The sequence below is a fragment of the Salmonella sp. 32100201201700099SM genome (genome assembly GCF_017572645.1).
GTDB classification, from domain to species: Bacteria; Pseudomonadota; Gammaproteobacteria; order Enterobacterales; family Enterobacteriaceae; genus Salmonella; species Salmonella enterica.
This window is the reverse complement of sequence record NZ_JAGERQ010000017.1, coordinates 1-57671: the sequence shown is the minus strand read 5'-3', so window position 1 is coordinate 57671 and position 57671 is coordinate 1. Positions and strand designations below refer to the sequence as shown.

The window sequence follows — 57671 nt, the reverse complement described above, 5'->3', positions numbered from 1 at the left end:
GGAGATATAGACCAGCGCCGGAGCAAAACCGTAGCTTTGCGCCAGATAACCAATCACTAACGGTACGCTAATCCCGCCTAACCCACCGATAAAGTTAAACATACCGCCGGTAAGGCCAATCAACCGCATCGGCGCAAGGGAAGAGATTAACGACCAGGTAATGGACGCAAATCCGTTGCCGAAGAAAGCTATCGCCATCAACGCCATAATCCAAAACGGATCGTTAGTGTAGTTAGCGCCCATAATGCATGTGGAGATGAGCAAACCGCAAATAATCGGCGTTTTGCGCGCCACGCCCAGCGAGAAGCCTTTTTTCACCAGTTTATCCGCCAGCCAGCCGGAGAGCAGTACGCCAAAAAAGGCAGCCAGGAACGGTACGGTCGTCATAAAGCCCGCTTTTAGCGCGGTAATGCCTTTTTCCTGGGTCAGATAATTAGGGAACCAGGTCAGAAAGAACCATAGCGTAGAGTTTACGGCGAACTGACCGAGGTAGACGCCCACCAGCTTACGATGGAACACCAGTTTCCAGTCAGCTTTCGTCAGCGGCTGGCGGGCCTCTTTTTTCGCTGGCGCATCGCCATCCACCAGACCACCGCCATCGCGAATATACTCCAGCTCCGCCTGGCTAAGGCTTTTCGTCAAACGCGGCGGTTGATAAACCTTAAACCAGATCAATGACCAGATAATCCCGATACCGCCGGTGACGATAAAGACCCAGTGCCAGCTCAGCATTTCCTGAATCCAGATCAGCAGCGGCGTAAGGAATGCCAGTCCGACGAACTGTCCGGAGGTGTAGAACCCGACTGCGGATGCGCGCTCATGCTCCGGAAACCAGCTAGTGACCATCCGGTTATTTGCCGGAAAGGCCGGCGCCTCGAAAATCCCGGTAATAGCGCGCAGGCCGATAAGCGACAATAGTCCCGTCGCAAACCCCTGCAATAGCGTCGCGACTGACCAGCCGAAGATAGCGATAAAATAGGTCAGCCGGGACCCAATACGGTCGAGAAACCAGCCGCCGGGGATCTGGCATAACGTATAGAGCCAGGCAAAAGCGGAGAAGACATAGCCCATTTCCGCTTTGGTAATGCCGAATTCTTTTTGAATATGCATGGAAGCCACGGCAAGGTTGGCGCGATCGACGTAGCAAATCACCACGGTAATAAAGATCATTACCAGCGTCAGATAGCGGCGACGCCCCGGCTGTGCTGCTGTAACTGAAATATCCATCGTCATCTGTCTCCAGATTCTGGGCATAGCGAGGCCGCTCACCATGCCCTGTAAATTACAGAGGGTGTGTTTTTATATTTAAATTGGGTTGCCCGGAGGGCGACGTTTGTTGAGCCTACTGCGTGGCGATCACCACTCGGCTACCGATCCGTCAGCGTGCCGCCACAACGGATTACTCCAGTCCGGCGCGCTTTTGCTAAGTTCAATCACCCTGGCCTCGTCAATGTCTACGCCAAGACCCGGTTTTGTTAAGGGTTTAAAGAAGCCGCCGTCCATGCTGAAGTCTTCTTTGTTTTTCACAAAGTCGAGTAGTTCCGCGCCCTTGTTATAGTGAATGCCCATGCTCTGCTCCTGGAATACCGCGTTGCGCGAAACAAAATCGATATGCAGGCAGGCAGCCAGGGCGATTGGACCCAGCGGGCAATGCGGCGCCAGCGCCACGTCATATGCTTCCGCCATTCCGGCGATTTTATAGCATTCGGTAATGCCGCCCGCGTGGGATAAATCCGGCTGTAGAATCCCCAACCCGCCCGCGTCCAGCACGCGTTTAAATTCAAAACGCGAGAACATACGCTCGCCTGCGGCAATCGGAATATGCGTTTGCGCCGCCAGGCGTGGATAATATTCCGCCTGTTCCGCCAGCACCGGCTCTTCAATAAACAGCGGGCGATAGGGTTCCAGTTCTTTAATCAGTACCTTCGCCATCGGCGCGCTAACGCGACCGTGGAAGTCGAGCCCAAACTCAATTTCACTGCCGAAAGCTTCACGGATTTGCGCCACGGTATTGACCGCCGCATCCACCGCACGGGAATTATCAATCACGCCCATCTCTTCACAGCCGTTCAGCTTGAAGGTGTCAAAACCAATACCGCGCAATTTTTCAATACCGTCAATGACGTCTGCCGGACGATCGCCACCCACCCAGCTATAGGCCTTGATTTTGTCGCGCACCAGGCCGCCCATGAGCTGCCAGACCGGCGCATTCAACACCTTGCCTTTGATATCCCACAATGCCTGGTCAATACCGGCGATGGCGCTCATCATAATCGGGCCGCCGCGATAAAAACCGGCCCGGTACATTACCTGCCACAGGTCGTTGATACGCGCCGGATCTTTCCCTATCAGGTAGTCGGCAAACTCATGTACTGCCGCCTCTACAGTACGTGCCCGACCTTCAATGACCGGCTCTCCCCAGCCAACCACGCCTTCATCCGTTTCGATTTTCAGGAACATCCAACGTGGAGGTAAACGGTACGTGGTGATGTGAGTTATTTTCATTTCACTGCCTCTCGATACGCATTAACAAATGCCGCAGTCTGCTGCGCGGTGCGTTCAACGGATTGCCCGGCGCGATAGAGATCGCTACCCAATCCCGCGCCCACACAGCCGGCTTTAATCCATTGCGCCAGGTTTTCCGGCGTCACGCCGCCGACGGCAAATAGCGGAACATCCGGCGGAAGTACCGCTTTCAGCGCGCTGATGTAGCCCGGACCAAACGCCGACGACGGGAAAATTTTTAACGCCTGTGCGCCAGCATCCAGCGCAGCAAAGGCTTCTGTTGCCGTGGCGCAGCCCGGACACACGGTCATGCCATAGCTCGCTGCCCGGCGGATCACCTCCGGTTGGATATTTGGCGTGACGATCAGCTTGCAGCCCATCCCGGCAAGCTGGTCTACCTGTTCCGGTTTCAGCACGGTACCAGCGCCAATAAGCGCCCTGCCGCCATACGCCTTCACCACGGAAGAAATGCTTTTTTCCCACTGTGGGGAGTTAAGCGGAATTTCTATAGCGTCAAATCCCGCATCCACCACCGCGCCAACGTGCGCCAGGGCATCATCGGGCGTAATACCGCGTAAGATAGCGATGAGAGGGAGATTAGTTTGCCACTGCATGAGCGATGCTCCTTATTCCAGCCTGAAATGCCATGTCGCCATCCACGGTTGAAACATCACGCCCAATGGCACGAAACGCCTGTTGGTAACGTGAGATCAGCGCGGGTCCGGCGACGAGTGTGATAGCCTGTTGCGCCGCGAAGGATTCGCTCATGCTGGCGACTTCCGCACCAATCAACAGGCCGGAGAGGAAGTCGCTGACCTGCTCACGCGCAAGATGTCCCAACACGTGCGTGGCGCGCGCAAACGCCCGCCACGCAGCGCTTTAAAGAGTTTCTATTCAGATATATGGATGAACATCATGATGCCCCGGCCAGCCAGCGGCGGGCCGGGGATTAAGGCAGGTTAAATATCGATGTTCGCCGCTTTCAGGGCGTTCTCCTCGATAAAGGCACGACGCGGCTCAACGGCATCACCCATCAGCGTAGTGAACAGCTGGTCGGCAGCAATTGCATCTTTGACGGTCACGCGCAGCATACGGCGGCTTTCCGGGTCCATGGTGGTTTCCCACAGCTGATCCGGGTTCATTTCACCCAGACCTTTATAACGCTGGATAGCCAGACCGCGACGTGATTCTTTCACCAGCCACTCCAGCGCCTGCTCGAAGCTGGTTACCGGCTGGCGACGCTCGCCGCGTTCGATAAACGCGTCCTCTTCAATCAGACCGCGCAGCTTCTCGCCCAGCGTGCAGATACGACGATATTCCGCGCCGGTCACAAACTCGTGATCCAACGGATAATCGGTATCCACGCCGTGCGTACGCACGCGAACGATAGGCTCGAACAGATTCTGTTCCGTATTAGTATGAACATCGAACTTCCACTGACTGCCGTGCTGCTCTTTCTCGTTCAGCTCGGTAATCAGCGCATTCACCCAGCGCGTTACAGTCTGCTCATCAGAAAGATCGGCTTCGGTCAGAGTTGGCTGATACACCAGCTCTTTGAGCAGCGCTTTCGGGAAGCGACGCTCCATACGACCAATCATTTTCTGCGTGGCGTTATATTCAGAGACCAGTTTTTCTAACGCTTCGCCGGATAGCGCCGGCGCATGGGCGTTCGCGTGCAGAGTCGCACCGTCAAGCGCGATGGAAATCTGGTACTGATCCATCGCTTCGTCGTCTTTAATGTACTGTTCCTGCTTGCCTTTCTTCACTTTGTACAGCGGCGGCTGCGCAATGTAGACGTGGCCACGCTCGACAATTTCCGGCATCTGACGATAGAAGAAGGTCAACAGCAGCGTACGGATGTGCGAGCCGTCGACGTCCGCATCGGTCATGATGATGATGCTGTGATAGCGCAGCTTGTCCGGGTTGTACTCGTCGCGACCGATACCGCAGCCCAGCGCGGTAATCAGCGTCGCCACTTCCTGAGAGGAGAGCATCTTGTCGAAGCGCGCTTTCTCGACGTTGAGGATTTTACCTTTCAGCGGCAGAATCGCCTGGTTCTTGCGGTTACGCCCCTGCTTCGCAGAGCCGCCCGCGGAGTCCCCTTCCACCAGGTACAGTTCGGACAGCGCCGGGTCGCGTTCCTGGCAGTCCGCCAGTTTGCCCGGCAGACCGGCTAAATCCAGCGCGCCTTTACGACGGGTCATTTCACGGGCGCGACGCGCCGCTTCACGCGCACGCGCGGCGTCGATAATTTTGCCGACGACAATTTTCGCGTCAGATGGGTTTTCCAGCAGGTATTCGCTCAGCAGTTCGTTCATCTGCTGTTCCACCGCCGATTTCACCTCGGAAGAGACCAGCTTATCTTTGGTCTGTGAGGAGAATTTCGGATCCGGTACTTTTACGGAAACCACCGCAATCAGACCTTCACGGGCATCGTCGCCGGTGGCGCTGACTTTGGCTTTTTTGCTGTAGCCTTCTTTGTCCATGTAGGCGTTCAGCGTACGGGTCATCGCCGCACGGAAGCCTGCCAGATGAGTACCGCCGTCGCGCTGCGGAATGTTGTTGGTAAAGCAGTAGATGTTTTCCTGGAAACCATCGTTCCACTGCAGCGCTACTTCGATGCCGATACCGTCTTTTTCAGTGGAGAAGTAGAAGATATTCGGATGGATCGGCGTTTTATTCTTGTTGAGATATTCAACAAATGCCTTGATGCCGCCTTCGTAGTGGAAATGATCTTCTTTGCCGTCGCGCTTGTCGCGCAGGCGGATGGAAACGCCAGAGTTCAGGAATGACAGTTCACGCAGGCGTTTCGCCAGGATCTCATATTCAAATTCAGTGACGTTGGTGAAGGTTTCGTGGCTCGGCCAGAAACGTACCATCGTGCCGGTTTTATCGGTATCGCCAGTGACGGCCAGGGGTGCCTGCGGCACGCCGTGCTCGTAGATCTGACGGTGAATTTTGCCATCTCGCTGGATAACCAGTTCCAGTTTTTGCGACAGAGCGTTAACTACCGAGACGCCCACGCCGTGCAGACCACCGGAGACTTTATAGGAGTTATCGTCAAATTTACCGCCCGCGTGCAGAACGGTCATGATCACTTCCGCCGCCGAGACGCCTTCTTCCGGGTGAATACCGGTCGGAATGCCACGGCCATCATCCGTTACGGACACGGAGTTATCGGCGTGAATAGTCACGACGATATCTTTACAGTGACCCGCGAGCGCTTCGTCGATAGCGTTATCTACCACCTCGAATACCATGTGGTGCAGACCGGTGCCGTCATCCGTGTCGCCGATATACATACCCGGGCGCTTACGCACCGCATCCAGCCCTTTCAGGACTTTGATACTGGAGGAGTCATAAGAATTCGACATCAACGTTTCTCGCTCATTTAATCTTGGGTTAATCCGTTATTTTACCCTTTTCCACGGTAAACATCTTCGAATTTTCATCCGACATGTCTATAACGTGTTCAGCGCTAATTGCGCTGACAAAGACCTGCGATTGCGTGGCTTTTAAGCGGCTGGCCAGCAGTCCGCGACGCGCATCGTCAAGTTCAGAGGCAAAATCATCTATCAGGTACAGGCAGCGCCGCCCGCTTTCGCGGGTGAGGAACTCGCCCTGCGCCAGACGTAAGGCGCACATCAATAACTTTAGCTGCCCGCGCGACAGGGTATCTTCCACCGGCGCGCCGTCGGCGCGAATGCGAAAGTCCGCTTTATGCGGCCCGTGCGCGGTGTAGGTCAACATACGGTCACGCTCAAAGCTTCGCTCCAGCACGTCCGCATAGTCTGTCTCTTTCTCCCAGCCGCGCTGGAAAGAGAACGTCAGGGAAAATTCAGGTAAAAACTGCTGACAGGTATCCGCCATGTCCTGTGCGATAGCGCTACTGTACTCCGCCCGCCAGGTACTAATTTGTTCCGCCAGCGGAATCAGCTCTTTATCCCACGGGCGCAATTGCTCATAACGACTCACCTGGCGCAGCGCAGCATTACGCTGTTTCAGCAATCGTTTCAGGTTGCTCCAGGCGGTGAAGAATCCGGCTTCGTTGTGAAAGCATCCCCAGTCAAGGAACGCTCTTCTGTATTTGGGGCCGCCGTTGAGTAAAGTAAACCCCTCCGGCGTAATCAACTGCATCGGCATTAAATGCGCCAGCTCCGCGATCTTGTGACCGTCAGTACCATCGATACGGACTTTGCTGTCGCCCTGCTTATCTTTGGTTAAACCAATCGACATCTCACGCTCTTCGCCCTGCAGGCGCCCGTGGAGAACAAACGCTTCCTGCTCATGACGAATCACGCGGCCAGGCTGCAAACTGCGAAACGCCCGACCGTGGCCAAGCGTATAGATAGCTTCCAGCACGCTGGTTTTGCCGCTGCCGTTGGCGCCAACCAGGAAGTTAAAGCCGGGGGATAAAGCGAGATCCGCATTTTCTATGTTGCGGAAGTCTTTGATTAAAAGGCGCGTCAGTGACATATATTAGTACATTCGTCCAGGGGCGTGTGTGTCGCAGCCAGTTCGTCTACCGCCAGCGCGCAGAAAGCGGAGCGTACACGAAGTACGTGAGCATTTCGAGCACTGCCGGGAGGCGAAATGGCAAGTAAACCAGCCCCTTTTCAGATTCTACAGCCTCATTGGCATAACAACGTAGGCAGCACTCTGTGACGCCGCATCCTCAATCTGTACGCTGGATACGGAATCCGTCAGCATAATGCGCACGGTTTCGCACTTCAGCGCATTGAGCACGTCCAGCACATAGCTAACGTTAAAGCCGATTTCCATCTCCGTCCCGCCGTAGCTCACGTCCAGAATCTCTTCCGCTTCTTCCTGCTCCGGGTTATTGGCGGTGATTTTGAGCTGATTCTCACTGACGTACAGACGCACGCCGCGGAATTTCTCATTCGAGAGGATTGCCGCGCGGGCAAACGCCTGCTTGAGGATATCGCAGCCCGCTTCCAGATGTTTATCCGGATTCTTCGGCAGAACGCGACGGTAATCCGGGAAGCGCCCATCCACCAGCTTCGAGGTAAAGATAAAGTCGCCGACGTGCGCGCGGATATTATTACTGCCGATCTGCACGCGCAGCGGGTTTTCGCCGCCGTCGAGCATACGCATCAGTTCAATCACGCCTTTACGCGGCACAATCACCGAGTGGCTGGGTAAAGACGCTTCCAGCGGCATTGAGCACACCGCCAGGCGGTGGCCGTCGGTCGCGACAGTGCGCAGTTCGCTACCTTCCGTTTCAAACAGCATACCGTTTAAGTAGTAGCGCACATCCTGATGAGCCATCGAAAACTGGGTCGCTTCAATCAGGCGCTTCATCGTGGCCTGCGGCAGCGTAAATTCAACTTCGCTTTGCCAGTCGTCAAGATTCGGGAAATCGGCGGCAGGCAGCGTAGACAGCGAGAAGCGGCTACGGCCAGAACGCACCAGCATCCGATCGCCTTCCAACTGAACGGCAATCTCCGCGCCCTCCGGCAGGCCGCGGCAGATATCAAAGAATTTCCGCGCCGGCACGGTAGTGGCGCCCGGCTCATGCGGCTGAGAAAGCGTAACGCGCGCGACCATCTCCATTTCAAGATCGGTGCCGGTCAGAGAAAGCGTACCGTCCGCTACCTGGAGGAGCAGGTTACCGAGAATCGGCAGCGTAGGACGACCGCCCAGCGGGCCGCTGACCTGCTGAAGCGGTTTTAATAAATGTTCACGTTCAACGGTAAATTTCATAGGATCACGACGACAATGTTCTGATTAAATTCGAAAAATCTTCTTTGATATCGTGGCTTTCTTCACGCAGTTGCTCAATTTTACGACAGGCATGAAGTACGGTAGTGTGGTCGCGCCCGCCAAACGCATCGCCGATTTCCGGCAGACTGTGGTTGGTGAGCTCTTTTGCCAGCGCCATAGCCATCTGGCGCGGACGTGCTACCGAGCGAGATCGACGCTTAGAAAGCAGATCCGCAATTTTGATTTTGTAATACTCGGCCACCGTCTTCTGAATATTGTCGATGGTGACCAGTTTTTCCTGCAACGCCAGTAAATCGCGCAGCGCTTCGCGCACAAAGTCGATAGTAATCGCCCGGCCGGTAAAGTTGGCATTGGCGATCACCCGGTTCAGCGCGCCTTCCAGTTCACGTACGTTAGAGCGTAGACGCTTGGCGATAAAGAACGCTACTTCGCCTGGCAGACGAATATCATTTTCGTCCGCTTTTTTCATCAGGATCGCCACGCGGGTTTCCAGTTCTGGCGGTTCGATCGCCACTGTCAGCCCCCAACCAAAGCGGGACTTGAGACGATCCTCAACGCCGTTGATCTCTTTCGGATAGCGATCCGACGTCAAAATGATCTGCTGATTGCCTTCCAGCAGAGCGTTAAAGGTGTGGAAAAACTCTTCCTGGGATCGTTCTTTATTGGCGAAGAATTGAATATCGTCGATCAGCAATGCGTCAACGGAGCGGTAGTAGCGTTTAAACTCTTCGATGGCGTTATTTTGCAGGGCTTTTACCATGTCCTGCACAAAGCGCTCGGAGTGCATATACACGACTTTCGCGTTGGGTTTACGCGCCATAATGCCGTTACCCACCGCGTGCAGCAGGTGAGTTTTACCCAGACCGGTGCCGCCATAGAGGAATAACGGGTTATAAGCGCCGCCAGGATTATCCGCCACCTGACGTGCCGCCGCGCGCGCCAGTTGGTTGGATTTACCTTCGACGAAGTTATCAAATGTATGTTTTACATTGACGTTGGAGCGGTAGGTCGGCTCCGCCGGCGCTGGTACGTTATCCCAGCCCGAACGGGCCGCAGGCGCTACGCGCTGCGGCTGCGCCGTTGTTGTCTGCGCAGGCGCGACAACGTTATGCACAGGCGTTTTTAGCGTTTGCGTAACGGGCTTTGTTCCCACTTCAAAACGCAGTTGTGGGGCATCCGCGCCGCAGAATGTGTTGAGTAATCCATTGATATTGTTGAGGTACTTATCTCTTACCCAATCGAGCACAAAACGGTTTGGCGCATACAAAGCCAGCGTGTTATCGCTCAGTTCCGCCTGCAACGGGCGTATCCACATACTGAATTCTGTGGCTGGTAACTCATCCTGCAATCGGGCAAGACACTGCTGCCAAAGCGAAAGTGACACGGCGGACTCCACTCGAACAAAAGTCGATAAATGACAAAGGCTGATACATTAATGATTGTTGGCGCACGTCGATAAGACCCTGCATGAAGGGTGACGCACGAACCGCTGTCTGCGGTTTTCACGGATCTTTCAAACGATCGCGACTTCACGCAGTCTGAAAGATTTCGTGTTCATGCCTGACCAGGATCGTTTGAAACGATCAGGACCGCGGATCATAGCCTAAACTGAGCAAGAGATCTTCTGTTTCTCACAGATTCTTCCCGATTTATCCACAGGACTTTCCAGGAAAGGATAAGTGTAATCGATCCTGGGGAACTCCTGTACGCTTTCGCGCGCATATTGAAAAAATTAATAGGTAAAGGTGAGCAGACGCCTAAAAGATCGCATAAAGATCCAGGGCGATCCTTGCGCTTTACCAGGCAGTCCGTATAATTCTCCACCCGTCGCGCAATGCCCGTCATATGGCGTCAACGCTGCTTATTTTCCGCACAAAAAGGTGTGGAAAATCGCGGGAAAATAAGGAAAGAGAATTGACTCCGGAGTGTACAATTATTACAATCCGGCCTCTTTAATCACCCACACTGTGGCGTAAGTCGTTCAAAGTTTGTTCGGGTATACGCAAAAGTCAGTGAATTTATTCAAGTTTAGGTAGAAATCGCCATGAAACGCACTTTTCAACCGTCTGTACTGAAGCGCAACCGTTCTCACGGCTTCCGTGCTCGTATGGCTACTAAAAATGGTCGTCAGGTTCTGGCACGTCGTCGTGCTAAAGGCCGCGCTCGTCTGACCGTTTCCAAGTAATAAAGCTAACCCCTGAGTGGTTAAGCTCGCATTTCCCAGGGAGTTACGTTTGTTAACTCCCGCTCATTTCACATTCGTCTTCCAGCAACCTCAACGGGCTGGCACGCCGCAAATCACCATCCTCGGCCGCCTGAATTCGCTGGGGCATCCCCGTATCGGTCTTACCGTCGCCAAGAAAAATGTTCGACGTGCGCATGAACGCAACCGGATTAAACGTCTGACGCGTGAAAGCTTCCGTCTGCGCCAGCATGAACTTCCTGCAATGGATTTCGTGGTGGTGGCGAAAAAAGGGGTTGCCGACCTCGATAACCGTGCTCTCTCGGAAGCGTTGGAAAAATTATGGCGCCGCCACTGTCGCCTGGCTCGCGGGTCCTGATAGCCCTTATTCGGGTCTATCAACGCCTGATCAGTCCGCTGCTTGGGCCGCATTGTCGTTTCACGCCAACGTGCTCAAGCTACGGAATTGAGGCATTGCGCAGGTTTGGAGTGATAAAAGGCAGTTGGTTGACGGTGAAACGCGTATTAAAATGCCACCCTTTACACCCTGGTGGTGACGATCCCGTCCCGCCCGGACCATTTGATACCAGAGAACACTAACGATGGATTCGCAACGCAATCTTTTAGTCATCGCTTTGCTGTTCGTGTCTTTCATGATCTGGCAAGCCTGGGAGCAGGATAAAAATCCGCAACCTCAGACTCAACAGACCACGCAGACAACGACCACCGCAGCGGGTAGCGCCGCCGACCAGGGCGTACCAGCCAGTGGCCAGGGGAAAATGATTACGGTGAAAACCGATGTGCTTGATTTGACTATCAACACCCGTGGTGGTGATGTCGAGCAGGCCTTGCTCCCGGCTTACCCGAAAGAACTGGGTTCCAACGAACCGTTCCAGCTGCTGGAAACCACCCCGCAGTTTATCTATCAGGCGCAAAGCGGCCTGACAGGCCGCGACGGTCCGGATAACCCGGCGAACGGCCCACGTCCGCTGTACAACGTCGAGAAAGATGCGTTTGTACTGGCCGACGGTCAGAACGAACTGCAGGTTCCGATGACTTATACTGACGCCGCAGGCAACACGTTTACCAAAACGTTTGTCTTTAAGCGTGGCGATTATGCGGTTAACGTGAACTATAGCGTGCAGAACACCGGCGAAAAACCGCTGGAAGTCTCCACCTTTGGTCAGTTAAAACAATCCGTCAACCTGCCTCCTCATCGCGACACCGGCAGCAGCAACTTTGCGTTGCATACGTTCCGCGGCGCAGCGTACTCCACGCCGGATGAGAAGTATGAGAAATACAAATTCGACACCATTGCCGATAACGAAAACCTCAACGTCAGCTCCAAAGGCGGTTGGGTGGCAATGTTGCAGCAGTATTTCGCTACCGCATGGATTCCGCGTAACGACGGCACCAACAATTTCTACACCGCCAATCTGGGTAACGGCATTGTCGCTATCGGCTATAAAGCGCAGCCGGTACTGGTACAGCCAGGCCAGACTGGCGCGATGACCAGCACCCTGTGGGTCGGCCCGGAAATTCAGGATAAAATGGCGGCTGTTGCACCGCACCTGGATTTGACCGTGGACTACGGCTGGTTGTGGTTCATCTCTCAGCCGCTGTTCAAGTTGCTGAAGTGGATCCACAGCTTTGTGGGCAACTGGGGCTTCTCCATTATCATCATTACCTTTATCGTTCGCGGTATCATGTACCCGCTGACCAAAGCGCAGTACACGTCAATGGCGAAGATGCGTATGCTGCAGCCGAAAATTCAGGCGATGCGCGAACGTCTTGGCGATGATAAACAGCGCCAAAGCCAGGAGATGATGGCCCTGTACAAAGCGGAGAAGGTTAACCCGCTGGGCGGCTGCTTCCCGCTGATCATCCAGATGCCTATCTTCCTGGCGTTGTACTACATGCTGATGGGTTCCATTGAACTGCGTCATGCGCCGTTCGCGCTGTGGATTCATGACCTGTCTGCACAGGACCCGTACTACATTCTGCCGATCCTGATGGGCGTAACGATGTTCTTCATTCAGAAGATGTCGCCGACCACCGTGACCGACCCGATGCAGCAGAAGATCATGACCTTTATGCCGGTCATCTTTACGGTGTTCTTCCTGTGGTTCCCGTCAGGTCTGGTGCTGTACTATATCGTCAGCAACCTGGTCACCATCATTCAGCAGCAGCTGATTTACCGTGGTCTGGAGAAGCGTGGCCTGCATAGCCGCGAGAAGAAAAAATCCTGATTCGGTGTAGGCCGGATAAGGCGAAGCCGCCATCCGGCAAGGCGCGCCGGTCAGCCTGATGGCGCTAACGCTTATCAGGCCTACAATCAAAAGGCGGTCATATGACCGCCTTTTTTTATTGCAACAAAGTTGAGACTAACCATGAGCCATAACGACACTATCGTCGCCCAGGCAACCCCACCGGGACGCGGTGGCGTGGGTATCCTGCGTATTTCCGGTCTGAAGGCGCGCGACGTTGCGCAAGAGGTGCTGGGCAAGCTGCCGAAGCCGCGCTATGCCGACTACCTGCCGTTTAAAGATGTTGACGGCAGCGCGCTGGATCAGGGTATTGCGCTGTGGTTCCCCGGCCCGAACTCCTTCACCGGTGAAGATGTGCTGGAGCTACAAGGGCACGGCGGTCCGGTGATTCTGGACCTGCTGTTAAAACGTATCCTGACGCTTCCAGGCGTGCGAATTGCCCGACCGGGCGAGTTCTCCGAGCGAGCGTTCCTCAACGATAAGCTCGATTTAGCCCAGGCGGAAGCCATTGCCGACCTGATCGATGCCAGTTCCGAACAGGCGGCGCGTTCGGCGCTAAACTCGTTACAGGGGGCATTTTCCGCCCGCGTTAACCACCTTGTGGAAGCACTTACTCACCTGCGAATCTACGTCGAAGCGGCTATTGATTTTCCGGATGAGGAGATCGACTTTCTCTCTGACGGCAAAATCGAAGCGCAGCTCAATGGCGTCATCGCCGATCTTGACGCCGTGCGCACCGAAGCGCGCCAGGGCAGCCTGCTGCGCGAAGGGATGAAGGTAGTGATTGCCGGACGCCCGAATGCCGGGAAATCCAGCCTGCTGAATGCGCTGGCAGGCCGTGAAGCGGCCATTGTCACCGATATCGCCGGTACCACGCGCGACGTGTTGCGCGAGCACATCCACATCGACGGGATGCCGCTGCATATCATCGATACCGCCGGACTGCGCGACGCCAACGACGAAGTTGAGCGTATCGGCATCGAACGCGCCTGGCAGGAGATTGAACAGGCCGATCGAGTGCTGTTTATGGTGGATGGCACCACGACGGACGCCGTTGACCCTGCCGACATCTGGCCGGACTTTATCGCCCGTCTGCCCAAAAATCTACCGATTACCGTGGTACGTAACAAGGCGGATATCACCGGCGAAACGCTGGGTATTAGTGAAGTAAACGGTCACTCACTGGTTCGCCTCTCGGCGCGTACCGGCGAAGGCGTCGACGTGTTGCGTAACAACCTCAAGCAGAGCATGGGGTTTGAGACCAATATGGAAGGCGGCTTCCTGGCCCGCCGCCGTCACCTGCAGGCGCTGGCGGAAGCCGCTAACCATCTTGAACAGGGCAAAGCGCAGCTATTAGGCGCATGGGCGGGGGAACTGCTGGCGGAAGAGTTGCGCCTGGCGCAGCAAAGCTTAAGCGAGATTACCGGCGAGTTTACCTCCGACGACCTGCTGGGACGGATTTTCTCCAGCTTCTGTATCGGTAAATAACGTTGTGTTGCCCGGTGGCGCGATGCTTACCGGGCCTACAAAACCCGTAAGCCGGATAAGGCGTTTACGCCGCCATCCGGCAGCAATGATTTCCCATGCGGAAATCACTGTTGTCCAAATGGCAACTCGTCTCGCGCAACGTCGCCCCGTATTCTTAGCGCCACACTTTTCGTGAGGCCGCTATGAAACGTTTTCTACTGTGTAGTTTTGCCCTGGTTTTACTCTATCCTGCTGGTATTGATATGTATCTGGTCGGTTTACCGCGTATAGCCGCCGATCTGAACGCCAGCGAGGCGCAGTTGCATATCGCCTTCTCCGTTTACCTGGCCGGAATGGCGACGGCCATGCTGTTTGCCGGGAAGATAGCCGACCAGTCAGGCCGCAAGCCGGTCGCGATCGTCGGCGCGATCGTCTTTATGATGGCCTCACTGCTTTGTTCACGGGCGTCGGAAGGCTCGCTATTTCTGAGTGGGCGTTTTCTTCAGGGGGTAGGAGCAGGCGGCTGCTATGTGGTGGCGTTCGCCATTCTGCGCGACACGCTCGACGAGCATCGCCGGGCGAAAGTGCTGTCATTATTGAATGGGATTACCTGTATTGTGCCGGTACTCGCCCCGGTGATGGGGCATTTGATTATGCTTCGTTTCCCCTGGCAAAGTCTGTTCTATACGATGTCCACGATGGGCATTATTGTGGGCCTGTTATCACTGTTTATCCTGCGCGAGACGCGCCCGGCAAGGCTGGCTCCACGCGATTTATCACGATCGTCGCCCGCCGCCGAGTCGCTGGTTAACCGTTTTTTCGTTAGTCGACTGGCGATCACCACCCTTAGCGTGTCGGTGATCCTGACCTTCGTCAATGCCTCTCCAGTGCTGCTGATGGAGGTGATGGGATTTAGCCGTGGCGACTATGCCATTACCATGGCGCTCACCGCAGGCGTCAGTATGGTCGTCTCTTTTTCCACCCCTTTTGCGCTTGGGTTATTTAAGCCGCGAACCTTAATGCTCGTCTCACAGGGGCTGTTTTTGACGGCTGGCGTGACGTTAAGCCTTGCTCATACCAATACCGTCACACTCTTTGGCCTGATGCTTATCTGCGCCGGATTCTCGGTTGGTTTTGGCGTCGCGATGAGCCAGGCGCTGGGGCCGTTTTCGCTGCGCGCCGGAGTGGCCAGTTCCACGCTGGGTATCGCTCAGGTTTGCGGTTCATCACTGTGGATTTGGCTGGCGGCAATACTCGGTATCAGCGCGATGAATATGCTGATCGGGATTCTGATTGGTTGTAGCATAGTGAGTATTCTGCTGATCTTCTCCGTCGCGCCCAACAGGTCCGTAGCCGAGCATGAAGAAATCCCTTACCAGTCTCGATCTTAATCTGCTGTTATGCCTACAGTTACTCATGCAGGAGCGCAGCGTCACTAAAGCTGCAAAACGGATGAACGTAACGCCCTCTGCGGTCAGCAAATCGCTGGCGAAACTCCGGGCATGGTTTGACGATCCGCTGTTCGTCAATACGCCGCTGGGCCTGGTGCCGACGCCGCTGATGGTCAGTATGGAGCAAAGTCTGGCGGACTGGATGCAGATGGGGAATCAACTGCTTGATAAGCCGCATCATCAAACGCCGCGCGGTTTAAAATTTGAGTTGGCGGCAGAGTCGCCGCTGATGATGATTATGTTTAATTCACTGTCGCAGCAGATTTATCAGCGCTATCCGCAGGCTACCATTAAGGTTCGCAACTGGGATTATGACTCGCTGGAGGCGATTACGCGCGGGGAAGTCGATATCGGATTTACCGGACGCGAAAGCCATCCCCGCTCGCGAGAGTTGCTCAGTCTGTTGCCGCTCGCGATTGACTTTGAGGTACTGTTTAGCGATTTACCGTGGGTCTGGCTGCGGGAAGATCATCCGGCACTGCGCGAAGCGTGGGATCTGGACACTTTTCTGCGCTACCCGCATATCAGTATTTGCTGGGAGCAAAGCGATACCTGGGCGCTGGATGATGTCCTGCAAGAAATGGGACGCAAACGCCATATCGCGTTAAGCCTGCCGGGGTTCGAGCAGTCGCTCTTTATGGCCGCCCAGCCGGGTCACACCCTGATAGCAACCGCGCCGCGCTATTGCCAGCACTACAATCAGCTCCACCAGCTACCGTTAGTGGCGCGCCCCCTGCCTTTTGATGCGCAACAGCGGGAAAAGCTGATGGTGCCGTTTACCCTATTATGGCACAAACGTAATAGTCATAATCCCAAGATTGTGTGGCTACGACAGGCTATCAACACGCTCTGCCGTCGCCTTATCTGACCACCTGCGTTGATAAATTCACCTTACTCTTACCAGAAATGTCACCGTCTGATTAAAGAACCTTCTGAAATTGAATTTTTAGCGCGTAAAACCTGTCCATAATTTACGTTAATGTTACTCTCGTCATTATCACGGCCCATTAATCACGGAGCGAAAAATGGCGACTCACTTTGCCAGAGGGATACTTACGGAGGGACAGTTGGTTTCAATTCGTCTCTCTTCGTCTTGCCATATTGAAGCCAGAAACCTGCCTGCTCACCGACGAACGCGTTTTCTCGCCTCCAGAGGCCTTCTTGCCGAACTGATGTTTATGCTGTACGGAATTAGCGAGCTGCCGGAAATCATTACTCAGGCGAAAGGTAAACCCGCGTTTCGTGACAAAAATCTGCCAGGTTTTTCTATCTCCTACGCCGGAAATATGGTTGGCGTGGCGTTGACCACCGAAGGAGAGTGCGGGCTGGATATGGAATTACAGCGCACCTCCCGCGGCTTTCACCATCCGCATTCGCTCGAACGCCACCCTTTCTCCCGTAATGAAAACTTATGGGTAGCCAATCAAAACGATCCCAACGAAGCGCGAGCGCAACTCATTACATTGCGCCAGAGCGTGTTAAAACTCACCGGCGATGTCATGAATGACGATCCGCGGGAGCTGCAACTTTTACCCGTTGCCGGACGCCTGAAGTGCGCGCATGTCACGCAGCTTGAAGCCGTGTGCGATGCGGAAGATGTGCTGGTATGGTCCGTAACCGTTACGCCAGCGATAGAAAAATTAAAAGTGTGGGAGTTTGATGGCAAACTGGGCTGGAAAAGCCTGCCCGATATCCAGACGCGCGCCAATGAGCCAACCGGGCGTCTGATGCGATTCGCCCAACTCCCCGCCGCCAAATCGTATACGCTTAATCGTTCATAATGAAAAAAGGGGCACGTATGTCTGAAACGCTGAATGTGGTTACATTGCTGGGAAGTTTACGCAAAGGTTCCTTTAACGGGATGGTGGCGCGTACGCTGCCTAAAGTCGCGCCGGCAGGAATGACGGTATCACCGCTGCCTTCGATCGGGGATATTCCGCTGTATGACGCCGATATCCAGCAGGAAGAGGGATTTCCAGCCAGCGTAGAGGCGCTGGCGGAGCAGATTCGCAACGCCGACGGCGTCGTCATTGTGACGCCGGAATATAACTATTCCGTTCCCGGCGGCCTGAAGAATGCCATCGACTGGCTATCCCGTCTGCCTGAGCAGCCGCTGGCGGGTAAGCCCGTTCTTATCCAGACCAGCTCAATGGGGGCGATTGGCGGCGCGCGCTGCCAGTATCATCTGCGCCAGATTCTGGTGTTCCTTGATGCGATGGTGATGAATAAACCGGAATTTATGGGCGGCGTGATTCAGAATAAAGTCGACCCGCAGACTGGAGAAGTGGTGGATCAGGGAACGTTAGATCATTTGACCGGTCAGTTGACCGCATTTGGCGAGTATATTCAGCGCGTTAAAGCGTAAGTTCGTTAAAAACCCTCCCCCCGATGGGGCGAGGGTTCATTTCATCAGTGTGCGTCAATAAACACAATCTTCAGCACAAATAACAGCGCGACAATCACTACGCACGGGCTAAGGTCGCGCAGGCGGCCGGTACCGATTTTCATCACGCAGTAAGAGATAAAGCCCAGCGCGATACCTTCGGTGATCGAGAAGCTAAACGGCATCATTACCGCCGTAATAAACGCCGGGACCGATTCGGTTAAATCCTGCCAGTTTACCCGCGCCAGGCTGGAGGTCATCAGCACGCCGACGTAAATTAGCGCGCCCGCCGCCGCGTAAGGCGGCACCATGCCCGCCAGCGGCGACAGGAAGATAACCAGCAGGAACAAAATACCGACCACCACCGCCGTCAAACCGGTGCGACCGCCCACCGAAACGCCGGAAGAGGATTCAATATAAGCGGTCACAGAAGAGGTTCCGACAAATGCGCCAGTGACGGAAGAGATACTATCAACAAACAGCGCCTGCTTCATGCGCGGGAATTTGCCTTTCTCATCCGCCAGGCCGGCTTTATCGGTCACGCCAATCAGCGTACCGGAGGAGTCAAACAGGTTGACCAACATGAAGGAGAAAATAACCCCCGCCAGGCCAAGATTGAACGAGCCTGCCAAATCGACATGCCCTACCACGCTGGTGACGCTTGGCGGCGCGGAGACAATGCCGTTGTAGTGCACATCGCCCATCATCCAGCCAAGCAGCGTCGTGACGATGATGGACACCAGCACCGCCGCATGAATGTTGCGCGAAGCGAGAATCGCAATAATAAAGAATCCGAGAACCCCCAGCAGCACGCTGTGCGAAGTCAGGTTGCCGATGCTGACCAGCGTTTCCGGGTTAGCGACGATCACGCCGGCGTTTTTCAGCCCCATCATACCGATAAACAGGCCGATGCCGCTGGTGATGCCCACGCGCAGGCTGACCGGAATGTTGGCGATCATCCAGTAACGCACGCGGAAGATAGTCAGCAATAAAAGACCAACAGCGCCCCAGAAAATGGCGCCCATGCCTACCTGCCACGGCAGTCCCATTGCCTGCACAACCACGAAGGCAAAGAACGCATTCAACCCCATCGCGGGCGCCAGCGCCACCGGCAGGTTAGCGAACAGGCCCATCAGAATACTGCCAAAGGCCGCAATCAGACAGGTGGTCACAAAGACGGCGCTGGTGTCCATGCCAGCTACGCCCAGAATTTGCGGGTTAACAAAAACGATATAAACCATCGTCAGGAAAGTGGTAAAACCGGCGATCACTTCGGTTCGTGCCGTCGTGCCATGTTCGCGCAGTTTAAACACGCGTTCCAGCATACCCTGACCAGAAGCCTGGGTGGTGTGTTGTTGACTCATTATCAATTTCCGGAGAAAGGAGGGAAAATTCGCCGTTATCCTATACCAAAATGCGACACCTGGCGCAGTTGTGTGGTAATTTTTTTCACTCAATTTGTTAGTACGGCAACGATTGCGTCCCCTCATTCAGCATTACGTAAACGTTAAACTTGTTAAAATGGAAATGACATGTCCCAAATCGAAGCGGTGTTTTTTGACTGTGACGGCACGCTGGTCGACAGTGAAGTAATTTGCTCGCGCGCCTATGTCACTATGTTCCGGCAGTTCGACATTACGCTTGAGCTCACGGAAGTATTCAGACGCTTTAAAGGCGTAAAGCTCTACGAAATTATCGATACCATCAGTAAAGAGCATGGCGTTGCGCTGGCAAAGGCGGAGCTGGAGCCGGTGTATCGCGCGGAAGTGGCGCGCCTGTTCGATACCGAACTGGAAGCGATCGCGGGCGCAAATACCCTGCTGGAGAGCATTAAGACGCCGATGTGTGTGGTATCCAACGGGCCGGTCAGTAAGATGCAGCATTCGCTGGGTAAACTGGGCATGTTGCATCATTTTCCCGATTTGCTGTTTAGCGGTTACGATATTCAACGCTGGAAGCCCGATCCGGCGCTGATGCTCCATGCGGCGAACGCCATGAAGGTCAATGTTGAGAAGTGTATTCTGGTGGATGATTCCAGCGCAGGCGCGCAGTCAGGAATTGCGGCGGGAATGGAAGTATTTTATTTCTGCGCCGATCCGCATAACAAGCCGATCGATCACCCTAACGTGACGACATTTACCGATTTGGCGCAGTTGCCGGGATTGTGGAAAGCGCGCGGGTAGGAGATTACGCGTTAACTGAAATGCCGGATGGCGCTAACGCTCATCCGGCCTACAGCATCTGTACCTGTAGGCCCGGTAAGCGCAGCGCCACCGGGCAAAAGAATGAGATTTACTCTTTCGGATCTTTCCCCGCCAGCAGCTTATCCAGCTCATCGCCGCCGACGTGACGGAAATCCTGCCCCTTCACGAAGTAGAAGATGTATTCGCAGATATTCTGGCAACGGTCACCGATACGCTCGATAGAACGAGCGCAGAATAACGCGGTCAGCACGCTGGGAATGGTGCGCGAGTCTTCCATCATGTAGGTCATCAGCTGACGCACGATACCTTCGTACTCCTGGTCAACTTTCTTGTCTTCACGGTAGATACGCACCGCTTCGTCGAGATCCATGCGCGCGAACGCATCCAGCACGTCGTGTAGCATCTGCACGGTGTGGCGGCCCAGCGACTCCAGACTCACCAACAGCGGCTGGTGCTGCTGGGAGAATTTCTCCAGCGCGGTACGGCAGATTTTATCCGCCACGTCGCCAATGCGCTCCAGTTCGGCGATGGTTTTGATAATCGCCATCACCAGACGCAGGTCACTCGCCGTCGGCTGGCGCTTGGCGATAATACGCACGCAGGCTTCATCGATGGCGACTTCCATCATATTAACCTGATGGTCGCCTTCTACCACGCGCTTCGCCAGCTCGCTGTCCTGGTTGTGCATGGCGGTAATAGCGTCAGAAAGCTGCTGCTCCACCATGCCGCCCATGGTCATTACCTGAGTGCGGATGCTTTCCAGTTCGGCGTTGAACTGGCCGGAAATATGTTTATTAAGGTTCAGACTGTCCATTACGCACTCCTGAATTAACCGTAACGACCGGTGATATAGTCTTCTGTTTGTTTCTTCGCGGGCTTGGTGAACAGATCGTCCGTGTTGCTGAACTCAATCAACTCGCCCAGGTACATAAACGCCGTATGATCGGAGCAACGTGCCGCCTGCTGCATGTTGTGGGTCACGATCACCACGGTGTAATCCTGTTTCAGCTCGGTGATCAGCTCTTCAATACGCCCGGTAGAGATCGGATCCAGAGCTGAGCATGGCTCATCCAGCAGCAGCACTTCCGGGCGAATGGCGATACCGCGCGCAATGCACAGGCGCTGCTGCTGACCACCGGAGAGAGAGTACCCGCTCTGGTGCAATTTATCTTTGGTTTCGTTCCATAATGCGGCTTTGGTCAACGCCCACTGCACGCGCTCGTCCATATCGGCGCGAGACAGCTTCTCAAACAGACGCACGCCAAAGGCGATATTGTCATAGATGGACATCGGGAACGGCGTCGGCTTCTGGAATACCATCCCCACTTTTGCGCGCAGTAGCGCGATATCCTGGGTGTTGGTGAGAATATTGTCGCCATCCAGCAGAATTTCACCTTCCGCGCGCTGCTCCGGATAAAGCGAATACATTTTATTGAAGGTACGCAGTAGCGTTGATTTACCGCAGCCGGATGGCCCGATAAATGCCGTTACCTGATTCTTCGCGATATCCAGATTAATGTTCTTCAGGGCATGGAATTTGCCGTAGTAGAAGTTCAAATCACGAACCTGAATCTTACTCGGGGCAGTTTCAACCATACTCATTTCACTCTTTTCCTCATCCAGCGCCGCATCCGCCACGCCGTAAAATAATGCCTGATGGCGCTACGCTTATCAGGCCTACAATGTCTTTAACCGTGTTTTTTCTTCGCGAAAACAACACGCGCCAGAATATTCAGCAGCAGTACGCACAGGGTAATAATCAGCACGCCCGCCCAGGCTAATTGTTGCCATTCGGCAAACGGGCTCATCGCGAATTTAAAGATGGTCACCGGCAGGTTGGCGATCGGCTGCATCATGTCGGTGCTCCAGAACTGGTTCGAGAGCGCGGTAAACAACAATGGCGCCGTTTCGCCGGCGATACGCGCAATAGCCAGCAGGATACCGGTCATAATGCCGGAGATAGAGGCTTTCAGCGTAATCGCGGAGATCATCTTCCACTTCGGCGTACCCAGCGCATAAGCGGCTTCACGCAGGCTATCCGGCACCAATTTGAGCATGTTTTCAGTGGTACGGATAACGATCGGTACCTGCAACAGCGCCAGCGCAATCACCCCTGCCCAGCCGGAGAAGTGCTGCATCTGCGCCACCACGATGGTGTAAACAAACAGCCCCACAACAATTGACGGCGCGGAAAGCAGAATGTCGTTAATAAAACGAATGATTTCCGCCAGCCAGGATTTACGGCCATATTCCGCCAGATAGATCCCGGCCATAATCCCCAGCGGCGTACCCAATACGGTAGCCCAGAGAATCAATAATCCACTCCCTGCCAGGGCGTTCGCCAGCCCGCCGCCCGCCGTGTTCGGCGGCGGCGTCATTTCGGTAAACAGCGCCAGCGACATCCCGTCGATACCACGCGTGATGGTGGACATCAAAATCCAGATCAGCCAGAACAGGCCAAATGCCATCGTCGCCATTGAGAGCGTTAGTGCGATACGGTTCTTCATGCGGCGACGCGCCTGCATCTTGCGACGGGATTCCGCGAGCTGCGCGGTGTTCTGCATATCAAGCGTAGCCATTAACGTGCTCCCTCGTTCTTCGCCAGACGCATAATCATGAACTTAGACGCCGCCAGGACGATAAAGGTGATCACAAACAGGATCAGTCCCAGTTCCATCAACGCTGCCACGTGCAGACCCGATTCCGCCTCAGCGAATTCGTTCGCCAGCGCGGAAGTGATGCTGTTGCCCGGCATATACAGCGACGCGCTGTCGAGCTGGTAGGTGTTGCCGATGATAAAAGTGACCGCCATCGTTTCACCCAGAGCACGGCCCAGTCCCAGCATAATGCCGCCGATCACGCCATTTTTGGTGAACGGTAGCACGATGCGCCAGATAACTTCCCAGGTAGTGCAGCCGATACCGTAAGCGGACTCTTTCATCATTACCGGCGTTTGCTCGAAGACGTCGCGCATAACCGCCGCAATGTAGGGGATGATCATGATGGCGAGGATGACGCCCGCCGCCAGAATGCCGATACCAAACGCCGGGCCGGAGAACAGCGCGCCGACAAACGGAATGTTGGAAAGAATATTGCCGACCGGCTCCTGGAAGTACGTCGCAAACAGCGGCGCGAAGATAAACAGCCCCCACATGCCGTACACGATACTGGGGATCGCCGCCAGCAGCTCAATGGCGATGCCGAGCGGACGCTTTAGCCAGCCTGGCGCCAGCTCGGTTAAAAACAGGGCAATGCCGAAACTGACCGGAACAGCGATCAGCAGTGCGATAAAGGAGGTCACCAGCGTGCCGTAAATGGGCACCAGCGCGCCGTAGATATCGTTTGGCGCGTCCCATTCCTTAGTCCAAAGAAATGAGAAACCAAATTTCTGAATACTTGGCCAGGAGGAGATGATCAATGAGACGATAATACCGCCCAACATCAATAGCACAATCAGCGCAGCCAGTTTTACCAGCGCGCTGAAAATCATGTCGCCTTTTTTACCCGGTGGGTTAAAAGCAGGCTTGGTTGCAGCCATAAATTACTCTTTCCATTAAACGCGTTTTACGACGTTGCCCCTGCCGGATGGCGCTACGCTTATCCGGCCTACAACGTGGGCCTGCGGTCGAAACCGTAGGGCGGATAAGCGTAGCGCCATCCGCCAATTCGTTAATTAATACAGCGCCTTACCGTTGCTGTCTTTTATACTGGTCTTCCAGGCGGTACGAACCTGCTCAACAACGTTATCCGGCAGGCTGGCGTAGTCCAGATCATTCGCCTGCTTAGCGCCATTTTTGTAGGCCCAGTCGAAGAACTTCAACACTTCAGCACCCTGCTCAGGTTTCTTCTGCGCTTTGTGGACCAGGATAAACGTGGTGGAGGTGATTGGCCACACATCGTCACCTTTCTGGTTGGTCAGATCCTGCGCGAAGGTTTTGCTCCAGTCTGCGCCTTTCGCCGCATTAGAGAAGCTCTCTTCCGTCGGGCTTACCGGTTTGCCGTCGGCGGAAACCAGTTTGGTGTAGGCCAGGTTGTTCTGCTTAGCGTAAGCGTATTCAACGTAGCCGATAGCGCCTGGCAGACGCTGTACAAATGCCGCGATGCCGTCGTTACCTTTACCGCCCAGACCGGTTGGCCAGTTCACGGTAGAACCCGCGCCCACTTTCGATTTCCACTCGTCGTTGACTTTCGCCAGGTAACTGGTGAACACGAAGGAGGTACCGGAACCGTCAGCGCGACGCACCACAGCGATATTCTGTGAGGGCAGCTTCACGCCTGGGTTCAGTTTGGTGATGGCTTCATCATCCCACTTCTTGATTTTACCGAGGTAGATGTCACCCAGCGTTTTACCATCCAGCACCAGTTCGCCGGATTTGAGGCCTGGAATATTCACCGCCAGCACCACGCCGCCGATCACCGTCGGAAACTGGAATAGGCCTTCCTGATTCAGTTTTTCGTCAGACAGCGGCGCATCGGAAGCGCCAAAATCAACGGTATTCGCGGTAATTTGTTTCACGCCGCCGGAAGAGCCTATCCCCTGGTAATTGACTTTGTTACCGGTTTCTTTCTGGTAGGTATCCGCCCATTTGGCATACACCGGCGCAGGAAACGTTGCACCGGCACCTGTCAGGCTTGCTGCTGCAAAGGCAGAGAACGCGCTCATCGATAAGGTCGCGGCGACAACAGTTGCGACAGTGGTACGCATAACTTTCATAATGTCTCCTGCACGGTTTCGGTAAATCGTTGTTTGAGTTGCTACGATGAGCAAAATAGGACAAATTGATGACAGTTATATGTCTTGATTATGACGGTTTGATGACAATGGAAATAAAAAAGCTGGCCCGGGGAGACACCAGACCAGCCTGCAGGGGGAGATGAATTAAACTGTTTGCGCAACCGCAGACGGTTTCAACAGCGCGTACATCAGGCCGCAGACAATCGTGCCCAGGGCAATCGAGAGCAGGTACTGCATCACATGTTCTACCGCATGCGGGATCGCCAGGACAAAGAGATCACCGTGTGGCGCCATCAGTGTACAACCGAAATACATGGACAGTCCCCCGGCGATTGCGCCACCGACCATCGTGGAAGGGATGACGCGCATCGGGTCACGCGCAGCGAAGGGAATCGCCCCTTCAGAGATAAAGCACAGCCCCAGGATAAAGGATGCGTTACCCGCTTCATGCTCAGAGGCAGTGAATTTCGCTCTGGCCGCCCAGGTTGCGACGCCCATCCCTAATGCCGGTACCATCCCTGCCGCCATAATGGCCGCCGGGCCGCTGAGTCTTGAAATTACGCTGGCGCACCCGGATAACCGACTGCCGCTGCTGCTCAGCCATATTGATGCCATGATCCTACCGCCTGACCATACACAACATGCTGATTTCCCGGCACATCCTGTAGGGACTGGCCCTTATGAGGTGGTGGAAAACAATGGCTTTCATCTGCAAATGAAGGCCTTTGACCACTACTTTGGTCTGCGCGGGCTGCTGGATGAAGTGGAGGTCTTTATCTGGCCGAACTTAACGGAGACAGACAACCTGGCGGAATCGCTGTCGGATAACGACACGGCAGCCTGGCTCAGCTCCAGCCTGAGTGATGAGGATTACGTTTCCGGACGGCTTAGCCAGGTATCAGGCAAACCTTCTGACAACCTGCGCGAGATGTTTCTTGAGCGTGGAGGATATTTTTTATTATGCGACAGCCGCTCCCCGCACTGGCATACCGCCGAACATCGCCGCTGGCTGCGGGAAACACTCAGCCCTTACGCCATACTCCAGCATCTGAGGGAGGCAATTCGCCCCTTCTGGGTACCGGGCGGCAGCCTGCTGTCCTCCTGGTTTCATACTATTGAGGCGGGCCCGGCCTGTTCACCTTTTATCTCGTCGTCGCCCTACGCAAAACTGCGTCTGGCCTATCACGATCAGCACCCTGAATTTCCAATGCTCCTGGATATCATGCAAGAGATCATGCGCCAGCAGGGCATTTTACTTGAGGGCGTTGAGCTGAATTATGATGACTGGGCGAATGGCAAAGCCAATGTGGATCTCTGGCTGGGGACGGTCAATTTCCCCATTCCCGAAGAGTGGAACGTCGGTACATGGCTACTGGGCTCCCCTTTACTGCGCCACGCCATCAGCGGTGGGGATGATGCGCTGCTGGCCCAATGGGAAACCCAGTGGCATGCCGAAACCATCAGCGCGGAACAACTGGTCAGGGAAACCACCCGTTCAGGCTGGCTACAGCCGCTTTTTCACCACTGGATGCGACTCAAAAGCCCCGACCGGGCCAGGGGGATCCACCTGAATAACCTGGGGTGGTTTGACTTCCGATCCACCTGGATTGAGCCAGGGCCTTAAAGAAGAGAATGTGACCGGGTGCCCGTAGCGCAGGCAGGCGTAGCACCTCTTAGTCGCTCTTCAGCCACCATAGAGAAAGAACAGCGCCTGTCACAGCGCACAAAAAAAGGCCGTCTGTCGACGGCCTTCTGCCTGGTACTACATTTGACTTACTCTACCGTCACTGATTTCGCCAGGTTACGCGGCTGGTCAACGTCGGTGCCTTTAATCAGCGCCACGTGATACGCCAGCAGTTGCAGCGGAACGGTGTAGAAGATAGGCGCAATGACCTCTTCCACATGCGGCATCTCAATGATGTGCATGTTGTCGCTGCTCACAAAACCCGCATCCTGATCGGCGAAGACGTACAACTGACCGCCACGCGCGCGAACTTCTTCGATGTTGGATTTCAGTTTCTCCAGCAGTTCGTTGTTCGGCGCCACCACAATCACCGGCATATCGGCGTCAATCAGCGCCAACGGCCCGTGTTTCAGCTCGCCTGCAGCATAGGCTTCCGCGTGAATGTAAGAGATCTCTTTCAGCTTCAGCGCGCCTTCGAGCGCAATCGGATATTGATCGCCACGACCGAGGAATAACGCGTGATGCTTGTCAGAGAAATCTTCTGCAAGCAGCTCAATGCGTTTGTCCTGCGACAGCATCTGCTCAATACGGCTCGGCAGCGCCTGTAGGCCATGCACGATATCATGCTCAATGGACGCATCCAGACCTTTCAGGCGAGACAGTTTCGCCACCAGCATCAACAGCACGGTTAACTGGGTGGTGAAGGCTTTGGTAGATGCTACGCCAATTTCCGTACCCGCGTTGGTCATCAGCGCCAGATCGGATTCACGCACCAGCGAAGAGCCCGGCACGTTACAAATGGCCAGAGAGCCCAAATATCCCAGCTCTTTCGACAGACGCAGGCCAGCCAGGGTATCTGCCGTTTCGCCAGACTGGGAGAGCGTGATCATCAGGCTGTTACGGCGCACGGCAGATTTGCGATAGCGGAATTCAGAGGCGATTTCAACGTCGCACGGAATACCTGCCAGCGATTCAAACCAGTAACGGGAAACCATACCGGAGTTGTAAGACGTACCGCAGGCGAGGATCTGAATATGCTCAACCTTCGACAGCAGTTCGTCGGCGTTCGGTCCCAGCTCGCTTAAATCCACCTGACCGTGGCTGATGCGCCCGGTAAGGGTGTTTTTGATCGCGTTCGGCTGTTCGTAGATCTCTTTCTGCATGTAGTGGCGGTAAATACCTTTATCGCCCGCGTCATATTGCAGATTGGATTCGATATCCTGACGTTTTACTTCCGCGCCGGTGTTATCGAAGATATTTACCGAACGGCGAGTGATTTCAGCGATATCGCCCTCTTCAAGGAAGATAAAGCGACGAGTCACTGGCAACAGCGCCAGCTGGTCAGAAGCGATAAAGTTTTCGCCCATACCCAGGCCAATCACCAGCGGGCTACCAGAACGTGCAGCCAGTAGGGTATCCGGGTGACGGGTATCCATGATCACTGTACCGTACGCACCACGCAGTTGCGGGATAGCACGCAGAACAGCCTCACGCAGAGTACCGCCCTGTTTCAGTTCCCAGTTTACCAGGTGTGCAATCACTTCGGTGTCGGTTTCAGAAACGAAGGTATAGCCACGCGCTTTTAACGCTTCACGCAGCGGTTCATGGTTTTCGATGATGCCGTTATGCACCACCACAATGTGTTCAGAAACATGCGGATGCGCGTTAGCTTCTGAAGGTTCACCGTGCGTCGCCCAACGAGTGTGAGCAATACCGGTGCCGCCATGCAGAGGATGTTCTTCCGCTGCCTGAGCCAGCATCTGGACTTTACCGAGGCGACGCAGGCGGGTCATATGACCTTCTGCATCAACCACGGCCAGACCGGCAGAGTCATATCCGCGGTATTCCAGACGACGTAAACCTTCGAGAAGGATTTCAGCTACATCACGCTGCGCGATAGCGCCAACAATTCCACACATAGTTTTATTTCCTGATGATGGCATTACGCCATGCGTTGTCGCTGACCTGTATGCCCGTCGTTGCGGGCGCCCCGAGCCTTGTAGAGAGTGGGGTTATTTTTATAAGTACTGCTCATGGAGCGGAGGATTATTTTATCCTCTCATTTCCGGTCTGCCGGATGGCGCTGACGCTTATCCGGCTTACAAAATCACTTTTTCTTCACCGGACGCTGCCAGCCTTGCTTATGCACCTGCGGCACGCGGCTTAATACCAGTTCATTGTCGGCTACATTACGGGTGACGGTAGTCCCTGCGGCGATGGTGGCCCCTTTACCAACAGTAACCGGCGCCACCAGTTGGGTATCGGAGCCGACAAACACATCGTCGTCAATAACCGTTTTGAATTTGTTCGCACCATCATAGTTACAGGTGATGGTCCCCGCGCCGATATTCACGTTGTCGCCAATTTCCGCATCGCCCAGGTAGGTCAGATGGCCGGCTTTAGAACCTTTACCGAGACGCGCTTTTTTCATTTCAACGAAATTGCCGACGTGAGCGCCCGCTAACAGCTCCGCGCCGGGACGCAGGCGAGCAAACGGGCCGATGGTGCAGGCCGCTTCCAGATGCGCATCTTCCACCACGCTGTATGGGCTAATTTCGCAGTCATCGCCAATAACGCTGTTTTTAATAATGCAGCCCGCGCCGATCTTCACGCGGTGACCGAGCGTTACATAACCTTCGATGATAACGTTAGCGTCAATTTCCACATCCATTCCACAATGAAGGGTGCCGCGAAGATCAAAACGTGCCGGATCGCGCAACATAACGCCGGATAACAGCAGTTTCTCCGCCTGTTCGGCCTGGTAAATACGCTCCAGACGAGAAAGCTGTAGACGGTTATTCACGCCGTCCGTTTCGCTGATGCGAGCCGGATGCACCGCGGCGATTTCCCGTCCTTCCTGATAAGCCAGCGCGATGATATCTGTGATGTAATATTCACCCTGCGCATTATTGTTAGTCAGCTTAGACAACCAGCGTTTCAGGTCCGCGCCGTTGGCGATCAGAATACCGGTGTTAATTTCCTGGATCTGACGCTGTTCATCAGTGGCGTCTTTATGTTCAACGATGCCGGTCACTTTACCGTTTTCACGCGTAATACGGCCATAGCCGCTCGGATCGTCCAGCTTCACGGTTAATAACCCAATACCACCCTGCGGTTTGGCATCGCGCAGGCGCTGTAAGGTTTCAACCGAAATCAGCGGCACGTCGCCGTAAAGCATTAAAATATCTTCATCGTCGCTAAAGAAGGGCGCGGCCTGCTGCATTGCGTGACCTGTTCCCAACTGTTCCGCCTGAAGCACCCAGTTTAGCTTGTCATCTTTCAGGGTCTGTTTTAACAACTCGCCACCGTGGCCATAGACCAGATGAACCTGTGCGGCCCCTAATTTAGTAGCTGCATCAATGACATGCTGCACCATGGGTTTACCCGCCAGCGTGTGCAGCACTTTAGGAATATCGGAATACATGCGCGTGCCTTTACCTGCGGCAAGGATCACTACGCTCATAGCACTATTTAACATACGCGTCCTGACTGTAATTTGAGAACGAATTTATACTGTTTCACGTTGAAAATACTACATTTTTTTCATCGTAAAATGGAAGAAGGATAAAACGCTCACCGAGATAAAAACCCCGCCTGCTAATGAATCATTTTCGTTCATTACCGCGCCTCTTGTCTCCTGAAAAGTAAAAACACCCGCGTATTGGCAACGTAGTCCGATGTTTTTGCTGTTTTTTTACTCCATAAATAAAGAAGATAACGTAATAAAGCGCAGGGGAGTCAGAAAAGCAAAAACCAGCGACAGAGGCCGCTGGTTTTCCGTTGCGCGTATTTTTTACTTAATTACGCGACATAAAAATCCGCAAAATATACCAGAACATGGTCGCGATAGAAGCAAACAGATGTAATGCCGCGCCAGCAGGGCGATCGGTAGGGTAATGGTGAATAATATTAGAAGTATCGTAAAGTATAAACCCGGCGCACAGCAGTACCATTAGCGCAGAAAACCAGACGCCCAGCGAAAAGCCACAGATGACGCTGGCAATAATCGCGCCAAAAGCAATGAACCCAGCCATAGTCAGAAACGAGCGCAGAAAAGAAAAGTCTTTTTTTATGGAAAAAGCGGTAAACGTCAGGCCGCCGACCAGCAACAGAGTCGTTATTGCCGCCGCGCCAATACTCGACGGGTTAATATACGCCGCCACCGTTAACAGGGGGGCAAAAATCAGGGATTCTGCCAACACATAAATCCCCAGCCCGATAAGTTGCGTTTGATTAGTCCCCGCATTATCCGCCAGACGGGTCGCCAGCATTCCCACCAGCATAAAAGCGCCGAGAACAACCAACCAGCTATATCTTCCACCAGCCAGCAGCACATCAAGCGCATACTCCCCGACCCCTATAAAACTCCACGCCGCGCTCAACACGATAAAACCGACGATGGCGACGGCGAGATGAAGATAAGCGCGACGAATAAAGGTAGTACGATCAATCCTTGAGTCGGGTTGTGGCCCCGCAAAGGATGGCTGAAATGACATAGTAATAATCCCTCATTTTATGCAATAAAAACGCATCCATTCCTTCCTTCTTCGCACAATGTGCAGATGCCAATGACAGAAAGAAGGATTTAATGAAAACAGCGCTGTCGCTGAAAACGCATCGCCTTCAGCCGCTTGTTTTTGTCGTTGCTAGTTTATCGAATAAAAATTGAGAGGATAAAAAAAAACCAGTCCGCAATCAGACTGGTTTTATGCTTTCAAGCCGGTGTTACATCGCTTTTTTGGTCAACTCGATAACGCGCAGTTTAGCGATCGCTTTGGCCAGTTCCGCAGACGCCTGAGCGTAATCCACGTCACCGTGCGAGCTCTTAATGTGCTCTTCGGCTTTACGCTTCGCTTCCAGGGCTCGCGCTTCGTCGAGATCCTGACCGCGAATCGCGGTATCCGCCAGAACGGTCACACTGCCAGGCTGCACTTCCAGAATGCCGCCGGACAGATAGATAAACTCTTCGTGACCGTGCTGCTTAACGATGCGAATCATACCAGGCTTAATGGCGGTGAGCAGCGGCGCGTGCCCCGGGTAGATCCCCAGTTCACCTTCGCTACCCGTAACCTGGATTTTCTCGACCAGACCGGAGAACATTTGTTGCTCCGCGCTGACGACATCCAGGTGGTAAGTCATTGCCATATCACCCTCCGATTAAGGCGTTAAAGTTTTTTGGCTTTTTCCACGGCTTCGTCGATGGAACCGACCATGTAGAACGCCTGCTCCGGCAGGTGATCGTATTCGCCTTCCATGATGCCTTTAAAGCCACGGATGGTGTCTTTCAGGGAGACGTATTTGCCCGGAGAACCGGTAAATACTTCCGCCACGAAGAACGGCTGGGACAGGAAGCGCTGGATCTTACGCGCGCGAGCTACCACCAGTTTATCTTCTTCAGACAGTTCATCCATACCGAGGATGGCGATGATGTCTTTCAGTTCCTGATAACGCTGCAGGATGGACTGAACGCCACGCGCGGTGTCGTAGTGTTCCTGACCAACAACCAGCGGATCCAGCTGACGGCTGGTGGAATCCAGCGGGTCAACGGCCGGGTAGATACCCAGGGATGCGATCTGACGGCTCAGTACCACGGTTGCATCTAAGTGCGCAAAGGTGGTGGCTGGAGACGGGTCAGTTAAGTCATCCGCAGGTACGTATACCGCCTGTACGGAGGTGATAGAACCGGTCTTGGTGGAGGTGATACGTTCCTGCAGAACGCCCATCTCTTCCGCCAGAGTCGGCTGGTAACCTACCGCGGAAGGCATACGACCCAGCAGTGCGGATACTTCCGTACCGGCCAGGGTGTAACGATAGATGTTATCGACGAACAGCAGTACGTCACGACCTTCGTCACGGAATTTCTCCGCCATGGTCAGGCCGGTCAGTGCAACGCGCAGACGGTTTCCCGGCGGCTCGTTCATCTGGCCATACACCAGGGATACTTTATCGATAACGTTGGAGTCGGTCATTTCATGGTAGAAGTCGTTACCCTCACGAGTACGTTCACCTACGCCCGCAAACACAGAGTAACCGGAGTGCTCGATCGCGATGTTACGGATAAGCTCCATCATGTTTACGGTTTTACCTACACCCGCACCACCGAACAGACCGACTTTACCGCCCTTCGCGAACGGACACATCAGGTCGATAACTTTGATACCGGTTTCCAGCAGTTCCTGAGAGTTTGACAACTCTTCGTAGGAAGGCGCTGCGCGGTGAATCGCCCAACGCTCTTCTTCGCCGATCTCGCCTTTCATGTCGACCGGTTCGCCCAGGACGTTCATGATACGACCCAGCGTAGCTTTACCTACCGGGACTTCGATCGGGTGTTCGAGATCTTTTACATCCAGACCGCGACGCAGACCGTCAGAAGACCCCATCGCGATGGTACGCACGATACCGCCGCCAAGCTGCTGCTGAACTTCCAGCACCAGCTTCTCATTACCATTCTGCACCTCAAGGGCATCGTACACGCGTGGTACGGCATCCTGAGGGAAATCGACGTCGACCACGGCGCCGATTACCTGGACAATCTTTCCAGTAGCCATCTTAAATCCTCTACGAAATAACCTGGTTAAACCGCGGCGGCCCCCGAGACGATCTCGGTGAGTTCCTGAGTAATGCTGGCCTGACGAGCTTTGTTGTATACCAACTGCAGCTCTTTAATCAGGCTGCCGCCATTATCGGTTGCGGCTTTCATCGCCACCATTCGTGCGGCCTGCTCGCTGGCCAGGTTTTCTACCACGCCCTGATAAACCTGAGACTCCACATAACGACGCAGGAGAGTATCCAGCAGCGCTTTCGGGTCTGGTTCATACAGGTAATCCCAGGCTGTACGCTTCAGATCATCATCTTCTGACGCCGGCAGCGGCAGCAGTTGAGTGATCGTCGGCACCTGAGACATGGTGTTAATAAATTTGTTGCTGACAATGTAAAGCTTGTCCAGACGGCCTTCGTCGTAGGCCTGCAACATCACTTTAACCGGACCGATCAGTTCGGACAGAGAAGGGTTATCCCCCATACCTGTCACCTGAGCGACAACGTTGCCGCCTACGGAATTAAAGAATGACACGCCCTTAGAGCCGATCATTGCGAGTTCGCACTGAACGCCTTTATCGGACCATGCCTTCATATCCGCCAGCAGCTTTTTGAACAGGTTAATGTTCAAGCCACCGCACAAACCACGGTCGGTCGACACTACCAGGTAGCCCACGCGTTTAACGTCGCGCTCTTCCAGGTAGGGGTGCTTATATTCCAGATTACCGTTCGCAAGGTGACCAATCACTTTGCGCATGGTCTCTGCATAAGGACGGCTGGCCGCCATGCGATCCTGCGATTTACGCATTTTGGAAGCGGCGACCATCTCCATCGCTTTAGTGATCTTTTGCGTGTTCTGGACGCTTGCGATCTTACTACGTATCTCTTTTGCGCCGGCCATGAGCTTCTCCTCAATGCCTTACGGCCTGCCCTAAGGCAAGCCGCCAGACGTTACCAGGACTGGGTTGCTTTGAAGGAATCGAGGATGCCTTTCAGCTTGCCTTCGATTTCGTCGTTATAGCCACCGGACTGGTTGATCTCTTGCATCAGAGGAGCGTGATCACGGTCGACGTAAGCCAGCAGTGCGGCTTCGAAGCTACCGATTTTCGCCAGTTCGACATCCGCCAGATAACCACGTTCTGCTGCGAACAGAACCAGAGACTGCTGCGCGACGGACATCGGCGCATACTGTTTCTGTTTCAGCAGTTCGGTCACTTTCTGACCGTGGTCAAGCTGTTTACGGGTGGCATCGTCAAGGTCGGATGCAAACTGAGAGAACGCCGCCAGTTCACGATACTGCGCCAGCGCGGTACGAATACCTCCGGACAGTTTTTTCATGATCTTGGTCTGGGCTGCGCCACCTACACGGGATACCGAGATACCCGGGTTAACCGCAGGACGAATACCGGCGTTAAACAGGTTAGATTCCAGGAAGATCTGACCATCGGTAATGGAAATTACGTTGGTCGGAACGAACGCGGAAACGTCACCTGCCTGCGTTTCGATAATCGGCAGCGCAGTCAGTGAACCGGTTTTCCCTTTCACTTCACCTTTAGTGAAGGCTTCGACGTAGTCGGCGTTAACACGCGCAGCACGCTCCAGCAGACGAGAGTGGAGGTAGAATACGTCGCCCGGGAATGCTTCACGTCCTGGCGGACGACGGAGCAGCAGGGAGATCTGACGGTAAGCAACAGCCTGTTTAGACAGGTCATCGTAAATGATCAGCGCATCTTCACCGCGGTCACGGAAGTATTCGCCCATTGCGCAACCGGCATACGGCGCCAAATATTGCAGCGCAGCGGATTCGGACGCGGTCGCCACCACAACAATGGTGTTAGCCAGCGCACCGTGCTCTTCCAGTTTACGCACCACGTTAGAGATGGTGGACGCTTTCTGGCCGATAGCGACATAGATACATTTGATGCCGGAGTCGCGCTGGTTGATGATGGCGTCGATAGCCAGCGCGGTTTTACCGGTCTGACGGTCACCGATGATCAGTTCACGCTGACCACGACCGATTGGGATCATGGAGTCAACGGCTTTATAGCCGGTCTGCACCGGCTGATCGACAGACTGACGATCGATAACGCCCGGCGCAATCGCTTCAACGGCAGAGAAGCCGTCATTATCAACCGGACCTTTACCGTCGATTGGCGCACCCAGGGTGTTTACCACACGTCCCAGCAGACCGCGGCCAACCGGAACTTCCAGGATACGACCCGTACATTTAACCTTCATGCCTTCGGCAAGGTCAGCGTATGGACCCATGACTACCGCACCCACGGAGTCGCGCTCCAGGTTCAGTGCGATAGCGTAACGGTTACCCGGCAGGGAGATCATTTCACCCTGCATACAATCGGCCAAGCCGTGAATGCGGATAACACCGTCACTAACAGAAACAATAGTACCTTCGTTGTGAGCTTCGCTCACCACATTGAACTGAGCAATGCGCTGCTTGATCAGTTCGCTGATTTCGGTGGAATTCAGTTGCATGCTCCAGTCCCCTTAAGACTGCAAGACGTCTGCAAGGCGCTCAAGACGGCCGCGTACGCTGCCATCAATGACCATATCACCCGCCCGGATGATAACGCCTGCCATTACAGACTTATCGATTTTGCAATTCAGCTTCACTTTGCGTGACAGACGTTTTTCCATCGCGGCGCTGATTTTCGAAAGCTGCTCTTCACTCAATGCGGTTGCCGACGTAACTTCTACCTCGGAGGTAGCTTCACTGGCGGCACGCAGATGAATAAACTGCTCCAGAACATCCGGGAGCGCGTTCAGACGATTATTTTCAGCCATCACCCGAATCAGGTTCTGACCATTTTCGTCTAACTGCTCACCGCAGACTGCGATAAACGACTCAGCGAGCGTTTCCGGCGCCAGCGCGCCAGAGAGAAGCTCTGCCATTTGTTCGTTCTTGGTTACCTCGGCGGCAAACGCCAGCATATCCTGCCAGCGCTCTACACTTTGGTGTTCAACGGCAAAGTCAAAAGCTGCTTTGGCGTAGGGGCGAGCTACCGTAACAAATTCAGACATCAGCCCCTCCCTCCTTACAGTTCAGCGACAAGTTTATCCACGATGTCGCTGTTAGCAGCTTCATCCACGGAACGTTCGATGATCTTCTCGGCGCCAGCAACAGCCAGGATAGCAACTTGCTTACGCAGCTCTTCACGGGCGCGTTTACGCTCGGCTTCAATTTCCGCCTGCGCCTGCGCCACGATTTTAGTACGTTCCTGCTCTGCTTCAGTTTTGGCTTCGTCCAGGATCTGAGCGCGGCGTTTGTTTGCCTGCTCGATGATTACCTGAGCTTCCGCTTTCGCTTTTTTCAGCTGGTCGGTCGCGCTGGCCTTTGCAAGGTCAAGATCCTTATGTGCTCGTTCAGCAGAAGCGAGACCGTCAGCAATTTCTTTCTGACGTTTCTCGATGGCTGCCATTAACGGCGGCCATACGTACTTCATGCAAAACCAGACAAAGAGAATAAACGCGATGGCCTGGCCGAGGATTGTTGCGTTAAGATTCACAGCACAATGCCTCTATCTAGTTAACCTTCTGATATTGCTCTTAATTCAAGCAACGCTTACTACGCGACAGCGAACATCACGTACAGACCCAGACCTACAGCGATCATCGGGATAGCATCCACCAGACCCATAACGATAAAGAACTGAGTACGCAGCAGAGGAATCAGATCAGGTTGACGCGCCGCGCCTTCCAGGAATTTACCCCCGAGGATGCCGATACCGATCGCAGCACCGATTGCCGCCAGACCCATCATCACAGCGGCAGCCATGTACAGCAGATCCATATTCAGGTTTTCCATGACAGTCTCCAGTTTGTTTCAGTTAAAACGTAGTAGTGTTGGTAAATTAATGCTCTTCGGACGCCATCGACAGATAGACAATCGTCAGAACCATGAAAATGAAGGCTTGCAGCGTAATAATCAGGATGTGGAAAATGGCCCACGGCACATTCAGAATCCACTGTGACCACCACGGCAACAGACCAGCAATCAGAATGAAAATCAGCTCACCGGCATACATGTTGCCGAACAGTCGCAGACCGAGAGAAACCGGTTTGGACAGCAGACTTACCCCTTCAAGGATTAAGTTGACAGGAATGAACGCCCAGTGATTGAACGGCTGCAGCGTCAACTCTTTTGCGAAGCCGCCGATGCCTTTCATTTTGATGCTGTAGAACAGAATAAGGATGAATACGCCCAGCGCCATCGACAGGGTGATGTTGACGTCAGCAGACGGCACCACGCGCGTTGCCGGCAGACCCAGCCAATGCTCAGCGATATACGGCAGCAGGTCGATAGGCAGTAAGTCCATCAGGTTCATAAGGAATACCCAGACGAAAATCGTCAGGGCCAGCGGCGCAATCAGCTTGCTTTTGCCATGGTACATGTCTTTGACGCTGCCATGCACAAAGCCGACTATCAGCTCAATCGCGGTCTGAAACTTGCCTGGCACGCCGCTGGTCGCTTTTTTAGCAACGCTACGGAACATCACCAGAAACAACAGACCCAGCACCACCGAGAAGAACATGGAGTCAATATTGAGCGTCCAGAAGGTGGCTGGGGGGTTCTGCGGATCCACCAGCGAGAAAGTACGCAGGTCCAGCTGAAGGTTATTCAGATGGTGTCCTATGTATTCCTGCGGCGTCATATTTTCTGAAGCCATGATGCCTTTTACCCTTTGTTGTTAATTACAGCCGGCGCCAGTATCTGAACCACCAGCACCAAAACCCACGTAACGATCAGCGGCAAAAACACCGCCTTTAAAACCGCCAACGCCACCACCAGTAAAACCAGCATCGCTAACACCTTGAAGGCTTCACCGAAGGCGAAAGTCCAGGACACGCGGCCCTTAGCAGGTGTATGCGCCTGGTGACGCCAGGCAAATATCATAAACAACATATTAGGCAGTGCCACTGCCAATCCCCCACATACTGCGGAGATGCCCCAGAAGGGGTCTTTGAGGCAAAACAGCAATCCACTTGCTATTACCGCCAGAAACTGAATGAACAGAAGCTTACGAGCAACGTTTCGACTCACGAGCGACACAGACATCACGTTTTTACTCCTGCTCACTTCGAGGTATGCCGCGTGTCGTATAAAACGTTCTTTAAGACTTAGAGTCAAGCATCAAAAAGCGGTCAAATTATACGGTGCGCCCCCGTGATTTCAAACAATAAGTAGCCAAAAGGTGAATAAATGTTTAAATATTTTTCTCTGGCCCGCATTTTTAACTTTTAGCCAAAGTGTGAACGATCGTACAAAACTGCAAATAGCGCGAAAACACTGGCGATAAAGCGTGCACCAGATCACACATTAAACATATTCATGCTTACGCAATTCATTTACGTGTCAATTCATGCCTTTTCATCTTTTTGATATTTAAGCGTAAAACCAGGTACTGTTTTAAAAATACCAGCTTACACCTTAAAAACGCCCCATTGACATTTATAATAAAAATTTAACAAGCAAAAGTGATTTTTCGATTCGATTTTTAGCAGACTGATATTTACAAAGTTGATTACTCTCTGTTTTAACAAAAGAAGCGACGTTGTCATGTTGAAACGAAACCGTAAATCCAGAGTTAAATGTAACAACTCTGAAATGCGTTATACCTGTCGATTTTTAACACAAGCCGCGTCGTTTTTTTTCTATTTTTTTTGATAAAAATTAAACTTTGTTTGACTTAATAATCACCAGATGCCGCTCGCCTTCCAGTTGCGGAACGCGTAATTTTTCAACAGATTCGACGCTAAAATTGTCAGGTAGTGAGGCAATTTCATCCCCTGGCAATTGCCCTTTTAAGGCATAAAAACGCCCTTTCTCTCCCGGCAGATGGTGACACCAGCTCACCATATCATTCAACGATGCGAAAGCGCGGCTGATAACGCCATCAAACGGCGGTTCGGAGGGATAGGCTTCAACGCGGCTTTGAACCGGCGTGATGTTTTCCAGTTTCAGTTCGTGCTGGACCTGACGCAGAAAACGTACCCGCTTGCCCAGGCTGTCGAGTAAGGTGAAATGCGCGTCAGGGAGAACAATAGCCAGCGGGATGCCCGGCAGCCCCGGTCCTGTTCCTACATCGATAAAACGCTGTCCCTGCAGATACGGCGCAACGACTATGCTGTCGAGAATATGGCGTACCAACATTTCGTTGGGATCCCGCACTGACGTCAGGTTGTATGCTTTGTTCCATTTGTGCAGCATATCAACGTAGGCGACCAGCAGCGTTTTCTGGTGATCGGTAAGAGAAATACCGGCATCAGCCAGCAGACGAGAGAGTTTGTTGAGCACGGTCATTACCTGTTAATAATCAAATGCCCGATGCGCTTTCGCTTATCGGGCCTACAAATTTGTAGGGCGGGCAAGCGAAGCGCCCCCGCCAAATTAGTGTTATCAAGCGCTACGACGCAGCATACCTTGTTTTTTCAGCCATACCAGCAGAATGGAGATTGCCGCTGGCGTAACGCCGGAGATACGCGATGCCTGGCCGATAGACGCCGGTTTATGATCGTTCAGCTTGGCGATAACTTCGTTCGACAGACCGGAAACCTGACGATAATCCAGCGTGGCAGGCAGCAACGTATTCTCGTTACGTAGTTGTTTTTCAATCTCATCCTGCTGGCGAGCGATATAGCCTTCGTATTTGACCTGGATTTCCACCTGTTCAGCGGCTTGCTCATCTTCAAGCGCAGGCGCGAATGCGGCAAGCGAAGTGAGCTGCGCATATGTCATTTCCGGACGACGCAACAGATCTTCGCCGCTGGCCTCACGGGAGAGTGGCGTGGTCAAATGCGCATTCACTTCATCAGCGGATTCCGCAGACGGCGTTACCCATGTCGATTTCAGCCGCTGACGTTCGCGTTCGATATTTTCCAGCTTCTCGTTGAAGCGCGCCCAGCGTTCATCATCCACCAGCCCCAGCTCGCGGCCCATTTCGGTCAGACGCAGATCGGCGTTGTCCTCACGCAGCATCAGGCGATATTCGGCGCGGGAGGTAAACATGCGATACGGCTCTTTGGTGCCCAGCGTACAGAGATCGTCCACCAGCACGCCGAGATAAGCCTGAGAACGCGCAGGCGCCCAGCGCTCTTTGTCGGCGGAAAGACGCGCGGCATTCAGACCAGCGAGCAAGCCCTGCGCCGCAGCCTCTTCATAGCCGGTAGTACCGTTGATTTGACCAGCAAAGAACAGGCCGTGAATAAATTTACTTTCCAGAGTCGGTTTCAGATCTCGCGGGTCGAAGAAATCATACTCAATCGCGTAACCAGGGCGAACGATCTTCGCGTTCTCCATGCCCTGCATGGAACGGACAATCTGCATCTGCACGTCAAACGGCAGGCTGGTGGAGATACCGTTAGGGTAAATCTCGTTAGAGGTCAGTCCTTCCGGCTCAAGGAAGATCTGATGCTGGTTACGATCGGCAAAACGCATCACCTTGTCTTCGATCGAAGGACAGTAGCGTGGGCCGATCCCTTCGATCACGCCAGCGTACATTGGGCTACGATCGAGGTTATTACGAATCACGTCATGGGTTTTCTCATTGGTATGCGTGATGTAACACGGCACCTGTTGCGGATGCTGAGAAGCATTCCCCATAAACGAGAAAACCGGCATCGGGTTATCGCCATGCTGTTGAGCCAACACGCTGAAATCGATAGTACGCGCATCAATACGCGGCGGTGTGCCGGTTTTCAGGCGGCTGACGCGTAGCGGAAGCTCACGCAGACGGCGAGACAGCGGGATGGATGGCGGATCGCCAGCACGACCGCCGCTGTAGTTATCCAGACCAATATGAATTTTGCCATCCAGGAAGGTTCCGACGGTCAGTACCACCGCTTTCGCGCGGAATTTGAGCCCCATTTGGGTCACGGCGCCGACAACGCGATCGTTTTCGACGATCAGATCTTCAACAGCTTGCTGGAAGATCATCAGATTCGGCTGATTCTCCAGCGCGGTACGCACCGCCTGGCGGTATAAGACTCGATCCGCCTGAGCCCGGGTAGCGCGAACGGCCGGACCTTTGCTGGCGTTTAGTATCCTAAACTGAATACCTGCCTGATCGATCGCTTTCGCCATCAGACCGCCGAGCGCATCCACCTCTTTTACCAGATGTCCCTTTCCAATACCGCCGATCGCCGGGTTGCAGCTCATCTGTCCCAACGTGTCAATATTGTGTGTCAAAAGCAGAGTCTGTTGACCCATACGCGCTGCGGCCATCGCGGCCTCAGTGCCTGCATGACCCCCGCCAATAATAATGACGTCAAAAGGATCCTGATAAAACATGGTAATTGCCTCGCATAACGCGGTGTGAAAATGGATTGAAGCCCGGGCGGTGGATTCTACTCAACTTTAGCCGATGGAGAAAGCCCCGGGATCCGGGCTATTAAAAAGAAGATCTTTTTATTTAGAGATCTGTTCTATTGTGATCTCTTATTAGGATCGCACCAGGCTGTGGATAACCCGGATCCTGTAATAAAGATCAATGCGTTGGAAAGGATCACTAGCTGTGAATGATCGGTGATCGTGGCCCGTATAAGCTGGGATCAAAACGGGTACTTATACACAACTCAAAAAGTGAACAACGGTTATTCTTTGGATAACTACCGGTTGATCCAAGCTTTCCACCAGATTTATCCACAATGGAACGCACGATCTTTACACTTATTTGAGTAAATTAATCCAGGATCCGAGCCAAATCTCCGCTGGATCTTCCGGAATCTCATGTTCAAGGATGTTGATCTTCAGTGTTTCCCCAACCTGTTTTGCGCCAGCGCCTTTCAGTTCCGCTTCTATTTTCTCAATCGCGCCGCAAAACGTGTCGTATTCTCGACTGCCAATGCCAATTGCGCCGAAACGTACCGCGGAAAGATCGGGTTTCTGCGTCTGAAGGTCTTCATAGAAAGGGGTCAGGTTGTCCGGAATGTCTCCGGCGCCGTGCGTTGAGCTGATTATCAGCCAGATCCCGGAAGTTGACAGATCCTCTAATAACGGACCGTGCACCGTTTCGGTTGAAAAACCGGCAGCTTCCAGCTTTTCCGCCAGATGTTCCGCGACGTATTCGGCGCCGCCCAGGGTGCTGCCGCTGATAAGAGTAATGTCTGCCATTGATCGCTCGCTCAGGTAAAGAGGCTGCATTGTACTCTGTGAACGAGCTGGGATCTACCTGTGGAAAAATGTGGGATTAAAAAAGCCGATCATGGCTTGATGGTGCGCATGATCGGGTTCTGCAAGACGATCAGTGTCTCAGTGGACTGAATTTCATCAATTGTTTGGATCTTGTTGATAAGTACGTGCTGAAGCGCGTCGATTGATTTGCACATCACTTTTATAAAGATGCTGTAGTGACCGGTGGTGTAATACGCTTCCGTCACCTCATCCAGGCTTTCCAGCCGGGCCAGTGCGGAGGGATAGTCTTTGGCGCTTTTGAGAATGATGCCAATAAAGCAGCCCACATCGTAGCCCAGCTGTTTAGGGCTGACGTCAATCCGTGCGCCCGTAATGATCCCGGCCTGCTTCATTTTCTCGACGCGAACGTGAATGGTTCCAGGGCTAACGCCAAATTGTTTGGCCAGTTCGGCGTAGGCGGTGCGGGCATTTTCCATTAAGGCGTCAAGTATGCCGCGGTCCAGATTGTCGATCTGATAATTTTCCATCGCTTTTTCTTATGCAGATTAATGATTATCTCTATTTTAGCCATTATTTTTAACGAATCAAAATCGAAGTTAGCTTTTTATCTGTTGATTATTGAATAGTGCTCTCGTTTTGTTGCTTAATCATAGGCAACAGGACGCAGGAGTAAAAAAATGAAAACCGCTTACATTGCCAAACAACGTCAAATTAGCTTCGTGAAATCACATTTCTCTCGCCAGCTGGAGGAGCGTCTGGGTCTGATTGAGGTCCAGGCGCCGATCCTGAGTCGCGTAGGGGATGGTACGCAGGATAATTTGTCCGGCTGTGAAAAAGCGGTGCAGGTAAAAGTGAAAGCGTTGCCTGACGCCCAGTTCGAAGTGGTGCATTCACTGGCGAAGTGGAAACGTCAAACCCTGGGGCAACATGACTTCAGCGCGGGCGAAGGACTGTACACGCACATGAAAGCCCTTCGCCCCGATGAAGACCGACTCTCTCCGCTCCACTCGGTCTATGTGGATCAGTGGGACTGGGAGCGTGTCATGGGCGATGGCGAGCGCCAATTTTCCACCCTAAAAAGCACAGTAGAGGCTATATGGGCAGGAATTAAGGCGACGGAAGCGGAAGTGCATAAACAGTTTGGTCTGGCGCCGTTCCTGCCGGATCAGATCCATTTTGTTCACAGTCAGGAACTGCTGGCGCGTTTCCCGGATCTGGATGCGAAAGGGCGCGAACGCGCGATCGCCAAAGAACTTGGCGCCGTTTTTCTGGTGGGGATCGGCGGTAAACTGAGCGATGGCCACCGCCATGATGTACGCGCGCCGGATTATGATGACTGGAGCTCCGCATCTGAGCTGGGCTACGCCGGTCTGAACGGCGATATCCTGGTGTGGAACCCGGTGCTGGAAGATGCGTTTGAGCTTTCCTCTATGGGTATCCGTGTAGATGCCGATACGCTGATGCGCCAGCTGGCGTTGACCGGTGATGAAGATCGCCTGCAACTGGAGTGGCATCAGGCGCTGCTGCGCGGCGAAATGCCGCAGACCATCGGCGGCGGGATTGGGCAGTCTCGTCTGACGATGTTGCTGCTGCAATTGCCGCATATTGGTCAGGTGCAGTGCGGCGTATGGCCCGCGCAGGTTCGCGAAAGCATTCCTGCTATTTTATAAGCCGTTAGCGCCGCCAGCGTCTCAGCAGGCGGCTTCGCATCCCGGTGTCAAAGCGCCAGATATGATTGAAAATGCGCATGATGCCGGGTTTGCCGTGCGCCGACATCGCCACCGCATGGAATCGATGCTGGTGAAGACGCTGCAACTCTCCCACTTTGCTCACCACGTCATCCGGCAAGCGCTGGGCGATAAAATCCGAAATGACCACCGCATCGGCATCAAACCATTCCCGTCCCTGCATTCTTTCAATAATGGCGCGAAAACAGCTGGCGATATCCGTGCCGCCGCGAAAACGTTGACTTAAAAAGCGGATGGCCTGCTCGATACCTTCCGGGCCGGAGAGTTCATAGCGCACAACGTCAGTGGAAAACAGCATAATAAAGCAGCGGCGGTTATCCGCCAGCGCAACGCGCATCAACGCCAGGCAGAACGCTTTTGCGCACTGCTCGTTAAATCCTCCCATCGAGCCTGAAGTATCGACGCAGACAATAAACGGTCCGCGCGGCTGCTCGTCGACATCCTGGTGTACTACCGGCCGTTCGGTCACTTTCTCACGCCACGCTTCGCCATGCAGGCGATAGGTGAGGAGCTGTTTTTCCACTAACCGGCGGTAAAATTCATATTCCAGCTCGGTGATGCCGAGCGTCGCCAGCTCTGGCGGCAACAGGCGCAGAATATCATCGCCTTGCTGAATACCGTCAACCTGCTCCGGCACCGTTGCGGGTTCGCGTACCAGTGTACGAAAGGTTTCCATCGGCGCGTCTTTTTTCGGTACCGATTTGGCTTCCCGCGAACGTCCCAGTTGTTCCGCCAGTTGCATTAGCTCCGGCTGGGCGGCGAGAAATTCGCCGTATTTTACGATCAGTTGATAATCACCACGTTTAAGCTGGCCCGCGCTCATATCCCACAGGCGGCCTGCGGCATTATCATTTTCCGCCAGCGTCGGTTCCAGTTGCCCGCTCAGCGTCATCCGTTCCTGAACGTCACTCAGCAACTGCTCGCGCTCTTCTTCCAGTAGTTGTTGGTTTAACGTGGTGGCCTGCACGACCAGACTTAACCGCCAGCGTTGCAAAAAAAGCGTGTGTAGCGCAGGGGTAAAGGTACTGTTGCTCTCCGTCAACTGCTTCGCCTGCGCGGCATACGGTGAATGCAGGCGGTGAAGCAACGCCAGTATTTGCGGCAGTTGCACGATGAACTGTGGGGTAGAGAGAAGTTGGCTTTGCTGATAACACATGACCTCTTCCGTGAGTTCCGGCGGAACGCGTGCGTCTTTAAGACGGCTGCGTAGCGCTTCCCGCCAGCGCGTGAGATCGGCGGTCACGGCGTTTTTTAAACGCGGAAACTTTTCAAAGAAAATGACCAGTTGTGGGGAAGCCAGTAGCGCGAGGATCATCTCTTCGACCATTCCCTCTTCGCTGACGGCCAGCATGGTATTTAGCGTATCCAGCGTCAGCATTGTTTCGCCTGGCGGATCTGTTCTCCTACATCCTGCAGGCTGGCCTCAATGCGCCCTAACCAGTCGCTGTGAATAAACAGGCAATGTTGCTGTTCGCTGAAGCGGGTATGCTGCTGGCGCCAGTCGTTTTCTAACGTTTCCAGCTGCTGTTTGATCTCCGCAGGCATACTGTCTTCAGCCGTTCCCGGTAACGCCAGACGGGTACCTTGTAGACTGATGTCGCGCACCACCAGATGTTGAGCGTTATCGACTTCCATATTCAACGTTTGGGCAAAGCCGATCCCGTTCAGTTTGCCGCGGATCTCGCCGCCTTTGGTCAGCCAAAGTTCCAGCGCGCTGCGGTCAAAAGTAATATGGATCACTTCCATATCATGCAGTTTTAGCGGTTTTTGTAGCAATAACGTCAACGTTGATGCACTGGCTTCCGGCGGTAAAGTGTAATGCGGGCGGCGGCTGAACATACCGCCTTCTTTAATGACGGTGAAGGCGGTTTTATCGCTTTGCTGTTGCTGCAACTGGAGGCGGCGCTGGACGATACCGCCGAGGCGAGTCAGCATGGCCTGCTGCTGCCAGGCGTGTCCGGTCATCAATATTTCCAGTTGCTGTTGCATGAGATTCAGACTCTGCGCGTCATACCACAAGCAATCTTTTAGCAGGATAAGGTCAATCGGCGCAACCGCGTCGCGTCCGCTAAAGAAGGCGCTGGCCTGTAACAGGCGGATGGCTTTCTTCCAGCGACGGTCGGAGACATAAGGCGCATTCGGCAAATTATCCAGCTGTTGGCGCAGAGTAAATATCAGCTCAAAGACCGGATCAGGGAGTGAAATTGCGCCGATATCTTTTTGCCACTGTTGATATTCTTCGTCGCTAACCTGTAACGAGGCGGGGACCGGGTTATCACTCTCATCCTGCTGACTAATCAGCATGGAGCGGAAATTGGCTTTATCCTGAACTTTATCCAGCCACAGGCGAATCAACATTCGGTCGTACAAGGCTTCCAGGCTGCTGTCCGCTTCGGGCAGTTCGTTAGAGGCCGCCACCAGCAGCCGCATCGGGATTTTTTCCTCAAATGCGCCGTTGCGGAAATGGCGTTCGTTAATGGCGGTCAGCAATGTGTTCAGGATAGCGGGCCCGGCTTTCCAGATTTCATCCAGAAAAACGATTTCGGCTTCGGGAAGGTAGCCGGTCGTTAAGCGTTCATAGCGACCTTCATCTTTCAGCGCCTGAATAGAGAGCGGGCCAAAAACCTCTTCCGGCGTGGAAAAGCGTGTCATCAGATATTCAAAAGCGCGGGCGCGCTGGAAAGCAAACTTCAGGCGGCGGGCAATCAGACTCTTGGCGATACCGGGCGGGCCCAACAAAAAGACGCTCTCACCGCTTAACGCCGCCAGTAGGCAAAGGCGTATGGCATGACTACGTTCATACAGTCCCTTCTCAAGGGCGCTGCTCAGACGGGAAATTCTTTCCGCTAATAAATGTGGGTGAGCCATAATAAAGAGGCGTCCTTTCGACAAATGGATCATGCTAATTGCGAGTATAGACGTTTCACCACCGGGGCTGTAATCGTCTGACGCGCTGTTTATTTTTCTTTGAGCCAGGTTAATCTGGCTTCATTTAGGGGTACGATTTTATGATTAATCGTGCATACTGTGCGCTTTTTTGTGGGCCAAGGGACTAAGCACACATTTCATATCTATACACTCATTCATTCAAACTACATCAAGGCGGCAAAGGAGTGAATCCCCTGGCACTGACTTAAACGTGTGACTGGGGTAAGCGAATGCAGCCGACAAGGAGGTAGCGTGAAGGGTGACGTGTATAAACGAAAGATGAGTCTATGAGCACTGATAATAAGCAATCGTTGCCTGCGATTACCCTCGCAGCTATTGGGGTTGTCTACGGTGATATTGGTACCAGCCCGCTTTATACGCTTCGTGAATGTTTGTCCGGTCAGTTTGGTTTTGGCGTTGAACGAGATGCCGTGTTTGGTTTTCTGTCGCTGATCTTCTGGCTACTCATCTTTGTGGTTTCCATCAAATATCTCACCTTCGTGATGCGCGCCGATAACGCGGGTGAAGGTGGAATTTTGACGCTGATGTCGCTTGCCGGGCGTAATACCTCGGCGCGCACCACATCCATGTTAGTTATCATGGGACTGATAGGCGGCAGCTTTTTCTATGGCGAAGTGGTCATTACGCCGGCGATTTCAGTGATGTCGGCGATTGAAGGCCTGGAAATTGTCGCGCCGCAGCTGGATACCTGGATTGTCCCGCTCTCCATTATTGTGCTGACTCTGTTGTTTATGATTCAGAAGCACGGTACGGGAATGGTAGGGAAACTCTTTGCGCCGATCATGCTGACCTGGTTTTTAATCCTGGCGGTACTTGGCCTGCGCAGTATTATCGCCAATCCCGAAGTGTTACATGCGCTGAATCCTGTCTGGGCGGTACGTTTTTTCCTTGAATATAAAACCGTATCGTTTATTGCGTTGGGCGCGGTGGTGCTGTCGATTACCGGCGTAGAGGCGTTGTACGCCGATATGGGACACTTCGGTAAGTTCCCGATTCGCCTGGCGTGGTTTACCGTGGTATTGCCGTCGTTAGTACTGAACTACTTTGGTCAGGGCGCATTGCTACTTAAGCATCCGGAAGCGATTAAAAACCCCTTTTTCCTGTTGGCACCGGATTGGGCGTTAATTCCGCTGCTGATTCTGGCCGCGCTGGCGACGGTGATCGCCTCCCAGGCGGTCATTTCCGGCGTCTTTTCGCTGACGCGTCAGGCCGTGCGTCTTGGCTATTTGTCGCCGATGCGTATTATCCATACCTCCGAGATGGAGTCCGGTCAGATCTATATCCCTTTCGTTAACTGGCTGCTTTATTTCGCGGTCGTGGTTGTTATTGTTAGCTTTGAGCACTCCAGCAACCTGGCGGCGGCCTATGGTATCGCCGTGACCGGCACGATGGTGCTGACGTCTATTCTTTCTACGACCGTGGCGCGTAAGAACTGGCACTGGAACAAATATTTTGTAGCGCTGATCCTCATCGCGTTCCTGTGCGTGGATATCCCGCTGTTCTCGGCCAACCTCGACAAATTGTTGTCCGGTGGTTGGCTGCCGCTGAGCCTGGGCCTGATCATGTTCACGATCATGACCACCTGGAAGAGTGAGCGTTTCCGTCTGTTGCGTCGTATGCATGAACACGGTAATTCGCTGGAAGCGATGATTGCTTCGCTGGAGAAGTCACCGCCGGTTCGGGTGCCAGGTACTGCCGTATACATGTCGCGCGCGCTCAGTGTGATCCCTTTTGCTTTATTGCATAACCTGAAGCACAACAAAGTGTTGCATGAGCGCGTAATCTTACTGACGTTGCGTACGGAAGATGCGCCTTATGTGCATAACGTTCGCCGGGTGCAGATTGAGCAGTTGTCTCCGACATTCTGGCGCGTGGTGGCTAGCTACGGCTGGCGCGAAACGCCAAACGTTGAAGAGGTGTTCCACCGCTGCGGTCTGGAAGGGCTTAGCTGTCGGATGATGGAAACGTCGTTCTTTATGTCGCACGAGTCGTTGATTGTCGGCAAACGCCCGTGGTATTTGCGTCTGCGTGGCAAGCTGTATTTGTTGTTGCAACGCAACGCCCTGCGCGCGCCGGATCAGTTCGAGATCCCGCCTAACCGCGTGATTGAGTTAGGAACTCAGGTCGAGATTTAACCTCTCATCACCATGCCGAGGGCCGCGTTGGCTTACCCGGCCTGACCAATCCGTAGATTCCCACAAGAGATAATCGCCTGATTTCCGCTAGCGAAACGTTTCGACGGCGATCACAATTCTGTTACGTCATGATGGTTTTATGAACACATCCGGGGTTACACTGCGGCCAGCGAAACGTTTCGCTAGTGGAGCAGAAAAATGAAGAAAGGCACCGTACTCAACTCTGAAATCTCGTCGGTCATTTCCCGTCTGGGGCATACTGATACTCTGGTGGTCTGTGATGCGGGTTTACCCATCCCGAATAGCACTGCGCGTATCGATATGGCACTAACCCAAGGCGTACCTTCTTTTATGCAGGTGGTGGATGTCGTGACCCGGGAAATGCAGGTTGAGGCGGCGATTCTTGCAACGGAAATCAAACAACAGAATCCGCAGCTCCACGAAACGTTGCTCACTCACCTTGAGCAACTGCAGCAACACCAGGGAAACACCATAAAAATTAGTTATACGACACACGAACAATTCAAAAAATTGACTGCAGACAGTCAGGCGGTGATTCGCAGCGGGGAGTGTTCCCCGTATGCGAATGTCATTCTTTGCGCTGGCGTCACGTTCTGAGGCCGCTATGGACGCATTACTGCAACTCAAAGGGATCGATAAAGCGTTCCCCGGCGTGAAGGCTCTCTCCGGCGCCGCGTTAAACGTTTATCCTGGCCGCGTTATGGCGCTGATGGGGGAAAACGGCGCCGGAAAATCCACCATGATGAAAGTATTAACCGGCATCTATACGCGAGATGCGGGATCGTTGTTATGGCTAGGTAAAGAGACCACCTTTAATGGGCCTAAATCGTCTCAGGAAGCCGGGATCGGCATTATTCATCAGGAACTGAACCTGATTCCGCAGTTGACCATTGCGGAAAATATCTTCCTGGGCCGTGAGTTTGTGAATCGCTTTGGCAAAATCGACTGGAAAAAGATGTATGCCGAAGCCGACCAGCTCTTAGCCAAACTCAATCTGCGCTTTAAGAGCGATAAGCTGGTGGGCGAACTCTCTATCGGCGATCAGCAAATGGTGGAAATCGCCAAAGTGCTGAGCTTCGAATCCAAAGTCATCATTATGGATGAACCGACCGATGCGCTGACCGACACTGAAACCGAATCTCTGTTCCGCGTTATCCGCGAATTAAAATCGCAGAGACGCGGCATTGTCTATATCTCCCACCGTATGAAAGAGATCTTCGAAATTTGCGATGACGTGACGGTCTTCCGCGATGGGCAATTTATCGCCGAGCGTGAAGTGGCCACGTTGACCGAAGATTCTCTTATCGAAATGATGGTGGGACGTAAGCTGGAAGATCAGTACCCGCATCTGGATAACGCGCCGGGTGAGATTCGCCTGAAGGTCGATAATCTGTGCGGACCGGGCGTGAATGATGTCTCTTTTGTGCTGCGAAAAGGCGAGATTCTTGGCATCTCCGGCCTGATGGGCGCCGGTCGCACCGAGCTGATGAAAGTATTGTACGGCGCGATGCCTCGAACCAGCGGTTACGTGACGCTCGATGGACACGAAGTGGTGACGCGTTCTCCGCAGGACGGGCTGGCCAATGGCATCGTTTATATCTCTGAAGACCGTAAGCGCGATGGACTGGTGCTCGGCATGTCAGTTAAAGAGAATATGTCGCTGACGGCGCTGGATTATTTCAGCCGCGCTGGCGGAAGCCTGAAACACAAAGATGAGCAGCAGGCGGTGGGGGATTTTATCCGTCTGTTCAACGTCAAGACGCCGTCAATGGAACAGGCGATAGGCCTGCTTTCTGGCGGTAATCAGCAAAAAGTGGCGATTGCCCGCGGGTTGATGACGCGCCCGAAAGTGCTCATTCTCGACGAGCCGACCCGCGGCGTGGACGTCGGCGCCAAGAAAGAGATTTACCAGCTTATCAACCAGTTTAAGGCCGACGGCCTGAGCATCATTCTGGTCTCATCTGAGATGCCAGAAGTATTAGGCATGAGCGATCGCATCATCGTCATGCATGAAGGGCATCTCAGCGGTGAATTTACTCGCGAGCAGGCCACCCAGGAAGTGTTAATGGCTGCCGCAGTGGGCAAGCTTAATCGCGTGAATCAGGAGTAAAAAAGATGACAACCCAGGCTGTTTCTGGTCGCCGTTATTTCACTAAAGCGTGGCTTCTTGAGCAGAAGTCGCTCATTGCCCTGCTGGTGTTGATCGCGATTGTTTCGACGTTGAGCCCCAACTTTTTTACCGTTAATAATCTGTTCAATATTCTTCAACAGACCTCCGTCAACGCCATTATGGCGGTGGGGATGACGTTGGTGATTCTGACATCGGGGATCGATCTGTCCGTCGGTTCCCTGCTGGCACTCACCGGTGCGGTTGCCGCTTCAATCGTCGGCGTTGAAGTGAATGCGCTGGTCGCGGTTGCCGCCGCGCTGGCGCTGGGCGCTGCGATTGGCGCCGTCACTGGCGTTATCGTCGCGAAGGGCCGCGTACAGGCGTTTATCGCTACGCTGGTGATGATGCTGCTACTGCGTGGCGTGACGATGGTTTACACCGACGGTAGCCCGGTCAACACCGGCTTTACCGATAACGCCGATCTGTTTGGCTGGTTCGGTATCGGTCGTCCGCTGGGCGTTCCTACGCCGGTCTGGATCATGGCTATCGTCTTTATCGCCGCCTGGTATATGCTGCATCACACCCGTCTGGGACGCTATATCTACGCGCTGGGCGGTAACGAAGCGGCGACGCGTCTGTCTGGCATTAGCGTGAGCAAAGTGAAAATTATCGTCTATTCACTTTGCGGCCTGACAGCATCGCTGGCGGGCATCATTGAAGTGGCGCGCCTCTCTTCCGCGCAGCCGACGGCGGGTACCGGCTATGAGCTGGATGCTATTGCCGCCGTGGTGCTGGGCGGCACCAGCCTTGCAGGTGGTAAAGGGCGCATTGTTGGGACATTGATCGGCGCATTGATTCTCGGCTTCCTTAATAATGGTTTGAATTTGTTAGGTGTTTCCTCCTATTACCAGATGATCGTCAAAGCGGTGGTGATTTTGCTGGCGGTACTGGTAGACAACAAAAAGCAGTAACAACGACTACAGGACATCTGAAATATGAACATGAAAAAACTGGCTACCCTGGTATCTGCTGTTGCGCTGAGCGCCACCGTGAGCGCGAATGCAATGGCGAAAGACACCATTGCGCTGGTGATCTCTACCCTCAATAATCCCTTCTTCGTGTCGTTAAAAGACGGGGCGCAAAAAGAGGCGGATAAACTGGGTTATAACCTGGTGGTGCTGGACTCCCAGAACAACCCTGCCAAAGAGCTGGCGAACGTGCAGGATTTAACCGTTCGCGGGACCAAAATTTTGCTGATCAACCCGACTGACTCCGATGCGGTGGGTAACGCGGTGAAGATGGCGAACCAGGCGAAGATTCCGGTTATCACGCTTGACCGCCAGGCAACCAAAGGCGATGTCGTCAGCCATATCGCGTCTGATAACGTGCTGGGCGGTAAGATCGCTGGCGACTATATCGCGAAAAAAGCTGGCGAAGGCGCCAAAGTGATTGAGCTGCAAGGCATTGCCGGAACATCTGCGGCGCGTGAGCGTGGCGAAGGTTTCCAGCAGGCGGTAGCCGCCCACAAATTTAATGTCCTGGCCAGCCAGCCTGCCGATTTCGACCGTACTAAAGGTCTGAACGTCATGCAGAACCTGCTGACCGCGCATCCGGATGTTCAGGCTGTCTTCGCCCAGAACGATGAAATGGCGCTGGGCGCACTGCGCGCGCTGCAAACTGCCGGTAAAGCAGATGTGATGGTGGTTGGATTTGACGGTACGCCGGATGGCGAAAAGGCCGTAAAAGATGGCAAACTGGCAGCGACTATCGCTCAGTTACCGGATCAAATCGGCGCCAAAGGCGTTGAAGTAGCGGATAAGGTGCTGAAAGGCGAAAAAGTTCAGGCCAAATATCCGGTTGACCTGAAACTGGTCATCAAGCAGTAATAAACGACACGGGTCAACTATGGCCTGATGGCGACAGAAATACGCGAGCCTCCGCTGAGGTGAACGTAAAAAAAGAAAAGCAGGGCACGCGCCACCCTAACCGGTGGCGCACTTTGACGTGGAACCCCGAATATGAAAACCGCAGGTAATCTCATCGTCCTTGGCAGCATTAATGCCGATCATATCCTTAATCTTGAGTCCTTCCCTACCCCGGGTGAAACGGTAACCGGTAGCCATTATCAGGTCGCGTTTGGCGGGAAAGGCGCGAATCAGGCGGTTGCTGCGGGACGTAGCGGGGCAAATATTGCGTTTATCGCCTGCACGGGCGATGACGATATTGGCGACAGTATTCGTAAACAATTAGTCAGCGATCGTATTGATATCGCGCCAGTTAGCGTCATTAAAGGCGAGTCTACCGGGGTAGCGCTGATTTTCGTTAATGGCGAAGGCGAGAACGTCATCGGTATTCATGCCGGAGCGAATGCCGCGTTATCGCCGGCGTTGGTTGATGCGCAACGTGAACGTATCGCGCAGGCGGATGCGTTACTGATGCAGCTGGAATCGCCGCTGGAAAGCGTACTGGCGGCGGCGAAAATCGCCCATCAACATCATACTACTGTTGCGCTTAACCCGGCACCTGCCCGTGAGTTACCGGATGAACTGCTGGCGCTGGTGGACATCATCACGCCAAATGAAACGGAAGCTGAAAAGCTGACGGGCGTGCGTGTGGAAAATGACGACGATGCCGCGAAAGCTGCGCAGGTTTTGCATGATAAAGGCATTCGAACCGTATTAATTACCTTAGGAAGCCGTGGCGTCTGGGCCAGCGTAAACGGCGAGGGTCGCCGCGTTCCTGGATTTAGCGTTGAGGCTGTCGATACCATTGCCGCCGGAGATACGTTTAACGGCGCCTTTATCACCGCGATACTGGAGGAGACGCCGTTGCCGGAAGCGATTCGCTTTGCCCATGCCGCCGCCGCGATTGCCGTAACGCGTAAAGGCGCGCAACCTTCCGTTCCGTGGCGCGAAGAGATAGAAGCGTTTTTACATCAGCAGGGGTAACGCTTGGCTACTATGAAAGATGTTGCCCGCCTGGCGGGAGTCTCTACATCGACGGTCTCTCACGTTATTAACAAAGATCGCTTTGTGAGTGAGACGATTACTGAAAAAGTTGAAGCGGCGATTAAATCACTTAACTATGCGCCTTCCGCGCTGGCGCGAAGCCTCAAGTTAAACCAGACCCGCACGATTGGTATGCTGATTACCGCCAGTACCAACCCTTTTTATTCCGAACTGGTGCGCGGCGTTGAGCGAAGCTGTTTTGAGCGCGGTTATAGTCTGGTGCTGTGTAATACCGAAGGCGATGAGCAACGGATGAACCGCAACCTGGAGACGCTGATGCAAAAACGGGTAGACGGTTTACTGCTGCTGTGTACCGAAACGCATCAGCCTTCTCGTGAAATCATGGAGCGTTATCCGTCTATTCCTACCGTCATGATGGACTGGTCGCCGTTTGATGGTGAGGGCGATAGCGATCTCATTCAGGATAATTCGTTGTTAGGCGGCGATCTTGCCACCCAATACCTTATCGATAAAGGTTTTACCCGAATAGCCTGTATTACCGGCCCGCTGGACAAAACGCCAGCGCGTTTACGGCTGGAAGGGTATCGGGCGGCGATGAAACGCGCAGGGCTGGCTATTCCGCAAGGCTATGAGATCACCGGCGATTTTGAATTTGGCGGCGGCTTTGACGCCATGCAGGCGTTACTCGCCCATCAACAGCGACCGCAAGCGGTTTTTACCGGAAACGATGCGATGGCTGTCGGCGCCTATCAGGCGCTATATCAGGCGGGGCTTCGTATTCCGCAGGATATGGCAGTCATTGGCTATGATGATATTGAGCTGGCGCGCTATATGACGCCGCCGCTGACGACTATCCATCAGCCGAAAGATGAATTGGGCGAGCTGGCTATTGATGTGTTGATTCATCGGATGGCGCAGCCCGCCTTGCAACAACAGCGACTTCAGCTCACTCCGGTTTTGACGGTGCGTGGGTCGGTTTAGATTTATGCCGTTCTTTAATCAGATTGTTGCCGTCTTTGACTCTTAGCAGCATAAACATCAGCGCGGACACGATAGTGATCGCCCCCATCGTGATAAAGGTATAGTGGAACTGTTCCACGGTACTGGTGCCCGCAAAACCTTCATAAATACGTAACACCGCCGCGCTGATCGCCACGCCTAAACTGATAGACAATTGCTGCGTAACCGCCAGAACGCTGTTGCCGCTGCTGGCGTTATCGTCCGTCAGATCCGCAAGAGTAATCGTATTCATTGCCGTAAATTGAGTGGACATCGCCATTCCAAGAATGAATAGCGGCAGCACGAGCATCCAGATCGGCATGGCGGAAGATTGAAACGAAAACTGGGCAATCATCAGACCGATAAATACCGTAATGCCGACCAGAGTCTTCCGGTATCCCAAACGTCGTAAAACCTGCGTTACGGTCGATTTCGCGATAATAGAACCCAAAGCTGTCGGCGCCATCATGCAGCCGGCGATCAGAGCCGGGTAGCCAAAACCAACCTGTAGCATTAACGGCATCAAAAAAGGTACGCAGCCTGTCCCCAGACGTGTGGCGAGGTTGCCGGCAATACCGACGGAAAATGTGCGTGTCTTAAACAGCGATAGTGATATTAACGGTGTCGGATGACGGCGGGCGTGGCGGATATAGGCCAATAGTAGAACGATACTGCAAAAAATAATGGCGGATGCGATCCATGTCGCCACAATCTTTTCGCCAAACAGTTCCATTCCGCTGGAAAATAAAACCAGACTTAACCCAAAAAGAAAGAAGCCGGTCATGTCAAACTTGCGACGCGGCGTGGTGAAGTTGGGCATATATTTGCGGGCATACAGAATGCCTGCAACACCAATGGGAATATTAATCAGGAAGATCCAGTGCCAGCTTGCCCAGGTCACCAGTACGCCGCCTAATACCGGCCCCAGAATCGGACCTACCAGCCCCGGCATAGTGACAAAGTTAAGAACGGGCAGCAGCTCACTACGCGGATAGGCTCGCAATAACGCCAGTCGCGCCACTGGCATCATCATCGCTCCGCCGACGCCTTGTACGACGCGAAAAATAACCAATTCAGATAGTGAACTGGAGAGCGCGCAGGCCAGCGAGCCTAACGTAAACAGACTTACGGCAACCATAAAGACGCGACGCGTACCGAAGCGGTCAGCCAACCAGCCGCTTACCGGAATTAACATAGCTACTGTCAGGGTATAACTGATAATAGCGGACTGCATGGCGAGTGGGGAACGGTTAAGACTATGCGCAATAGCCGGTAAAGCGGTATTCAAAATGGTGGCGTCTAGCGCCTGCATAAAGAAGGCCATCGCCGCGATCCACGGCAGGCCAGCCATACTGCGCGCTTTTTTGCTGGTCATTCAATATCCTGTTAATTATCTGGTCTCTCATTGGGCGCTATTAACAACGCCTGGCAGGCCTGGAAAGCGCGTTCGCCGTCGCCATCAGCGATGGCATCAACAATGGCCTGGTGCAAATCCAGCTTTACCACCTCGTTATAGGTGATTGAGGTAAAGTAAGTGTGATAAACCGAATGAAATAGCGTAGCAAAAGAGATTAGAAAGGGATTGGCGCTCATTTCGTAGATATGCTCGTGCCACGCCATATCCACTTCAATCCAGCGTTCACGCTTAAAATGCTTTTTCAGCGCGACCATCTCTTCCATTAAGGCATTAAGCCGCGCTTTCTGCTCCGGTGTGCCAAGAGTCGCCGCCAGCAGGCAGGCTTGCGGCTCCAGGCTAATACGCATCACCAGAAAATGATCTACCACCTGATGAAAATTTTCTTCCGTCATCCACCAGGTCAGCAGCTCTTGATCCAGAAAGTTCCAGTTTCCCTGCGGCATCACCCGCGTACCAATGCGCGGACGGGGTAGCACCATACCTTTAGCCGTCAACGTTTTCACCGCTTCGCGAACTGCCGTTCGACTTACGCCGTACTGCTCGCCCAGTTCTATTTCGCCGGGAAGAATCGTACCGGGGGCGTAGTCACCCTTTAATATCCGCTGCGCCAGCTTTTCAGCCAGAACATAGGATAGATTTTTCTGTGCGGCTAATTGTTGTGCGCTTAAAGGCATGAATGTTCTTCCTTTCTCTTTCGTTTGGTTATTAGTATGCCACCTGGAAGTGTGATTGCAGTTGCAATAACGGCAATTTGCTTATTTTATGGCACGTTAAGCACGCCATTGATGAAAAAAGAGACACTCAGAAAATTATTTTAAATTTCCTCTTGTCAGGCAGAAATAACTCCCTATAATGCGCCACCACTGACACGGAACAACGGCATACAGTCCGCCGGGTCAGCGGGGTTCAGACCAGAACCTCACGGAGAAAAGCGAAAATAAACGCTTGACTCTGAAGCGGGAAAGCGTAATATACGCCACCTCGCAACGGTGAGCGAAAGCCGCGTTGCACTGCT

51 protein-coding genes and 4 pseudogenes (1 of these 55 running past the window's edge) are annotated in these 57671 nt (G+C 53.6%); 20 read left to right on the top strand and 35 right to left on the bottom strand.

Annotated features, from left to right (window positions below):
* The 4 genes and pseudogenes from J4685_RS21560 to J4685_RS21545 all read right to left on the bottom strand — a co-directional run.
* Positions 1-1272: the 5' portion of an MFS transporter gene (locus tag J4685_RS21560; RefSeq protein WP_000253520.1), read on the bottom strand. It extends 66 nt beyond the left edge of the window; the window shows 1272 of its 1338 coding nt (coding positions 1-1272); it begins with the start codon at positions 1270-1272; its stop codon lies off the left edge, out of view.
* Positions 1273-1356: 84 nt separating this feature from the next.
* On the bottom strand, positions 1357-2505 hold the full coding sequence (gene dgoD / locus J4685_RS21555) for a galactonate dehydratase (protein WP_000704737.1): 1149 nt from the start codon (positions 2503-2505) through the stop codon (positions 1357-1359).
* Positions 2502-3119 carry a 2-dehydro-3-deoxy-6-phosphogalactonate aldolase gene (locus J4685_RS21550; RefSeq protein WP_001198740.1) on the bottom strand — a complete coding sequence of 206 codons (618 nt, stop codon included), beginning with the start codon at positions 3117-3119 and terminating at the stop codon, positions 2502-2504. The genes dgoD and J4685_RS21550 overlap by 4 nt, the downstream gene beginning before the upstream one ends.
* Positions 3103-3360, bottom strand: a pseudogene (locus tag J4685_RS21545) (2-dehydro-3-deoxygalactonokinase); the annotation flags it as partial. The pseudogene J4685_RS21545 and the gene J4685_RS21550, both read right to left, overlap by 17 nt.
* On the opposite strand from J4685_RS21545, the pseudogene J4685_RS22815 reads away from it, so the two are divergent.
* Positions 3351-3458, top strand: a pseudogene (locus J4685_RS22815) (LysR family transcriptional regulator); the annotation flags it as partial. The pseudogenes J4685_RS21545 and J4685_RS22815 sit on opposite strands and share 10 nt — an antisense overlap.
* 6 nt (positions 3459-3464) lie before the next feature.
* On the opposite strand, the gene gyrB reads toward J4685_RS22815, so the two are convergent.
* The 4 genes from gyrB to dnaA all read right to left on the bottom strand — a co-directional run bounded on the left by gyrB (position 3465) and on the right by dnaA (position 9634).
* On the bottom strand, positions 3465-5879 hold the full coding sequence (gyrB, locus tag J4685_RS21540; protein ID WP_000072043.1) for a DNA topoisomerase (ATP-hydrolyzing) subunit B: 2415 nt from the start codon (positions 5877-5879) through the stop codon (positions 3465-3467).
* A gap of 28 nt (positions 5880-5907) precedes the next feature.
* Entirely contained in the window at positions 5908-6981 is a 1074-nt protein-coding gene (gene recF / locus J4685_RS21535; RefSeq protein ID WP_000060078.1) for a DNA replication/repair protein RecF, read from the bottom strand.
* A gap of 147 nt (positions 6982-7128) precedes the next feature.
* Positions 7129-8229: a DNA polymerase III subunit beta gene (gene dnaN / locus J4685_RS21530; RefSeq protein ID WP_000673474.1), complete on the bottom strand. Its 1101-nt coding sequence runs from the start codon at positions 8227-8229 to the stop codon at positions 7129-7131.
* Positions 8230-8233: 4 nt separating this feature from the next.
* On the bottom strand, positions 8234-9634 hold the full coding sequence (gene dnaA / locus J4685_RS21525) for a chromosomal replication initiator protein DnaA (protein ID WP_000059093.1): 1401 nt from the start codon (positions 9632-9634) through the stop codon (positions 8234-8236).
* Between the two features lie 660 nt (positions 9635-10294).
* On the opposite strand from dnaA, the gene rpmH reads away from it, so the two are divergent.
* The 9 genes from rpmH (at position 10295) to J4685_RS21480 (ending at position 17982) form a co-directional block, all read left to right on the top strand.
* Positions 10295-10435 (top strand): 50S ribosomal protein L34, encoded by a 141-nt coding sequence (gene rpmH, locus J4685_RS21520; RefSeq protein WP_000831330.1) that lies wholly within the window; start codon positions 10295-10297, stop codon positions 10433-10435.
* Between the two features lie 16 nt (positions 10436-10451).
* Entirely contained in the window at positions 10452-10811 is a 360-nt protein-coding gene (gene rnpA, locus J4685_RS21515; protein ID WP_000239725.1) for a ribonuclease P protein component, read from the top strand.
* Entirely contained in the window at positions 10775-11032 is a 258-nt protein-coding gene (gene yidD / locus J4685_RS21510) for a membrane protein insertion efficiency factor YidD (protein WP_001307474.1), read from the top strand. The genes rnpA and yidD overlap by 37 nt, the downstream gene beginning before the upstream one ends.
* 2 nt (positions 11033-11034) lie before the next feature.
* Complete coding sequence (gene yidC / locus J4685_RS21505) at positions 11035-12681, top strand: membrane protein insertase YidC (RefSeq protein ID WP_000378278.1); 1647 nt, start codon at positions 11035-11037, stop codon at positions 12679-12681.
* Between the two features lie 141 nt (positions 12682-12822).
* Positions 12823-14187 carry a tRNA uridine-5-carboxymethylaminomethyl(34) synthesis GTPase MnmE gene (mnmE, locus tag J4685_RS21500; RefSeq protein ID WP_000019076.1) on the top strand — a complete coding sequence of 455 codons (1365 nt, stop codon included), beginning with the start codon at positions 12823-12825 and terminating at the stop codon, positions 14185-14187.
* Between the two features lie 182 nt (positions 14188-14369).
* On the top strand, positions 14370-15557 hold the full coding sequence (locus J4685_RS21495) for an MFS transporter (RefSeq protein WP_000819607.1): 1188 nt from the start codon (positions 14370-14372) through the stop codon (positions 15555-15557).
* Positions 15526-16485, top strand: coding sequence for an HTH-type transcriptional regulator YidZ (yidZ, locus tag J4685_RS21490; RefSeq protein ID WP_000749375.1), 960 nt, complete (start codon positions 15526-15528; stop codon positions 16483-16485). The genes J4685_RS21495 and yidZ overlap by 32 nt, the downstream gene beginning before the upstream one ends.
* 157 nt (positions 16486-16642) lie before the next feature.
* A complete protein-coding gene (locus J4685_RS21485; protein WP_000190682.1) occupies positions 16643-17398 on the top strand; it encodes a 4'-phosphopantetheinyl transferase family protein in 756 nt (251 codons plus the stop codon).
* Positions 17398-17982 (top strand): NADPH-dependent FMN reductase, encoded by a 585-nt coding sequence (locus tag J4685_RS21480; RefSeq protein ID WP_001575173.1) that lies wholly within the window; start codon positions 17398-17400, stop codon positions 17980-17982. The genes J4685_RS21485 and J4685_RS21480 overlap by 1 nt, the downstream gene beginning before the upstream one ends.
* A gap of 44 nt (positions 17983-18026) precedes the next feature.
* Here the strand turns inward: J4685_RS21480 and adeP are convergent, their stop codons facing one another.
* Complete coding sequence (gene adeP, locus J4685_RS21475) at positions 18027-19364, bottom strand: adenine permease AdeP (RefSeq protein WP_001519317.1); 1338 nt, start codon at positions 19362-19364, stop codon at positions 18027-18029.
* 168 nt (positions 19365-19532) lie between these two features.
* Between adeP and yieH the strand changes: the two genes are divergently transcribed.
* Positions 19533-20183 carry a 6-phosphogluconate phosphatase gene (gene yieH / locus J4685_RS21470; RefSeq protein ID WP_000078077.1) on the top strand — a complete coding sequence of 217 codons (651 nt, stop codon included), beginning with the start codon at positions 19533-19535 and terminating at the stop codon, positions 20181-20183.
* 109 nt (positions 20184-20292) lie between these two features.
* On the opposite strand, the gene phoU is transcribed toward yieH, so the two are convergent.
* The 6 genes and pseudogenes from phoU to J4685_RS21440 form a co-directional block, all read right to left on the bottom strand.
* The gene (phoU, locus tag J4685_RS21465; RefSeq protein ID WP_000377800.1) at positions 20293-21018 is read right to left on the bottom strand and encodes a phosphate signaling complex protein PhoU; all 726 of its coding nucleotides are present in this window, start codon (positions 21016-21018) and stop codon (positions 20293-20295) included.
* A gap of 14 nt (positions 21019-21032) precedes the next feature.
* Positions 21033-21806 carry a phosphate ABC transporter ATP-binding protein PstB gene (gene pstB, locus J4685_RS21460; RefSeq protein WP_000063118.1) on the bottom strand — a complete coding sequence of 258 codons (774 nt, stop codon included), beginning with the start codon at positions 21804-21806 and terminating at the stop codon, positions 21033-21035.
* 86 nt (positions 21807-21892) lie between these two features.
* Positions 21893-22783 (bottom strand): phosphate ABC transporter permease PstA, encoded by an 891-nt coding sequence (gene pstA, locus J4685_RS21455; protein WP_000212197.1) that lies wholly within the window; start codon positions 22781-22783, stop codon positions 21893-21895.
* Entirely contained in the window at positions 22783-23742 is a 960-nt protein-coding gene (gene pstC / locus J4685_RS21450; RefSeq protein WP_000741630.1) for a phosphate ABC transporter permease PstC, read from the bottom strand. The genes pstA and pstC overlap by 1 nt, the downstream gene beginning before the upstream one ends.
* 135 nt (positions 23743-23877) lie before the next feature.
* Positions 23878-24918, bottom strand: a complete 1041-nt coding sequence (gene pstS / locus J4685_RS21445; RefSeq protein WP_000867131.1) for a phosphate ABC transporter substrate-binding protein PstS — start codon at positions 24916-24918, stop codon at positions 23878-23880.
* 165 nt (positions 24919-25083) lie between these two features.
* A pseudogene (locus J4685_RS21440) lies at positions 25084-25476 on the bottom strand (PTS fructose transporter subunit IIC); the annotation flags it as partial.
* Between J4685_RS21440 and J4685_RS21435 the strand changes: the two are divergent.
* Positions 25370-26563: pseudogene (locus tag J4685_RS21435) on the top strand (ABC transporter substrate-binding protein); the annotation flags it as partial. The pseudogenes J4685_RS21440 and J4685_RS21435 overlap by 107 nt on opposite strands.
* Before the next feature lie 149 nt (positions 26564-26712).
* Here the strand turns inward: J4685_RS21435 and glmS are convergent.
* The 16 genes from glmS to asnC all read right to left on the bottom strand — a co-directional run bounded on the left by glmS (position 26713) and on the right by asnC (position 42835).
* Entirely contained in the window at positions 26713-28542 is a 1830-nt protein-coding gene (gene glmS / locus J4685_RS21430) for a glutamine--fructose-6-phosphate transaminase (isomerizing) (RefSeq protein WP_000334067.1), read from the bottom strand.
* Positions 28543-28730: 188 nt separating this feature from the next.
* Positions 28731-30101, bottom strand: coding sequence for a bifunctional UDP-N-acetylglucosamine diphosphorylase/glucosamine-1-phosphate N-acetyltransferase GlmU (glmU, locus tag J4685_RS21425; RefSeq protein ID WP_000934850.1), 1371 nt, complete (start codon positions 30099-30101; stop codon positions 28731-28733).
* Between the two features lie 319 nt (positions 30102-30420).
* The gene (locus J4685_RS21420) at positions 30421-31119 is read right to left on the bottom strand and encodes a Bax inhibitor-1 family protein (RefSeq protein WP_000009908.1); all 699 of its coding nucleotides are present in this window, start codon (positions 31117-31119) and stop codon (positions 30421-30423) included.
* A 229-nt stretch (positions 31120-31348) separates the two neighbouring features.
* Complete coding sequence (locus J4685_RS21415; RefSeq protein ID WP_001251971.1) at positions 31349-31768, bottom strand: F0F1 ATP synthase subunit epsilon; 420 nt, start codon at positions 31766-31768, stop codon at positions 31349-31351.
* 20 nt (positions 31769-31788) lie between these two features.
* A complete protein-coding gene (atpD, locus tag J4685_RS21410; RefSeq protein WP_000190495.1) occupies positions 31789-33171 on the bottom strand; it encodes a F0F1 ATP synthase subunit beta in 1383 nt (460 codons plus the stop codon).
* A gap of 26 nt (positions 33172-33197) precedes the next feature.
* Positions 33198-34061: a F0F1 ATP synthase subunit gamma gene (gene atpG / locus J4685_RS21405; RefSeq protein WP_000896507.1), complete on the bottom strand. Its 864-nt coding sequence runs from the start codon at positions 34059-34061 to the stop codon at positions 33198-33200.
* 50 nt (positions 34062-34111) lie between these two features.
* Complete coding sequence (gene atpA, locus J4685_RS21400; RefSeq protein WP_001176751.1) at positions 34112-35653, bottom strand: F0F1 ATP synthase subunit alpha; 1542 nt, start codon at positions 35651-35653, stop codon at positions 34112-34114.
* 12 nt (positions 35654-35665) lie between these two features.
* A complete protein-coding gene (atpH, locus tag J4685_RS21395; protein WP_001288957.1) occupies positions 35666-36199 on the bottom strand; it encodes a F0F1 ATP synthase subunit delta in 534 nt (177 codons plus the stop codon).
* 14 nt (positions 36200-36213) lie between these two features.
* Positions 36214-36684: a F0F1 ATP synthase subunit B gene (gene atpF, locus J4685_RS21390; RefSeq protein ID WP_001052212.1), complete on the bottom strand. Its 471-nt coding sequence runs from the start codon at positions 36682-36684 to the stop codon at positions 36214-36216.
* A gap of 59 nt (positions 36685-36743) precedes the next feature.
* Positions 36744-36983, bottom strand: a complete 240-nt coding sequence (gene atpE / locus J4685_RS21385) for a F0F1 ATP synthase subunit C (protein WP_000429386.1) — start codon at positions 36981-36983, stop codon at positions 36744-36746.
* 46 nt (positions 36984-37029) lie between these two features.
* On the bottom strand, positions 37030-37845 hold the full coding sequence (gene atpB, locus J4685_RS21380; protein ID WP_000135632.1) for a F0F1 ATP synthase subunit A: 816 nt from the start codon (positions 37843-37845) through the stop codon (positions 37030-37032).
* 8 nt (positions 37846-37853) lie between these two features.
* On the bottom strand, positions 37854-38234 hold the full coding sequence (gene atpI / locus J4685_RS21375; protein WP_000116685.1) for a F0F1 ATP synthase subunit I: 381 nt from the start codon (positions 38232-38234) through the stop codon (positions 37854-37856).
* 615 nt (positions 38235-38849) lie between these two features.
* Positions 38850-39473, bottom strand: coding sequence for a 16S rRNA (guanine(527)-N(7))-methyltransferase RsmG (gene rsmG / locus J4685_RS21370; RefSeq protein WP_001519938.1), 624 nt, complete (start codon positions 39471-39473; stop codon positions 38850-38852).
* Between the two features lie 102 nt (positions 39474-39575).
* Positions 39576-41465, bottom strand: coding sequence for a tRNA uridine-5-carboxymethylaminomethyl(34) synthesis enzyme MnmG (gene mnmG, locus J4685_RS21365; protein ID WP_000499877.1), 1890 nt, complete (start codon positions 41463-41465; stop codon positions 39576-39578).
* A gap of 378 nt (positions 41466-41843) precedes the next feature.
* Positions 41844-42287, bottom strand: coding sequence for an FMN-binding protein MioC (gene mioC, locus J4685_RS21360; RefSeq protein ID WP_000763722.1), 444 nt, complete (start codon positions 42285-42287; stop codon positions 41844-41846).
* An 89-nt stretch (positions 42288-42376) separates the two neighbouring features.
* Positions 42377-42835: a transcriptional regulator AsnC gene (gene asnC, locus J4685_RS21355; protein WP_000433016.1), complete on the bottom strand. Its 459-nt coding sequence runs from the start codon at positions 42833-42835 to the stop codon at positions 42377-42379.
* Positions 42836-42985: 150 nt separating this feature from the next.
* Here asnC and asnA point away from each other — a divergent pair, with 150 nt between their 5' ends.
* A complete protein-coding gene (asnA, locus tag J4685_RS21350) occupies positions 42986-43978 on the top strand; it encodes an aspartate--ammonia ligase (RefSeq protein ID WP_000845118.1) in 993 nt (330 codons plus the stop codon).
* A 4-nt stretch (positions 43979-43982) separates the two neighbouring features.
* On the opposite strand, the gene viaA is transcribed toward asnA, so the two are convergent.
* Entirely contained in the window at positions 43983-45434 is a 1452-nt protein-coding gene (gene viaA / locus J4685_RS21345; protein WP_000956597.1) for an ATPase RavA stimulator ViaA, read from the bottom strand.
* Positions 45428-46924: an ATPase RavA gene (ravA, locus tag J4685_RS21340; protein WP_000940977.1), complete on the bottom strand. Its 1497-nt coding sequence runs from the start codon at positions 46922-46924 to the stop codon at positions 45428-45430. Before ravA ends, viaA begins: the two co-directional genes overlap by 7 nt.
* A 347-nt stretch (positions 46925-47271) precedes the next feature.
* Here ravA and kup point away from each other — a divergent pair, with 347 nt between their 5' ends.
* The 7 genes from kup (at position 47272) to rbsR (ending at position 55221) form a co-directional block, all read left to right on the top strand.
* The gene (kup, locus tag J4685_RS21335) at positions 47272-49140 is read left to right on the top strand and encodes a low affinity potassium transporter Kup (protein WP_000102338.1); all 1869 of its coding nucleotides are present in this window, start codon (positions 47272-47274) and stop codon (positions 49138-49140) included.
* A gap of 198 nt (positions 49141-49338) precedes the next feature.
* Positions 49339-49758 (top strand): D-ribose pyranase, encoded by a 420-nt coding sequence (gene rbsD / locus J4685_RS21330; protein WP_000715944.1) that lies wholly within the window; start codon positions 49339-49341, stop codon positions 49756-49758.
* A 7-nt stretch (positions 49759-49765) separates the two neighbouring features.
* Positions 49766-51271: a ribose ABC transporter ATP-binding protein RbsA gene (rbsA, locus tag J4685_RS21325; protein ID WP_011233211.1), complete on the top strand. Its 1506-nt coding sequence runs from the start codon at positions 49766-49768 to the stop codon at positions 51269-51271.
* Between the two features lie 5 nt (positions 51272-51276).
* Positions 51277-52242: a ribose ABC transporter permease gene (gene rbsC, locus J4685_RS21320; RefSeq protein ID WP_000211345.1), complete on the top strand. Its 966-nt coding sequence runs from the start codon at positions 51277-51279 to the stop codon at positions 52240-52242.
* A gap of 24 nt (positions 52243-52266) precedes the next feature.
* Positions 52267-53157, top strand: a complete 891-nt coding sequence (gene rbsB / locus J4685_RS21315; RefSeq protein WP_001056260.1) for a ribose ABC transporter substrate-binding protein RbsB — start codon at positions 52267-52269, stop codon at positions 53155-53157.
* Between the two features lie 132 nt (positions 53158-53289).
* Entirely contained in the window at positions 53290-54219 is a 930-nt protein-coding gene (rbsK, locus tag J4685_RS21310) for a ribokinase (RefSeq protein WP_000844730.1), read from the top strand.
* 3 nt (positions 54220-54222) lie between these two features.
* Positions 54223-55221 (top strand): ribose operon transcriptional repressor RbsR, encoded by a 999-nt coding sequence (gene rbsR, locus J4685_RS21305; protein WP_000224491.1) that lies wholly within the window; start codon positions 54223-54225, stop codon positions 55219-55221.
* Here the strand turns inward: rbsR and mdtD are convergent.
* Entirely contained in the window at positions 55187-56614 is a 1428-nt protein-coding gene (mdtD, locus tag J4685_RS21300; protein WP_000202073.1) for a multidrug transporter subunit MdtD, read from the bottom strand. The two genes, rbsR and mdtD, sit on opposite strands and share 35 nt — an antisense overlap.
* 11 nt (positions 56615-56625) lie before the next feature.
* Positions 56626-57330: a FadR/GntR family transcriptional regulator gene (locus J4685_RS21295; RefSeq protein WP_001131144.1), complete on the bottom strand. Its 705-nt coding sequence runs from the start codon at positions 57328-57330 to the stop codon at positions 56626-56628.
* Positions 57331-57671: the final 341 nt, after the last annotated feature.

Bases quoted from the DNA above. Each gene is read 5' to 3' on its own strand.
- dgoD (WP_000704737.1), bottom strand. From the start codon at position 2,505: ATGAAAATAACTCACATCACCACGTACCGTTTACCTCCACGTTGGATG.
- J4685_RS21550 (WP_001198740.1), bottom strand. From the start codon at position 3,119: ATGCAGTGGCAAACTAATCTCCCTCTCATCGCTATCTTACGCGGTATT.
- gyrB (WP_000072043.1), bottom strand. From the start codon at position 5,879: ATGTCGAATTCTTATGACTCCTCCAGTATCAAAGTCCTGAAAGGGCTG.
- recF (WP_000060078.1), bottom strand. From the start codon at position 6,981: ATGTCACTGACGCGCCTTTTAATCAAAGACTTCCGCAACATAGAAAAT.
- dnaN (WP_000673474.1), bottom strand. From the start codon at position 8,229: ATGAAATTTACCGTTGAACGTGAACATTTATTAAAACCGCTTCAGCAG.
- rpmH (WP_000831330.1), top strand. From the start codon at position 10,295: ATGAAACGCACTTTTCAACCGTCTGTACTGAAGCGCAACCGTTCTCAC.
- yidD (WP_001307474.1), top strand. From the start codon at position 10,775: ATGGCGCCGCCACTGTCGCCTGGCTCGCGGGTCCTGATAGCCCTTATT.
- yidC (WP_000378278.1), top strand. From the start codon at position 11,035: ATGGATTCGCAACGCAATCTTTTAGTCATCGCTTTGCTGTTCGTGTCT.
- mnmE (WP_000019076.1), top strand. From the start codon at position 12,823: ATGAGCCATAACGACACTATCGTCGCCCAGGCAACCCCACCGGGACGC.
- J4685_RS21495 (WP_000819607.1), top strand. From the start codon at position 14,370: ATGAAACGTTTTCTACTGTGTAGTTTTGCCCTGGTTTTACTCTATCCT.
- yidZ (WP_000749375.1), top strand. From the start codon at position 15,526: ATGAAGAAATCCCTTACCAGTCTCGATCTTAATCTGCTGTTATGCCTA.
- J4685_RS21485 (WP_000190682.1), top strand. From the start codon at position 16,643: ATGGCGACTCACTTTGCCAGAGGGATACTTACGGAGGGACAGTTGGTT.
- J4685_RS21480 (WP_001575173.1), top strand. From the start codon at position 17,398: ATGAAAAAAGGGGCACGTATGTCTGAAACGCTGAATGTGGTTACATTG.
- adeP (WP_001519317.1), bottom strand. From the start codon at position 19,364: ATGAGTCAACAACACACCACCCAGGCTTCTGGTCAGGGTATGCTGGAA.
- yieH (WP_000078077.1), top strand. From the start codon at position 19,533: ATGTCCCAAATCGAAGCGGTGTTTTTTGACTGTGACGGCACGCTGGTC.
- phoU (WP_000377800.1), bottom strand. From the start codon at position 21,018: ATGGACAGTCTGAACCTTAATAAACATATTTCCGGCCAGTTCAACGCC.
- pstB (WP_000063118.1), bottom strand. From the start codon at position 21,806: ATGAGTATGGTTGAAACTGCCCCGAGTAAGATTCAGGTTCGTGATTTG.
- pstA (WP_000212197.1), bottom strand. From the start codon at position 22,783: ATGGCTACGCTTGATATGCAGAACACCGCGCAGCTCGCGGAATCCCGT.
- pstC (WP_000741630.1), bottom strand. From the start codon at position 23,742: ATGGCTGCAACCAAGCCTGCTTTTAACCCACCGGGTAAAAAAGGCGAC.
- pstS (WP_000867131.1), bottom strand. From the start codon at position 24,918: ATGAAAGTTATGCGTACCACTGTCGCAACTGTTGTCGCCGCGACCTTA.
- glmS (WP_000334067.1), bottom strand. From the start codon at position 28,542: ATGTGTGGAATTGTTGGCGCTATCGCGCAGCGTGATGTAGCTGAAATC.
- glmU (WP_000934850.1), bottom strand. From the start codon at position 30,101: ATGTTAAATAGTGCTATGAGCGTAGTGATCCTTGCCGCAGGTAAAGGC.
- J4685_RS21420 (WP_000009908.1), bottom strand. From the start codon at position 31,119: ATGTCATTTCAGCCATCCTTTGCGGGGCCACAACCCGACTCAAGGATT.
- J4685_RS21415 (WP_001251971.1), bottom strand. From the start codon at position 31,768: ATGGCAATGACTTACCACCTGGATGTCGTCAGCGCGGAGCAACAAATG.
- atpD (WP_000190495.1), bottom strand. From the start codon at position 33,171: ATGGCTACTGGAAAGATTGTCCAGGTAATCGGCGCCGTGGTCGACGTC.
- atpG (WP_000896507.1), bottom strand. From the start codon at position 34,061: ATGGCCGGCGCAAAAGAGATACGTAGTAAGATCGCAAGCGTCCAGAAC.
- atpA (WP_001176751.1), bottom strand. From the start codon at position 35,653: ATGCAACTGAATTCCACCGAAATCAGCGAACTGATCAAGCAGCGCATT.
- atpH (WP_001288957.1), bottom strand. From the start codon at position 36,199: ATGTCTGAATTTGTTACGGTAGCTCGCCCCTACGCCAAAGCAGCTTTT.
- atpE (WP_000429386.1), bottom strand. From the start codon at position 36,983: ATGGAAAACCTGAATATGGATCTGCTGTACATGGCTGCCGCTGTGATG.
- atpB (WP_000135632.1), bottom strand. From the start codon at position 37,845: ATGGCTTCAGAAAATATGACGCCGCAGGAATACATAGGACACCATCTG.
- atpI (WP_000116685.1), bottom strand. From the start codon at position 38,234: ATGTCTGTGTCGCTCGTGAGTCGAAACGTTGCTCGTAAGCTTCTGTTC.
- mnmG (WP_000499877.1), bottom strand. From the start codon at position 41,465: ATGTTTTATCAGGATCCTTTTGACGTCATTATTATTGGCGGGGGTCAT.
- mioC (WP_000763722.1), bottom strand. From the start codon at position 42,287: ATGGCAGACATTACTCTTATCAGCGGCAGCACCCTGGGCGGCGCCGAA.
- asnC (WP_000433016.1), bottom strand. From the start codon at position 42,835: ATGGAAAATTATCAGATCGACAATCTGGACCGCGGCATACTTGACGCC.
- asnA (WP_000845118.1), top strand. From the start codon at position 42,986: ATGAAAACCGCTTACATTGCCAAACAACGTCAAATTAGCTTCGTGAAA.
- viaA (WP_000956597.1), bottom strand. From the start codon at position 45,434: ATGCTGACGCTGGATACGCTAAATACCATGCTGGCCGTCAGCGAAGAG.
- ravA (WP_000940977.1), bottom strand. From the start codon at position 46,924: ATGGCTCACCCACATTTATTAGCGGAAAGAATTTCCCGTCTGAGCAGC.
- kup (WP_000102338.1), top strand. From the start codon at position 47,272: ATGAGCACTGATAATAAGCAATCGTTGCCTGCGATTACCCTCGCAGCT.
- rbsD (WP_000715944.1), top strand. From the start codon at position 49,339: ATGAAGAAAGGCACCGTACTCAACTCTGAAATCTCGTCGGTCATTTCC.
- rbsA (WP_011233211.1), top strand. From the start codon at position 49,766: ATGGACGCATTACTGCAACTCAAAGGGATCGATAAAGCGTTCCCCGGC.
- rbsC (WP_000211345.1), top strand. From the start codon at position 51,277: ATGACAACCCAGGCTGTTTCTGGTCGCCGTTATTTCACTAAAGCGTGG.
- rbsB (WP_001056260.1), top strand. From the start codon at position 52,267: ATGAACATGAAAAAACTGGCTACCCTGGTATCTGCTGTTGCGCTGAGC.
- rbsK (WP_000844730.1), top strand. From the start codon at position 53,290: ATGAAAACCGCAGGTAATCTCATCGTCCTTGGCAGCATTAATGCCGAT.
- mdtD (WP_000202073.1), bottom strand. From the start codon at position 56,614: ATGACCAGCAAAAAAGCGCGCAGTATGGCTGGCCTGCCGTGGATCGCG.
- J4685_RS21295 (WP_001131144.1), bottom strand. From the start codon at position 57,330: ATGCCTTTAAGCGCACAACAATTAGCCGCACAGAAAAATCTATCCTAT.